50 protein-coding genes and 7 pseudogenes (2 of these 57 cut by a window edge) are annotated in these 57,671 nt (G+C 41.3%); 2 read left to right on the forward strand and 55 right to left on the reverse strand.

Annotated features, from left to right (window positions below):
• The 22 genes and pseudogenes from dsdA to NDM98_RS23480 form a co-directional block, all read right to left on the reverse strand.
• Positions 1-192 (reverse strand): annotated as a pseudogene (gene dsdA, locus NDM98_RS10160) (D-serine ammonia-lyase) (it extends 1,124 nt beyond the left edge of the window).
• A gap of 85 nt (positions 193-277) precedes the next feature.
• Positions 278-1,507, reverse strand: coding sequence for an L-lactate MFS transporter (locus NDM98_RS10165; protein WP_251607041.1), 1,230 nt, complete (start codon positions 1,505-1,507; stop codon positions 278-280).
• 120 nt (positions 1,508-1,627) lie between these two features.
• A pseudogene (locus tag NDM98_RS10170) lies at positions 1,628-2,361 on the reverse strand (LytR/AlgR family response regulator transcription factor).
• Positions 2,361-4,030: pseudogene (locus NDM98_RS10175) on the reverse strand (LytS/YhcK type 5TM receptor domain-containing protein). Before NDM98_RS10175 ends, NDM98_RS10170 begins: the two co-directional pseudogenes overlap by 1 nt.
• A gap of 616 nt (positions 4,031-4,646) precedes the next feature.
• The gene (pdxA, locus tag NDM98_RS10180; protein WP_251609068.1) at positions 4,647-5,618 is read right to left on the reverse strand and encodes a 4-hydroxythreonine-4-phosphate dehydrogenase PdxA; all 972 of its coding nucleotides are present in this window, start codon (positions 5,616-5,618) and stop codon (positions 4,647-4,649) included.
• Positions 5,619-5,641: 23 nt separating this feature from the next.
• On the reverse strand, positions 5,642-6,937 hold the full coding sequence (locus NDM98_RS10185; protein ID WP_251607044.1) for a four-carbon acid sugar kinase family protein: 1,296 nt from the start codon (positions 6,935-6,937) through the stop codon (positions 5,642-5,644).
• Positions 6,938-6,942: 5 nt separating this feature from the next.
• Positions 6,943-7,930: pseudogene (locus NDM98_RS10190) on the reverse strand (2-keto-3-deoxygluconate permease).
• A gap of 135 nt (positions 7,931-8,065) precedes the next feature.
• Positions 8,066-9,700, reverse strand: a complete 1,635-nt coding sequence (locus NDM98_RS10195; RefSeq protein WP_251607047.1) for a sigma-54-dependent Fis family transcriptional regulator — start codon at positions 9,698-9,700, stop codon at positions 8,066-8,068.
• Positions 9,701-10,268: 568 nt separating this feature from the next.
• Positions 10,269-10,547 carry a hypothetical protein gene (locus NDM98_RS10200; protein ID WP_251607050.1) on the reverse strand — a complete coding sequence of 93 codons (279 nt, stop codon included), beginning with the start codon at positions 10,545-10,547 and terminating at the stop codon, positions 10,269-10,271.
• A gap of 37 nt (positions 10,548-10,584) precedes the next feature.
• Entirely contained in the window at positions 10,585-11,490 is a 906-nt protein-coding gene (locus NDM98_RS10205; protein WP_251607053.1) for a LysR family transcriptional regulator, read from the reverse strand.
• Positions 11,491-11,508: 18 nt separating this feature from the next.
• Positions 11,509-12,267: a sulfite exporter TauE/SafE family protein gene (locus tag NDM98_RS10210; protein WP_251607056.1), complete on the reverse strand. Its 759-nt coding sequence runs from the start codon at positions 12,265-12,267 to the stop codon at positions 11,509-11,511.
• Between the two features lie 93 nt (positions 12,268-12,360).
• Positions 12,361-12,798, reverse strand: a complete 438-nt coding sequence (locus NDM98_RS10215) for a YkvA family protein (RefSeq protein WP_251607059.1) — start codon at positions 12,796-12,798, stop codon at positions 12,361-12,363.
• Between the two features lie 56 nt (positions 12,799-12,854).
• Positions 12,855-13,760: a nuclease-related domain-containing protein gene (locus NDM98_RS10220; RefSeq protein WP_251607062.1), complete on the reverse strand. Its 906-nt coding sequence runs from the start codon at positions 13,758-13,760 to the stop codon at positions 12,855-12,857.
• An 896-nt stretch (positions 13,761-14,656) separates the two neighbouring features.
• Positions 14,657-16,190 (reverse strand): annotated as a pseudogene (locus tag NDM98_RS10225) (UDP-glucose--hexose-1-phosphate uridylyltransferase).
• A 6-nt stretch (positions 16,191-16,196) separates the two neighbouring features.
• Positions 16,197-17,369, reverse strand: coding sequence for a galactokinase (locus NDM98_RS10230; RefSeq protein WP_251609070.1), 1,173 nt, complete (start codon positions 17,367-17,369; stop codon positions 16,197-16,199).
• Positions 17,370-17,428: 59 nt separating this feature from the next.
• Positions 17,429-19,486 carry a beta-galactosidase gene (locus tag NDM98_RS10235; protein ID WP_308807703.1) on the reverse strand — a complete coding sequence of 686 codons (2,058 nt, stop codon included), beginning with the start codon at positions 19,484-19,486 and terminating at the stop codon, positions 17,429-17,431.
• A gap of 37 nt (positions 19,487-19,523) precedes the next feature.
• Positions 19,524-20,367, reverse strand: a pseudogene (gene ganQ / locus NDM98_RS10240) (galactooligosaccharide ABC transporter permease GanQ).
• 1 nt (position 20,368) lies between these two features.
• The gene (locus NDM98_RS10245; RefSeq protein WP_251607065.1) at positions 20,369-21,664 is read right to left on the reverse strand and encodes a carbohydrate ABC transporter permease; all 1,296 of its coding nucleotides are present in this window, start codon (positions 21,662-21,664) and stop codon (positions 20,369-20,371) included.
• 83 nt (positions 21,665-21,747) lie between these two features.
• Complete coding sequence (ganS, locus tag NDM98_RS10250) at positions 21,748-23,016, reverse strand: galactooligosaccharide ABC transporter substrate-binding protein GanS (protein ID WP_251607079.1); 1,269 nt, start codon at positions 23,014-23,016, stop codon at positions 21,748-21,750.
• 162 nt (positions 23,017-23,178) lie between these two features.
• The gene (locus tag NDM98_RS10255; protein ID WP_251607091.1) at positions 23,179-24,189 is read right to left on the reverse strand and encodes a LacI family DNA-binding transcriptional regulator; all 1,011 of its coding nucleotides are present in this window, start codon (positions 24,187-24,189) and stop codon (positions 23,179-23,181) included.
• A 72-nt stretch (positions 24,190-24,261) separates the two neighbouring features.
• The gene (gene abc-f / locus NDM98_RS10260) at positions 24,262-25,884 is read right to left on the reverse strand and encodes a ribosomal protection-like ABC-F family protein (protein ID WP_444546311.1); all 1,623 of its coding nucleotides are present in this window, start codon (positions 25,882-25,884) and stop codon (positions 24,262-24,264) included.
• A 115-nt stretch (positions 25,885-25,999) separates the two neighbouring features.
• Complete coding sequence (locus NDM98_RS23480) at positions 26,000-26,122, reverse strand: hypothetical protein (protein WP_285803909.1); 123 nt, start codon at positions 26,120-26,122, stop codon at positions 26,000-26,002.
• Positions 26,123-26,468: 346 nt separating this feature from the next.
• On the opposite strand from NDM98_RS23480, the gene NDM98_RS10265 reads away from it, so the two are divergent.
• Entirely contained in the window at positions 26,469-27,836 is a 1,368-nt protein-coding gene (locus NDM98_RS10265) for a hypothetical protein (RefSeq protein ID WP_251607096.1), read from the forward strand.
• A 401-nt stretch (positions 27,837-28,237) separates the two neighbouring features.
• Here NDM98_RS10265 and NDM98_RS10270 read toward each other — a convergent pair whose 3' ends face one another.
• From NDM98_RS10270 to NDM98_RS10375, 23 genes and pseudogenes are all read right to left on the reverse strand, one after another.
• Entirely contained in the window at positions 28,238-28,642 is a 405-nt protein-coding gene (locus NDM98_RS10270; protein ID WP_251607099.1) for a hypothetical protein, read from the reverse strand.
• Positions 28,626-29,492 carry a cellulase family glycosylhydrolase gene (locus NDM98_RS10275; RefSeq protein ID WP_251607103.1) on the reverse strand — a complete coding sequence of 289 codons (867 nt, stop codon included), beginning with the start codon at positions 29,490-29,492 and terminating at the stop codon, positions 28,626-28,628. The genes NDM98_RS10270 and NDM98_RS10275 overlap by 17 nt, the downstream gene beginning before the upstream one ends.
• A complete protein-coding gene (locus NDM98_RS10280) occupies positions 29,476-30,786 on the reverse strand; it encodes an O-antigen ligase family protein (protein WP_251607105.1) in 1,311 nt (436 codons plus the stop codon). Before NDM98_RS10280 ends, NDM98_RS10275 begins: the two co-directional genes overlap by 17 nt.
• A gap of 68 nt (positions 30,787-30,854) precedes the next feature.
• A complete protein-coding gene (locus tag NDM98_RS10285; RefSeq protein ID WP_251607107.1) occupies positions 30,855-31,178 on the reverse strand; it encodes an SAF domain-containing protein in 324 nt (107 codons plus the stop codon).
• Positions 31,179-31,238: 60 nt separating this feature from the next.
• Positions 31,239-31,349 (reverse strand): annotated as a pseudogene (locus tag NDM98_RS24630) (hypothetical protein); the annotation flags it as partial.
• Positions 31,350-31,392: 43 nt separating this feature from the next.
• Entirely contained in the window at positions 31,393-32,004 is a 612-nt protein-coding gene (locus tag NDM98_RS10290; RefSeq protein WP_251607108.1) for a hypothetical protein, read from the reverse strand.
• Between the two features lie 18 nt (positions 32,005-32,022).
• The gene (locus tag NDM98_RS10295; protein WP_251607110.1) at positions 32,023-32,298 is read right to left on the reverse strand and encodes a hypothetical protein; all 276 of its coding nucleotides are present in this window, start codon (positions 32,296-32,298) and stop codon (positions 32,023-32,025) included.
• Complete coding sequence (locus NDM98_RS10300) at positions 32,276-33,427, reverse strand: oligosaccharide flippase family protein (protein ID WP_251607112.1); 1,152 nt, start codon at positions 33,425-33,427, stop codon at positions 32,276-32,278. Before NDM98_RS10300 ends, NDM98_RS10295 begins: the two co-directional genes overlap by 23 nt.
• Positions 33,405-33,992, reverse strand: coding sequence for a glycosyltransferase family 2 protein (locus tag NDM98_RS10305; RefSeq protein WP_251607114.1), 588 nt, complete (start codon positions 33,990-33,992; stop codon positions 33,405-33,407). Before NDM98_RS10305 ends, NDM98_RS10300 begins: the two co-directional genes overlap by 23 nt.
• On the reverse strand, positions 33,949-34,377 hold the full coding sequence (locus NDM98_RS10310; protein ID WP_251607117.1) for a glycosyltransferase: 429 nt from the start codon (positions 34,375-34,377) through the stop codon (positions 33,949-33,951). The genes NDM98_RS10305 and NDM98_RS10310 overlap by 44 nt, the downstream gene beginning before the upstream one ends.
• A gap of 3 nt (positions 34,378-34,380) precedes the next feature.
• Complete coding sequence (rfbB, locus tag NDM98_RS10315; protein ID WP_251607120.1) at positions 34,381-35,358, reverse strand: dTDP-glucose 4,6-dehydratase; 978 nt, start codon at positions 35,356-35,358, stop codon at positions 34,381-34,383.
• Complete coding sequence (gene rfbC / locus NDM98_RS10320; RefSeq protein WP_251607123.1) at positions 35,355-35,921, reverse strand: dTDP-4-dehydrorhamnose 3,5-epimerase; 567 nt, start codon at positions 35,919-35,921, stop codon at positions 35,355-35,357. Before rfbC ends, rfbB begins: the two co-directional genes overlap by 4 nt.
• Before the next feature lie 12 nt (positions 35,922-35,933).
• Positions 35,934-36,707, reverse strand: a complete 774-nt coding sequence (locus NDM98_RS10325) for a sugar phosphate nucleotidyltransferase (protein ID WP_251607126.1) — start codon at positions 36,705-36,707, stop codon at positions 35,934-35,936.
• 70 nt (positions 36,708-36,777) lie between these two features.
• Positions 36,778-38,154 (reverse strand): sugar phosphate nucleotidyltransferase, encoded by a 1,377-nt coding sequence (locus NDM98_RS10330; RefSeq protein ID WP_251607129.1) that lies wholly within the window; start codon positions 38,152-38,154, stop codon positions 36,778-36,780.
• A 13-nt stretch (positions 38,155-38,167) separates the two neighbouring features.
• Positions 38,168-39,289 (reverse strand): glycosyltransferase family 4 protein, encoded by a 1,122-nt coding sequence (locus tag NDM98_RS10335; protein WP_251607132.1) that lies wholly within the window; start codon positions 39,287-39,289, stop codon positions 38,168-38,170.
• On the reverse strand, positions 39,286-40,368 hold the full coding sequence (locus NDM98_RS10340) for a glycosyltransferase family 4 protein (protein ID WP_251607135.1): 1,083 nt from the start codon (positions 40,366-40,368) through the stop codon (positions 39,286-39,288). Before NDM98_RS10340 ends, NDM98_RS10335 begins: the two co-directional genes overlap by 4 nt.
• A 15-nt stretch (positions 40,369-40,383) precedes the next feature.
• Positions 40,384-41,064 (reverse strand): sugar transferase, encoded by a 681-nt coding sequence (locus tag NDM98_RS10345; protein WP_373370370.1) that lies wholly within the window; start codon positions 41,062-41,064, stop codon positions 40,384-40,386.
• A gap of 1,167 nt (positions 41,065-42,231) precedes the next feature.
• Positions 42,232-42,495, reverse strand: a complete 264-nt coding sequence (locus NDM98_RS10350; protein WP_251607138.1) for a hypothetical protein — start codon at positions 42,493-42,495, stop codon at positions 42,232-42,234.
• A complete protein-coding gene (locus tag NDM98_RS10355; RefSeq protein ID WP_251607141.1) occupies positions 42,461-45,244 on the reverse strand; it encodes a GW dipeptide domain-containing protein in 2,784 nt (927 codons plus the stop codon). Before NDM98_RS10355 ends, NDM98_RS10350 begins: the two co-directional genes overlap by 35 nt.
• Positions 45,245-45,464: 220 nt before the next feature.
• Positions 45,465-45,968, reverse strand: a complete 504-nt coding sequence (locus NDM98_RS10360) for a VanZ family protein (RefSeq protein ID WP_251607144.1) — start codon at positions 45,966-45,968, stop codon at positions 45,465-45,467.
• Between the two features lie 68 nt (positions 45,969-46,036).
• Positions 46,037-46,777 (reverse strand): hypothetical protein, encoded by a 741-nt coding sequence (locus NDM98_RS10365; RefSeq protein ID WP_251607147.1) that lies wholly within the window; start codon positions 46,775-46,777, stop codon positions 46,037-46,039.
• Positions 46,762-47,040, reverse strand: coding sequence for a hypothetical protein (locus tag NDM98_RS10370; protein WP_251607150.1), 279 nt, complete (start codon positions 47,038-47,040; stop codon positions 46,762-46,764). The genes NDM98_RS10365 and NDM98_RS10370 overlap by 16 nt, the downstream gene beginning before the upstream one ends.
• A gap of 198 nt (positions 47,041-47,238) precedes the next feature.
• A complete protein-coding gene (locus tag NDM98_RS10375; RefSeq protein ID WP_251607153.1) occupies positions 47,239-47,658 on the reverse strand; it encodes a universal stress protein in 420 nt (139 codons plus the stop codon).
• 162 nt (positions 47,659-47,820) lie between these two features.
• Between NDM98_RS10375 and NDM98_RS10380 the strand changes: the two genes are divergently transcribed.
• Positions 47,821-48,069: a hypothetical protein gene (locus NDM98_RS10380; RefSeq protein ID WP_251607156.1), complete on the forward strand. Its 249-nt coding sequence runs from the start codon at positions 47,821-47,823 to the stop codon at positions 48,067-48,069.
• 49 nt (positions 48,070-48,118) lie between these two features.
• Here NDM98_RS10380 and NDM98_RS10385 read toward each other — a convergent pair whose 3' ends face one another.
• The 10 genes from NDM98_RS10385 to NDM98_RS10430 all read right to left on the reverse strand — a co-directional run.
• On the reverse strand, positions 48,119-49,399 hold the full coding sequence (locus tag NDM98_RS10385) for an AbgT family transporter (protein WP_251607159.1): 1,281 nt from the start codon (positions 49,397-49,399) through the stop codon (positions 48,119-48,121).
• Positions 49,392-49,622, reverse strand: coding sequence for an AbgT family transporter (locus NDM98_RS10390; protein ID WP_251607162.1), 231 nt, complete (start codon positions 49,620-49,622; stop codon positions 49,392-49,394). The genes NDM98_RS10385 and NDM98_RS10390 overlap by 8 nt, the downstream gene beginning before the upstream one ends.
• 548 nt (positions 49,623-50,170) lie before the next feature.
• On the reverse strand, positions 50,171-50,920 hold the full coding sequence (locus NDM98_RS10395; protein ID WP_251607166.1) for an inositol monophosphatase family protein: 750 nt from the start codon (positions 50,918-50,920) through the stop codon (positions 50,171-50,173).
• A 10-nt stretch (positions 50,921-50,930) separates the two neighbouring features.
• Positions 50,931-51,539 carry a substrate-binding domain-containing protein gene (locus tag NDM98_RS10400; RefSeq protein ID WP_373370371.1) on the reverse strand — a complete coding sequence of 203 codons (609 nt, stop codon included), beginning with the start codon at positions 51,537-51,539 and terminating at the stop codon, positions 50,931-50,933.
• Positions 51,422-51,931, reverse strand: a complete 510-nt coding sequence (locus NDM98_RS10405) for a type 2 periplasmic-binding domain-containing protein (protein ID WP_251607172.1) — start codon at positions 51,929-51,931, stop codon at positions 51,422-51,424. Before NDM98_RS10405 ends, NDM98_RS10400 begins: the two co-directional genes overlap by 118 nt.
• Entirely contained in the window at positions 51,861-53,030 is a 1,170-nt protein-coding gene (locus NDM98_RS10410; RefSeq protein WP_251607175.1) for an ABC transporter ATP-binding protein, read from the reverse strand. The genes NDM98_RS10405 and NDM98_RS10410 overlap by 71 nt, the downstream gene beginning before the upstream one ends.
• Positions 53,031-53,043: 13 nt before the next feature.
• Positions 53,044-54,750, reverse strand: coding sequence for an ABC transporter permease (locus tag NDM98_RS10415; protein WP_251607178.1), 1,707 nt, complete (start codon positions 54,748-54,750; stop codon positions 53,044-53,046).
• A 21-nt stretch (positions 54,751-54,771) separates the two neighbouring features.
• Positions 54,772-55,785: an ABC transporter substrate-binding protein gene (locus NDM98_RS10420; protein WP_251607181.1), complete on the reverse strand. Its 1,014-nt coding sequence runs from the start codon at positions 55,783-55,785 to the stop codon at positions 54,772-54,774.
• A 113-nt stretch (positions 55,786-55,898) separates the two neighbouring features.
• A complete protein-coding gene (locus tag NDM98_RS10425) occupies positions 55,899-57,455 on the reverse strand; it encodes a PTS transporter subunit IIC (RefSeq protein WP_251607184.1) in 1,557 nt (518 codons plus the stop codon).
• Positions 57,445-57,671, reverse strand: the final stretch of a protein-coding gene (locus NDM98_RS10430) for a BglG family transcription antiterminator (protein WP_251607187.1). It continues 1,861 nt past the right edge of the window; only the last 227 of its 2,088 coding nucleotides appear in the window; its start codon lies off the right edge, out of view; its stop codon occupies positions 57,445-57,447. The genes NDM98_RS10425 and NDM98_RS10430 overlap by 11 nt, the downstream gene beginning before the upstream one ends.

Consider the following 57,671-nt stretch of genomic DNA (forward strand, 5'->3'; position numbering starts at 1 on the left):
CCAGATAAGGCGCAAAACGTTGCAGCCTTTTCTCTGCGTCATGCACGTCTTGCTCCGTAAGTTTTGCAGTGTAGTCGTTGCTTTTATATTTAGGGTTCATCCACTCACAGGTTCAGTTGCAATGAGCTGTTCTAAGAGTGGAAACGATTCGGTCCATTCTTCTATCGGTTTTCCTAAAATGGTTTGCGCCATAATATCAAACCTCCTCGCTCTTTTTATTTAGTATAACGAAAAACGAAAAGAGCTTCATCGCTCTTTTCGTTTTTTTAACCTATTTTCAGTTATCCATTGCTACTTGTCCAGAATGACTTTCTTCTTTTTCCTTTACCTCTGCTGCTTTGAGGCGAGGATTTCGAATGAACACTGCAAATATAAATGAGATCACACACATTGCTGCAATCACCATAAAGGTTGGAACAAAGCCACCCATAATCGTAAAGATAATCGAACCAGCTAATGCACCTATACCAAAACCTTGATAGATCACGCCGTAGTTGATGCTTTGATTTTTTAATCCAAAGTAGTCAGAAACAATTGCAGGGAAGATGGTGATGTTCCCGCCAAAGCTAAAGGCAATGACTGCTACACAAGCAAAAAACAAGCCAAAGTTTAGTTCAACAAAACTCAAGACAGAAACCGCAAGAGCAGTAACGAACAAAGTACCAGCTATAATATGCATGCGTTCCATTTTATCAGAGAGCGCCCCCAGAACCACACGTCCTGTTGTGTTAAAGATTGCAACCAGCGCAACCGCATTTGCTGCAGTCTGTGCATTAAGTCCCGCAAGACTTTCCCAAGCATCCTTCGCAATTCCAATTAGATACAATCCACTCATACACGCTGTAAAAAAGATAATAAACAGCATATATGCTTGTTTTGTTTTTAACATTTCTTTAACTGAATACTCTTTTAGCTGATGATTCGTCTGAACAGCAGGGGCCGCTTTTGCTTCTCGTACTAAAAAGGCTCCACCTACGATAAGAACAAGTGCACACATTCCCCAAAGTAAAAACGTTTGTGTGACACCAAATGTTGATAAGAAGTATCCGTTAATATAACGGAAGAGCAAACTTCCTGTACCAAAAGCCCCTACCGATATACCTGAGATAAGACCTTTCCGTTTAGGAAACCATTTAATTAAATTTGATAATGATGAAATGTAGGCTGTTCCGTTTGCAAATCCCACTACAGCACCAGCTAGTATATATAGCATCCAAAGCTGTGAAACAAACGAGCTTAGAATCAATCCAATTCCAAGTGTGAGACCTGAGAATATTAGAAGCTTACGTATCCCAATCTTTTCTTGGATTTTACCCGAAAATAAAGTAGCAAAAGCTAAGGCAAAACTTGTGATTGAAAAAGTAACGGTTACTGCATTTAGGTTCCATCCATTTAATTCTGCTAAAGGTTGATTAAATAAACTCCATGTGTAGATCGTACCTAGACCCATTTGAACGAGAACGGTTCCAAAAATGATCCATAGTCGATTCGTCTTTGTTGTATTCATCCTAACTCTCCTCTTTCCATCCGGCGGTAAACATCTATTTCTATGAATAAAGTTTAGCACCTGAGGATCCGAGTGTACGCAGCTTGGAATGAACTGCTTCTAATTAGGAATGAACCGTTTCTATAAACGCATCAACTGTTTGAATTCTTTTGCTTTCCCCGACTGACGGGGATTTCAGCATCAAGATTTTGTAAACGAAGCAGGTACGTATTGTGAAACCACGGTACGATTTCATGGATCTTCGTCACGTTTACCGAATAGGAACGATGACAGCGATAAAAGAGATCCTCTGTTACTTGCGATTGAAAAACAGAGATTGTAGAAGGAATAGAATAGACTTCATCTTTTGTATGGATGATCGTCTGCTTTTCACTCGCTTCGGCATAATAAATCTCATCTACATCAATAACGTAAATTTTATCGTTTTTCCATACATTAATGCGTTCAGTTACGTTTGAGGTTGCCTTAATAAGCGGATCCTCAGCTTGTTTTTTCAAAAAATGAGTTTCAAGCTTTGACAGCATAGCAGCGACACGTTTTTCACTATATGGCTTTAGAATGTAATCAAAGGCTTCAAGCTCAAAGGCTTTTGCCGCATGCTCTTTATAGGCTGTTGTAAAAATGATCGTTGGTTTTGTCTCAAATTTACGTATATGGCCTGCAAGCATCATGCCATCTAAGGAAGGAATATTAATATCTAAAAAGATCGCATCTGGCTCGTGATCCTGCAAATATTTGAGAACGTCTATTCCATCATCAAAGCATTCAAGCACCTCAATGTGACTATGGGTTTCTATTAAATACTGTAGCTCTTTTTGAGCTGGCATCTCATCTTCAACAATTATCGCTTTCATTATCCATCCGTCCTTTTAGCTACATCAAAATAGATAAGTGTCCCTGGATTCAATCTACGAATCACTAATCCTTCTCCGTAAATCAGTTTTACGCGCTGATGAACATTTGCTAAACCGATCGATTTAGGAGAGACCTGATCTGAGTACAGCTGATCAATAATCTCCTGACTGATCCCCACTCCCGTATCCATAACAGTAATTCTAACCTTTTCATCAAGGTCCTCAACACGAATCGTAACTGCACCCTGCTGCTTGCCTTTTTGTACACCGTGATTGATTGCATTCTCCACAAGCGGTTGAATAAGTAAGCTAGGAATGCGCACGTCCACCGAGTCAATTTCATAATGAACCTTTAAGCGGTCACCAAACCGTGCTTTTTCAATTTCTACATAATCTTGCACCTGCTCAAGTGCCTGCGAAATCTCAATCATCTCATCTGTTAGCTCCAGGTTATAACGTAAATACCCAGATAAATTAATGATCAATTCCCTTGCATGCACAGGGTCCGTTCGTGTGGTTGAAGCTATTGCATTTAACGCATTAAATAAAAAGTGTGGGTTAATCGTTGCTTGAAGGGCCTTAAGTTCAGCTTTCTCCGCCCCTGCTCGAACTTGTTCAATTCGAGAAATTTCCATTAAAGTAGAGATAATCTGAGCTAAACCTATCGCCATCGTTTGCAGGGAATCAGTAATCTTGTTGGCTTTTTGATAATAAATTTTGAGTGAACCTGTTATCTCATTATGCTCCTTAAACGGAATAATTAAGAGACATTGAATTTGTGGTGTATGATGATCTGCGACTTGATTGCGGATGGTAATCTCCCCGCTTTTTATGGATTGCTTTGTCAGTTCACTATTTATCTTGCTTCCAAGCCGAGTATCGTTCTTCCCCATAACCTACATAGGCTAAAACATGATTCGTATCTGTAATCGCCACAGCATCCGCATCAATATCTTCTTTTATTATCTGACAGATAGTGTGAAGCGAATCTTGATTAATCGAACGAAAATATGGCAGAGTTTTATTGGCAATCTCAAGCGCCATTTTCGATTGAGCCGCAGCGACACGTTCTTTCTCGCCTTCAATATTCAACACAAGAAGAATAATAAGTCCAATACTAATTTCACCAAGAATCATAGGAACAGCAATAATCGAGACAATTTCGACACCTACATCAAAAGGCTCGGCCAAAAGTAGAATTAATCCCATCGTAAGGATTTCACAGAACATACCTACCGCTATCCCGATAACCCACCAATTTTGCTTTTTCACCTTAAAGTGAACAATACCAGCCATGATTCCAAGCCGTGATACTAGTAATTAAACAAGGAATAGCCGTCACTCCACCAATATCAATCACATATCTGTGAACCCCCGAAACCACACCAGTAATAATCCCGACCCATGGACCAAACAGAATCCCACCAGCCACTATAGCAATGGTCCTCACATTAACAAGTGACCCTTCCACTTCAATCCCAGAGTACGTACCAAACAAAGCAAATGCACAAAAAACAATCGTCACAACGGACAACTCACGCGGGGACGTTAATTTATCCTTTTGCAAAAGCTCTCTAAAGCCAGGAATTTTTGTTAAAAAGTATAAGCATATTAAAAGCAGCGCCGCCCGTTCAAGAAGGTGGATAAACATCTCAAGATACGTATTCATGATCGTCTCCTCTAAAGCTAATTTCTCTAGTTTATCAGACTTTATACATGTAAACGTAATCATTGAGGAAGTGGAATGAATTGACGGGTGTGGAAGCGTAAATGCTAGGTTGGGAAGGGGTTTTGGGGTAGCTGGATGTAGTTTTGATTGGGTGGATTATCGTTTCACTTGTGACTCCATCGTTTCAATTTGGGAGGTTATCGCTTCACTTGGGGCTCCATCGTTTCAATTTGGGTGGCTATCGTTTCACTTGAGGCTCCATCGTTTCAATTTGACTGGCTATCGTTTCACTCGAGACTCCATCGTTTCAATTTGGGTGGCTATCGTTTCACTTCGGGCTCCATCGTTTCAATTTGGGTGGCTATCGTTTCACTTCGGGCTCCATCGTTTCAATTTAGATGGCTATCGTTTCACTTGGGGCTCCATCGCTTCACTTTGGATGGCTATCTCTTCACTCGGGGCTCCATCGTTTCAATTTAGATGGCTATCGTTTCACTTAAGGCTCCATCATTTCAATTTGGGTGGCTATCGTTTCACTTGAGGCTCCATCGCCCCATCCAACACCCCCACCACAAAAAAACAGCAAACACCATATGATGTTTACTGCTTCTACTGTTTATTTTGTTGGAGCCAGTTCTACTGCATCTTTGTAAGCTGCAATAAGGCTACGTTCGTCGGCAATATTTTTACCAGCGATATCAAATGCGGTTCCGTGGTCAACGGATGTGCGGATAATTCCACCTTTTAGTCCAACTGTGATATTGACTCCGGCTTCAAGTCCCATGACTTTAATTGGAACGTGGCCTTGGTCGTGGTAGCAGGCTACTACGATATCAAAGTCGCCGCGGGCTGCTCTGAAGAATAGTGTGTCTGCAGGATAAGGTCCTTCGACGTTAATGCCTTCACCTTGAGCTTGTTTGATTGCAGGAATAAGTTTTTCTTCCTCTTCACCTTCACCAAACAGTCCATTTTCTCCGGCATGTGGGTTAATTCCACAGACAGCAATACGCGGATTTTCAATACCGGCATTTTTTAATGTTTCGTCTGCGAGCGTAATCACTTTGTGCGTACGCTCTGGATTAATGGTATCGATCGCTTTGCGCAGCCCAATGTGTGTGGTCAAATGAATGACTTTTAGATTAGGTGCAGACAGCATCATTGAGAAGTCTTTTGTGCCTGTAAGCTCGGCTAAGATTTCGGTATGGCCTGGATACATATGACCTGCTTTTTGCATGGCTTCTTTATTAAGAGGCGCTGTGCAGATCGCATGAATTTTTGATTCCTTGGCAAGCTCTACTGCTTTTTCAACGTAACGGAATGCCGCGTCTCCTGCTTTTTCACTAACTTGACCGAATGGCAAATCTTTCGGAAGTAACTTCAGATCAATGACTTCAATCGTGCCTGGTTCAAATACACATTCTGATGGATCTTGAACAGGAACAACATTAAGTTCTGTTTTTGTTATGTCTACAGCACGTTCCATTAACTCGTAATCACCAATGACAAGCGGGCGACCTAATTGAAATAGTTCTCCTGATGCAAAGGCTTTTGAAATAATTTCGGGCCCAACTCCTGCTGCGTCTCCCATAGTAATGCCAATGATTGGATTCTTCACTTTGTAGTTCCCTCCATAAAAAATTGATAAATGTTGCTGAATGTAAATTCGGTTCCAAATGCTCCAGCCTTTGTGATAGCGTAGGTGCCAGCAAGCGATCCGGTAAATATTGAAATTGGAATTCCCGTTTCAAATTCATCAATTAAATCAAGCTGACTCACCGAAACTCGTTTGCATAGCGCTTTGGCTGTATCTCCACCCGTCATCACAATCGCTTGGAATGAGTGAGACAAGGTGAGATTTTCCCCAACTGCTGCGAGAAGTGAAACAATGCGTTGGCTGATAATTGATAAAGCAATCTTCTGTTCTTCAGCATAAGCATAAACGGCATCAATTTCATGTCGCTCTGTTCCAGAGAAAATAACAGGAATCTTTTGTTCTTCAAGTATTGAATGTGCCTCTTTACTAACACGCTCAAATTCACTTGCTCTTACAAATTCATCCTCATTCACTGCTTTTAGAGCGTCAATTTTTATCCCAACAGCACTTTCTTGTTTCAGCAATTGCTGAACCTGTTTGCGGCTGATATCACTCATACTTCCAACTAAATATAAAATCGGCAGAGTAGGATCTTTTCTTTCTACCTGTCTTTTCACACCACTGCTTTTTATTTCTAAAGCAGAGGAAAGTCCTGCTGAACCGGCGAGAAGAATATGATCTTGTGAAGTTTGTGCAAACTCAGCAATTGCTTTTAGTGTATGAGAGCTTGTCGCATCACAAATGAAAACACAGCCCTTTTCCGTTTGTTGTTGTCTTAGCCAAGTTGTGATCTTCTCATGAGCTTTGGTCCACAGCTCTTCTGGAACCTCTAAAAGCTGCCCCTTAAACTGCCTTCCAACATGATCTGCTATACGCGAGTCTTTAACCGGATCTGCTTCATTTAACGCAAATTCCGTTTCCCCAATTGCGGTGCCGTCTACATATAAAATTCCTTTATCAACTGTACGCTTACTTTCAGGAAAACTTGGTGTTAGCAAAACATAATCAGGCTTGTCCGCTTGGATCATTGCATAAAGCTCTGCACCAACATTTCCCCTTAAAGTAGAATCCACTTTTTTAAATAGAATCTCTGGTTGATACGTTGCCAATACATCCATAGATGATTTGATTGCTTCCTTGGCATCATCTTGACTCATAGCGCGGCTGTCTGTATCAATGACTACAGCCTCAAGCGGTTCATTTGTCTCTTGCTCATTATTAAGCCAGACAGCGGTTTTCAGCCCGCTTTTTGCAAGCTGCACACCACTGTCATTAGCTCCTGTAATATCGTCCGCTATGATAGCGACCTTCATCAAACTCACTCCTCTGAAGTTACCAGGTCTTGCTTGCCATTCTTTTTCTCTAATCGTTTTGCTAAGTACCCAACGAATATAGGAAGCAGGATGGCGGTTGTTACGACACTTGCTGCCACTTGAACGGTTGCAAGTTCTACGTTATAAGCAAAAGCTGTACTTGCTGTTGCGATTGCAGCTTGGTGTTGCCACTGCATTACCTGCTGTCGAGCCTTCCGCTGCACCAACAAGTGGATTCCATTTAAATAATTTAAAAATAAAGTACCCACTAAAACCAGTTACCAATACTACAAGTACACCTAATACAACCCCAGGAATTCCACCTTCAACGATTGCTGAGAAGCTAATGTTCATACCCAATGCAAATGCGAAAAACGGAATAAGCATATCTGAACCTTTCCCTAAAAAGCTACGCATATCTTCATCTATATTTCCAAGAATAAATCCGATAACAATTGGAAGAAGAACACCGATAAATGCTGTAATCGAGAAGAATCCGCCTTGCAATCCCACAGCGCCTAATACAGACAGCGTTAACATTGTAAATAAAGGACCATCGTTCATTGCTAGTACTGAATAAGCTGCTTTATCTTCACTTTTACCGTATTGTCCAGCTAATGCGACATACAATCCACCGTTAGAGTTGGTCATTGCCGCAATAACTGCGATTGGAGCAAGTCCAAGAAATAAACCTTCTGCGCCTCCGGCAAGAAGGAAGATAATAGCTCCAATGATTCCACCAAAAACCCATTTCACTCCTAGAAGTGTGAATCCTTTACCGAATGCTACACCAAAACTTTTTACGTTAATTTGTGACCCTGCGCATAATAGAAATAGTGCAATTAATGTCGAGGCACCGTTTACAAAAAGCGCTTCCGTAAAGTTACCAATTCTTAAAGCCTGAGGCATTATTGTATTAATAAGTGCTCCTAACAATAATGGAACAACCATCATTCCGCCTGGAATCTTTTCAATTGATTGCTTTAGTCTCATTATCTTACCAACCCTCTGTTTTATTTTGCAATACTTTTGTTTTTAAAAACGTTTGTGCACACGTTTACACTACTAAATATACTGTTTTAAAATAAAAATACAATAAAAAACTAAAATAAGTTGCTAAATGCAACACTATTTTAGTTTCCTCCAGACAGTGGTTCGATTTATATTTAGGCGTTTAGCTGTTTTAGATTGATTAAAGCCCTCATCCTCAAGGACCTTTTGAATGATTTCACTTTCCATCTCATCAAGCGATTTTGTTAGATCAAGGTGAATAAATCCTTCTTTCTCTTGTTCAGCACGATCAACCTGTAGCAAAATATGAGGTGAATCAGCTCGTTCAATTTCACGGAAAATCAAATCTCTAAATGAAACAAGAGAATGACGATGTGAAAGTTCTTGAATTTCAGACGAGGTATTCTTTATCCCAATCACTTGTTTGCCATATCGACTATTAGCACGTGAGATAAAAGCTCGAATAAAGCTCAAATCATGCTGTAACCTCTTAGACAACGTCGGTAGTTCAAAAACTCTTCCTTCAAAAACGCGAAGTTCGATCTGCGATTCACAGAAAAAGACAACTGGATTTGCATACTGGTTTGCCGCCTCTACAATTTCTAGCTGTTTTGAAGGTAGCAGTTGATCAAGATGTAAAAGAAATAATGGCATCTGCGTACTAAATAATAGGTCTATATCGACTTCTTTATTTAAATCGCATTCAATGGCCCATTGGTTAGCTAGGATCGCTTCGGTTATACATCGCTCTCCAGAACCTTCTACTGAAGTAATTAAAATCGGACCTTCCTTTTCAACAACTTCGTTAAAATGATTTTCCAGGACAATATCTGTACCTAAAACAAGTGGCAGAGATAGACCATCTGTTTGAAACCATCTACAGAAACTAGGGATGACTTTTTCCATTGAGCGAATATAAACAATTGAATGATTCAACTTCTCTTTTAACGGTTGTACATATATTTGATACGGCTTCCCATTGCTATATAAGATGTGTCTAAGTTCTTGATTGTATTCATATTCATTTAACTCAAATAACGCCTGTAACATCATACCTAGATTTTCTTTTTTCTCAAGCTTTTTTAACGTATCACTTTTAAATCGAATTTCCTTTTCTTCAACAATGAAATAAGGCTCCTCTATCTCCTTGGCTAGTACTTTGTAGAGTTGATTTTCTTCATCATAAAAATGGTGTACCTGACGAATTGTCTCAGCCTGTTCAAATGCCTGCTTCACTGATTCCTCACCTGAAGTAATCAGAATGCCTTCCACACCGTACCGTTGGGCAATCTGATTTGTTACGGTGTCACCAATTATGACCCGACGACCCGACTCTTTCGCACGAATGACAGCTTTTTCAACTTCATTTTCTGATTCTATAGATGTGATCGGAACCTCAATTCCCAACAATTGAGAAATTTCATAAAAATCACTCGATATATTCTCAAACGCAATAATTTCCGCCCCATCCTTTTCATCCTGAATCAGCAAAAGCGTTCTCAGAATGTCATACCCCGATATCGGAATCTCCACTACCTGTTTACTTGTGTGAGCCTTGATAATTTTAGCTGTACCACCACGACTAATATATAAATCCGTTTTATCATCAACCTTCTCAATAATTGGAATAGCCTCTTGTAAATCAGCAAGATACAATTCGTATTTCATCTGTTTTTGCTGCTGAATCACTCGTTTAACTGTTTTTTGAAGTCCCTCATAAGGGGCAATAACCGTTATATGCATGGCTTTCATTTTCATCAGCTCCCACTTCCGCTACTTCCACTAGTATAACGAATCACAAAGTGAATAACGAGAATAGAGTCATTTTTCGAGGAATGTTACGTTTAGCAAGATCAGGCGTGGTTTAGTAAGGGCAAGTAGGTTTTAGCAAGAGGTTTTGATTTTTTAATAAGAGCTGTCTCCTTTCTACAAGAGGTTTTGCTTCCTTAATAAGATCCACCTCCATTTAGTAAGAGTCTTCCGTTCTTTAGCAAGATCCACTTGCTCATACCAAGAGATATCCCTTCTTCACCCAGACACTCCGCCTCACACCAAGAGCTTCACCTCCTAGACCAAGATCCTCATCCTCATACCAAGAGCTTTACCTCCTTCACCAAGATCCTCCTCCTCACACCAAGAGCCCCCCCTTCACCAAGATCCTCCTCCTTCAATCAAGAGCTTTCCCGTTTCACGAAGAACATTCCCACCTTACCAAGACTCTCCAATCCGTATCACACTAAAAAAAAGACGAACCGGACAATGAATTGTCCATTCCGCCTACGTTTCAGTCTATTGGATTTTGTTACTTTCGTTTGGCTTTTTATCCTTGCAAATCTTGTTCCAATCGATCTACATACTGTTTTGCTTCAGCTAATGGCAATGAATGAGCCATGCGCAATTCCTTGATGGCCTTTATCTTATTGCCTTCTTTAAGATGCTGACGCAGTCGAGTATTTAAATCAGAGTCCTGTGACACATTTTCTTGGATTTGCACAGCATCTGCCGCCGATTTTTGCGCTAATCTAGAACGCAAGCTTATAACATTTAATAAAAGCAACATCACAACAACTGCTAGGATAATAATAACTGTCGTCTCCACGATCCTAACCACCTTTCAACTCTTCCTCTTCATTCTATCATGTTGGTTCAAGCTCTTTTAATAATTGTTGAGTTAGCTGTTGAAACGTCTCGACAATTGGCTTTTCAAAACGGAGGGGCTTCACCACACTCCAAAAAGGGCGAGTAATGCTCAGGTTGGCAAACGGCACGTGGACGAGTAAGCCATTTTGGATTTCTTGTTGCACAGCATAATGAGATAAAAAACCGTAACCCAAGCCTGACTGAACAGCACTTTTTACAGCTTGTGTTGTGTTTAGTTGAAGATGCGGTTCGAGTTTTAGTCCCGCCTGCTTAACCATCAGATGTTTTTCAACAATGATTCGAGTGGATGATTTCGGTTCGCGTGCAATGTACCGTTCCTCTCGCAGTTCCTGAGGCAGGATGTGGGTTCGTTTTGACCAAGGATGTGTGGGATTCACCACCAGAATAACTTTATCCTCAATCATCGCTTGTTTCCGTAGTGAATCTGTATGTATTTCTCCTTCTACAAAAGCTAGATCAATTTGTTGATCCTCTAGCATTTTTAAAATGGTTCGTGTATTTTGGATTGTGACCTGCACGTCAGAATCGTCATGTATTTGATTAAAAGCCGCAACCACAGTAGGCATCATATATTCCCCTAAAGTGAAAGAAGCACCCACTTTCAAATCACGTTTTGTCTTGTGATCTGTGAATGCAACGGACTCAAGAGAGTTTTGATAATCCTGGATAATTGCTTTTGCATGTGGATAGAGCACACGCCCCGCCTCAGTAGGAGTTACCTTGCCACTTCCACGATGAAGAAGCATGGCTCCATAATGTTCCTCAAGATAGTGCATATATTTTGTCACAGAAGGCTGAGAGATGTACGCACTCCGTCCTGCTGCGCTGATACTTCCTTCCTCCACAATTAAACAAAAAAGCTCTAGCCACCTTAAATTCATCTGAAATTTTGCCTCCTACTAAACCACTAATGAAATGCCTATACCAATAACAAGAATCGCCAACAAACGTGTCAGGTAAACAGCTTTTAAACGAGAAGATACATACACACCTATTTGCGAGCCGATTAGTACTCCAATTCCACTCCAAAACGCAATATACCAGTCGATTTGACCTTGCACATACGAAGGGACCGTCCCCACAAATGAGTAGATCACAAGCGCAAAAATCGAAGTTCCAGCCGCTTGATGAAAGGGCAGTTTCCATGCAAACACTAAAATCGGAACTAACAAAAATCCACCACCTACCCCAAAAAAGGAAGACAGCATGCCAATCATACACCCAATCAGCGGGAGTAAATGAATGGACGCAGATTGAATATTACCCGAAGCAACCTCTTCCTTAGGTGGACTCTTTATCATCAGAAAAACGCCTAAACCAATCATCAACAAAGCAAATGCTGTGTAAAACAGTTGTGCTTCTATGCCCACAAGTAACCATCTGCCAAGTAACGTACCAGGAACCGCACCCACCGAAACCAAAAGCCCCATTTTAAAAAGAACTTGACGCTTTTTTACATAAGCATACAAACCCGAAAGACTACTGATCAGCACAATAAAAAGCCCAGTCCCAGCAGCCACCTCGGGCGACAAACCATATATCAATAACAGCAGCGGAACAAGAATAAATCCTCCGCCAGCCCCAATCATCATGCCATACGCACTCGATGCAAAACCTATTAATAAAAGAATAAGATACATATCACAACAGTCCTTCATATCTGATTCTCTTATCATACAAAGAGATACAGTTCAAAAACGGACATGTCGAACATTAATATACCCTATATCAATTTGGCATGGACTTCTGATTTATGGCGCTTCTTTTGGATGATCCCTATCAATCTTTTCATCTATAGATTGAATATCACCAAGAACATCATCACCAAACAGACTCTTAACCTTAGTGCGCGCCCTATCCTTCGTTGCATCATCAATATAAGCAGCCACTAAAAGTAACGCACCCGTCAACGCAACCATATCATCCGTGTAGCCAATGATCGGAGTAATATCAGGAATAAAATCAAAAGGCATCACAAAATAACCAAGAGCCCCCAAAATCGTTGACCTAGCCTTTAACGGAAGATCTGGTTTTCTAAACGTATAATAAAGCAAAAACACCGCATAAACACCCGCTGCTCCAACCTTCTTGCCATATTTTTTTATTTTAAACCAAAATGACTTTTCATTAAACTCATCTTGATAAACTGAGAGTTTGCTCGGATCCGGTAATTCATTATGTTTCACCATGCGTATACACCTCCACTATTACTATACCCGAGTGTCTGGGGGTTAAGCTTTTAAAATTATCGTTTATGAAGAGGATAAGAAAGGGTGTAAAAGGAGTGTTTATTGCTATGAGTTCTCGGGATCGATAACTGACTGAGTAGACGGTAAGCTGTTTTAGAGGATGAAATCTGAAGAAAATCGCGGAATTGCCGATTGGTGATAGTGGGTTGAACTAATAGAAGAAAATCTTCAAGAGCTTGTATATGCGCATCCTTCGAGATGTTGTGACACATTTCACATTGCCAGCCGCCCTGAATTATTCCTCTTCTCATTTGGAGCGATTCACACTTTGGACACTGCACACCCGTTTGAATGTCCGAGGATGACATTTTATAAGACGGTACTATCGAGGAACAATCTTTTTGATGAGAGAGAACTAACATCTTGGATAAATTCTGTATTTGCTTTTGATCTAGTTTTATAGAAGAAGGACGTTGCTGCTGCTCACCAAGCAAATGAGGAATATCTTCAGCATGAGTGACACGCGGAGAATCAGAGTGAATCTTTGTCAGAGGGTTCGTAAATGCAACAAACTCATATATCGGCAGTAACGGCCACCCATTAAAAAGTAACCAATCCATCAACTGAAGTCTCTGCCTTTTAACTTGCAAATGGGGATTGGATATGACTTGTTCTTTCTCCTGAATTTGTCTAACCACCTGCCTTGGCGACTTTTGAAATTGAATATTTCCCGAGGTGTTTTTAGCCTCAATGATCCCGATAAAAGATGAATGTAACACAACAGTATCCATTTGAAAAAAGTGCCCGCTCTCAGCCTGAAGTCTCAAATCATGGATAAAATAAAAATCTCTTTCCTCGAGAAATGAGAGATAGTAATCAAGATTCCGCTCACCCCGGTATCCAGCCTCTCTTAATGATAAATCCTCATTTATTTTCGACTGAGCTGGATGTCCATCCTTCAACCTTCTTGCTAACGCACGCAACTGTAATAATATATATGGTACACTTCGCTTTTTAACAATAACCAGACTATCTCACCTCCATTTTGAACTAATAGTATTACTATGGATTCGCCTCACAAAAAGTATATCCTGCTTTTATTTTGGAAAGGACAGAGTTAAATTCCCAATACAGTAGCATTTTTGGATCATTAGCTTCGTTACTGACCTGTTAGATCTTGCTTTTGGCTCGTTACACCTGCTCCTGGCCTGTTAGACTCTCTCTTTGGCTCGTTACACCTGCTCCTGGCCTGTTAGACTCTCTCTTTGGCTCGTTACACCTGCTCCTGGCCTGTTAGACTCTCTCTTTGGCTTGTTACACCTGCTCCTGGCCTGTTAGACTCTCTCTTTGGCTTGTTACACCCACTTCCGGCCTGTTAGACTACCTCTTTGGCTCGTTACACCTACTCCTGGCCTGTTAGACTCTCTCTTTGGCTTGTTACACTGTTAGACTCTCTTTTTGGCTTGTTACACCTACTCGTGGCCTGTTAGACTACCTCTTTGGCCCATTACAACTGCTCCTGGCCTGTTACTTTCTCTCTTTGGCCCATTACCTCTGCTCCTGGCCCGTTAGTTCCTTTCTTTGGCTCGTTACCTCTGCTCCTGCCCCGTTAAATCCTCTCTTTGGCTCATCAGATCTCCTCTTGGCCTATTACTCTCTCTTTCTGGCTCATTAGATCTTATCTTGGCCTGTTAGTTCCTCTCTTTCTGGCTCATTACACCTGCTGGCCTGTTAGTTCCTTTCTTCCCCCAGCAAGTCGTGCATGCTCCCTTTCACATATTTCCTACTCACATCAAAAAAAAAAAAAAAAAAAAACTGTCAACCAAATCTCAGGGAATTGGTTGACAGACACTAATTACTATTCATTTAGACTTGCGATAAATCGTTTAAATGCTTTTACACCTGCTTCGTTTTGTTTAAAGACGCCGCAGTGGCTTAGTGCTTCTGAGAAGATGTGTCCTACTTCTTTTTGTAAGAGCGGTACGACCTCTTCTGTTGTGATGGATGGATGTTTGGCGATTAGTTCTTTCACCCATGAAACATGTTTACTGAGTTCTGGGTTCTTCAATAGCTTCTGTTCAGGATTGTCTGAAGCGATCACTTCTGCCAGCAGCAAGAGTTCCTTTTTCAAACGACCTGGTAAGATAGCTAGACCCATAACTTCTATTAAACCGATGTTTTCTTTTTTGATTGGGTGCACTTCGGCATGTGGGTGAAACAAGCCGAGTGGGTGTTCTACGGTTGTTCGGTTGTTCCGTAAAACAAGATCAAGCTCAAACTCTTGCCCGCGTCGGCGTGCAATGGGAGTGATTGTATTATGCGGCTCACCATCTGTCGATTGATCAATCTCTGCCTCAAGGTCTGTATAATTACGCCACTGTTCTAAAATATACGCCCCAAGCTGCTTCAAGCCGGTTGCGATCCTTTGCACGTAAGCGAATGACAGAGAGTGGCCATTTTAACAGACTCGCTTCAATTTCAGGGTAATATGGCAATTCAAAGGCTGTGAGCTGTTCGGCTCGTGCCATTGGAAATTCATATTGCCCTGCCTGATAATGATCATGCGAAAGAATTGACCCTCCGACAATTGGCAAATCCGCATTGGAGCCAATAAAATAATGTGGAAACCTCTCCACAAATTCAAGTAGCCGGCTAAAGGTCTGTTGGCTAATACGCATCGGCCGTTTTATCGCGGATAGTACTATGGCATGCTGGTGGTAATACACATATGGCGAGAACTGAATCAACCATGGCTCCTCACCTAGTTGAACTGGGACCTGACGAAGATTCTGTCTTGCCGGGTGATTGATTCGACCTGCATAACCTACATTGCCTTTATCTAGAAGCCCATCGGGATAAGAGCTTGCAGTAAGAGTGCGTCCTTTTGCAATATCCTTGGGGTCTAGCTCAGGTTTAGATAGATTTATGGTTACCTCTAGTTCTCCGTAAGATTGCGTAGATGTCCACGATTCGTTTAAAGCGACTCGGTCCATCCTTATATAGTTTGTGTCCTTTGCAAGTTCATAAAAAGCAGCCGTTGCTTCTTCTGGACCATTTGATTTGTAGGTTTTATAAAACGTTTCAGTGACCGCACTTGGCCATGGAGTGAGACAGCCCATGAGCTTGGTATCCCATAAATCACGCTGAAGAATTGAATCCTCAAGCAGACCTTGCTCAACAGACCAGTCTGTAATTGGTTTCAATAAATCTGAGACTGTCCAATCCTCATTGTGTGCAACGTCAGCAGGAAAAGCTTCATCTAAGCCAAGTACCTCAAGGAGTCGATTTCGCGCGTATTCACGATCCCCTTCACCAAGCAGCTTTTTTGTTGTAGCAAACTCCAGTATATTCTCTATATGATGATGAATTGTCAATACGAACTCTCCCTTCATTTCCCGTTACGCAAGCTCATGTACCCCTGATCCTGCATCACTTACATAAAAGGTTGGTGCCCAGCCAATCGCTTTCTCATACTCTGTCAACACTTGCTCAAAAAATACATCCAGCTTCTCTTCAGAAACTAGGCTAACCGTACACCCACCAAATCCTGCACCAGTCATTCTTGATCCAATGCAACCTGGAATTTGTCTTTGGATGTTAACTAAGTGATCGAGTTCAATACCTGTGACTTCATAATCAGTGGCAAGCGACTCATGTGATTGATCCATAAGCTTTCCAAAGGCCTCAAGTTCTCCATTTTTTAATACGTTCACTGCATCAATCACTCGTTGATTCTCCGTCACAACGTGATTAATCCGGTTACGAATGGTTGGATCCTTGATTTGCACCTTATGTACTTGCCAGTCTGCTTCCGTACACTCACTTAAGGACTGAATCTGAAGCCCAAGATCTTTTAGCTGTCTTAAGCCCTCTTCACACTCGGCTCTGCGTTCATTATACTTTGAATCCGCTAATTCACGTCGCTTATTTGTATTAGTAATGACCACTTTATACTGCCCCAAATCGAGCGGCACTTTCTCATAATCAAGTGATGCCGTATCAATAAATAATGCGTGATCTTTTTCACCTAAACCAACAGCAAACTGATCCATAATTCCGCTATTTACACCCATAAATTGATTCTCAACGATCTGACTCAGTTTTGCTAATTCTACGCGACTCAAGTCCGCCCCTGTTAACTCTGACACCATAAATGCAGCTACCATCTCAAGTGACGCAGAAGAAGATAAACCTGCACCATTTGGAATGTTGCCCCACACGTAGAGATCAGCACCATTTAAGGAATAGCCTTTCTCGTCAAACGCATGCAGAACACCCTTAATATAGTTTCCCCATGTATGCGATTCCAAATAATGAAGCTCTTGATTACTAAACTGAACGTGATTTTCCATATTACCGCTGATGAGTCTGTAGAGCCCATCATTCCTCTGGCGCACTGCGATATACGTGCCTTGTGTCAAGGCTGCAGGAAAAACAAATCCTCCATTATAATCTGTATGCTCTCCAATCAAATTCACGCGTCCCGGTGCGAAAAAAATTCGCTCATAAGTCTGACCTTCAAATGCGTCACTAAATGCCTTGATTACTTTTTCCTTATCACTCACTATCATCATTCCTCTCAATTAAAGCTGAAGAAAGCAGGAGCTTATCACTCCCGCAATCTTATGTTCTATTTTGATAGAATCATATAGTTATAAGCTTCCACTGTTATTATACCTGAGCGCGCCGTTCCTGTAAGCGCATTTATATACTGAATATTACTTTCTAATTCAACCTGCTGAGCTTCTTCACTAAAGTTCATTACAAACACATAGTCTGTCTCACCATCTGTACGTTTTTGCACACTAACTCCCCCAGGAATAGCCGCGTCCAAAATACGTGTAAGACTTAGTTCAGTTGCAAGCTCACTGTAGAAATCATCGTAAAAACGTTGTTCATTTGAAGAAGCCATATAGTAGGCTTTTCCAGCTTCTACTTGGTTAACTGTCAGAGCAGGACGCTTGTCATATCCACCTGATTCAAAGGTACCTAACACCTCTGCCTCATTCGCATGCACACGCTCACAGTAGTCTGTCACGTTATACGTGCGACCTGCTGTTGAGACTTTAATGCCATGCTCTGGGTACAAGCTATCAATTTCTTCAGCCCATACACCTAATAGATTCTTTAATGGACCTGGAAACCCTCCTAAGAAACACAAATCATTTTCATTAACGATTCCGCTCCAATACGTTGCAATAAAGGTTCCTCCTGCTTTGACAAACGCTTCAATCCGTTCAGCAACACCCGGCTTAATCATATACAGCATTGGCCCAACAAGCACCTTATACTTGGAGAAATCACCCTCCATGCTGATGACATCAACTGGGATTCCTTGCTTCCAGAAACTGTGATAATGAGCTTGGCACTGTTCCGAATACTTTTTATTAATATTGTTTAACGCTTGAGCGTCATCAATAGCCCAGTTGTTCTCAAAATCAAAGACAACAGCTACTTCTGGAGCAACCGATGTTCCCGCTACCGGCTGAAGCTTATTCAGCTCATCTCCAAGTCTTGCAACCTCTTGAAATACACGAGTATGTTCTGTTCCGGAATGATCCACAACTGCTCCGTGGAACTTCTCAGATGCGCCGCGTCCTTGTCTCCATTGGAAATAAAGGATCGAATCGGCTCCATGAGCCACAGCCTGGATGGCTGAAAGTGCATGTACACCCTCTTCTTTTGTCTTATTGATATCATGCCAGTTCACAAGACTCGGTGTATTCTCCATGATAAGAAATGGCTGTCCATCCTTTAATGAGCGATATAAGTCATGTACAAAACCAACATCAGAAGCTAATTTTGTTGTTGTTTGACCTTCAATATGCCAAGGTGGGTAGCTGTCCCATGTCACAATGTCCATTTCTTTAGCAAACTTATTATAATCAATCCCAAGGAATGGTCTCATATGTGGGTAATTACCCATAAAGTTTGTGGTAACTGGAATGCTCGGATCTACCGCACGTAATGGAGCGATCTCATGTTTGTAAAAATCAATCGTCTGATCACTTACAAAACGTCTCCAATCCAGATTCATGCCATGCACCATGTTTTCACCATGTGGAGCAGGTGATTCAACTTGCGACCAATCATTAAAACGATGACTCCAGAAACCAGTCCACCACGCTTGGTTCAACTGTTCAAGATCGTTGTTATATTTCTCTTTTAACCATGTGCGGAATGCATCCTGACACAAATCACAATGACACTCTCCACCGTATTCATTTGAGATATGCCACATAATAAGCGAAGGGTGGTTTGCATATCGCTCCGCTAACTTTTCATTCATAATACGCACTTTCTCTCTATAGACAGGAGAAGTAAAGCAATGGTTATGTCTTAACCCATGCAAATTACGCACGCGATTTTTTTCAACTCGTAGTACCTCCGGATACGTTTGCGAAAGCCATGCAGGACGTGCTCCACTCGGTGTTGCTAGTATGACGTGACTACCCTCTTCAGCTAAACGATCCATAATCTTATCTAACCAGCCAAAATCAAACTCTCCCTCTGTGCGTTCGATGGCACTCCAACCAAAGATATTAAGAGAAAATGTGTTGGTATTAGCAAGCTTCATTAAGCGATAATCTTCTTCAATAATCTCTGGCATATGCAGCCATTGATCAGGATTATAATCTCCACCGTGCAAAAAGCCTTTTACGTTTTCATGTATTAATGGATAACGCACAAACTCACGTCCTTCGTTCAAAATTATATAGTATGGTTTAGCCCTTCGTTCCACCCTGTGTTAAACCGGAAACAAATTGCTTTTGTACGATTAAGAAAAGAACAGTAACTGGAATTGCAATCAAAAGTGCTCCAAGCAGCAAATGTCGTATAACTTGCTCCCATTGGATCTGAGACTAAGTTATATAAGCCAATTGGCAATGTATACATTTCTGGTGTACGAACAATGACACTCGCAAGAATGAAGTCACCAAGTGGACCTGTAAACGAGTTAATCGCAACAACCGCAAGGATCGGTTTAGCAAGTGGCATAATAATTTGAATAAAAATTCTAAAGTGACTCGCACCATCAATTCGCGCTGATTCGTCCAAGTCCTTTGGAATCGAATCTAAATAACCTTTCATTAGGTACGTATTCATTGGAATTTGACCGCCAGCATAAATCAAGATCAGTAAAAAGTGGCTGTTTATCAAACCAAGCATTTGTGCCAAAACAAAGATCGCGATTAACGCTGAAAATTGTGGAATCATCTGCAATAGTAAGAACAGCATTAAACCATTTTTTCTACCTTTAAAACGAAATCTTGAGAAAGCGTAGCCAGTGAAACTAACAAAGATTAATGTCAGAACCATGGTCATTAATCCAATTTTCATGGAATTCATGTACCACTGAAGATATAAAATTCGGTTTGATGTAAAAAGCTCAACATAGTGTGAGATGGTTGGATTTTTCGGAATCATCGTCGTACTAATTAAGCTATTTCCCGGGTTAAAGGATGCACCAATCGCCCATAAGAGAGGATACAAAATCGCAATTACAACCACGATTAACACAGCATATGTGGCACTTAAGCGCAGCATATTAGATTGTTTTGTATTCATGCTACATCATATCCTCCTCTTTGAACGAGTTCGTCCGTTTGAACTGCCACAAGGCAACAGCAATTACAAAGATTGAAAGTAAAATTGTAATAGCAGCAGCTAGTGCATATTGAGAGGACTGCATCGTCAGTTTATAGATCCACGATACAAGAATGTCCGTTCCGCCTGCTGTAGAGCCTGAGACTGGAGGACCTCCTCCATTAAATAGATAGATAATATTAAAATTATTAAAGTTAAATGTATATTGAGTGATTAAGATAGGTGCGATCGAATACAGCACAAGCGGCAATGTAATCAGTCTAAACTTACTCATTATGCCTGCCCCATCAATGGTTGCTGCTTCATACAAGTCTTGTGGAATAGACTGCAATACACCCGTTGTCATAATAAAAACAAACGGAAAGCCAAGCCACATTTGCATAAAGATAAGCGCGATCTTGCTCCAAAACGGATCGGTTAACCACGGTTTTGGATCAATACCAATAAAAGCAAAGATATCGTTGTTTATTGCCCCAAACGTATCATTAAACAATCCGCCAAAAATTAAGATTGTGACAAAACCAGGTACAGCCCAAGGAAGAATAAGCATCGTTCTGAAAAAACTTTTAAACTTAATTTCTTTTTGATTCACTAGAACCGCTAACCAGATACCAACTGCACATTGCAGCGTTGTTGCGACTAGTGTCCAAATAATTGTCCAACCAAGAACATCAAAAAACGTCGATCTCCAAATATCAACTGTGAAGATATTCATGAAATTCTGAAGCCCTACCCAGTCAAATAGATTGGCTGGAGGTGAATGATAGAGATCATAGTTTGTGAATGCTAAGGCAAAACTGAACAAGATCGGAAAGACAACCGTAAATAACAGCAATAGAAAACCAGGTGTACTCATTAAATACGGGAAGCCTTGATCTAGTAACAGATGATACTGAGCACGAATGGAGTTCAGCGGAACTCGTTCATCCCGTTTTCGTCCATTAACGTATGCATCCTTCAACATAAAATAATAGATAGCTATGCCAATCCCAGCCACAATTAGAGCGATAATACCTTCAGCCAGCAAGAACACCGAATTGTCTCGTGGTGTCTGTACTCCTAAAGTGAATAAGCCCCAAAATCCCATATTAAATAAGTCTTTAAAAACGATAATAAATGCAGCACCAAGCACAAAAAATACAGACCCTTTTGCAAACTGTTTATTATATAACTGTCCTAACCCCGGAATAATGGACAGCGCCAACGCACGTCTACGATGTTTCTTTGAAACTTCTCGATCAACATGGTTATCTACCAATTCTCACACCTTCTTATCTTGGAATCGATTGAGCATAGAAACGTAAGTCAATAGACGACTTACGTTTCTCGCTGCTCAGGTGATTAATTTGAATGATTTGCCTCAATTTGTGACTCAATTGTTCCAACAGCTTCATCAAATGCTTGACTCACATCTGCACGATCCGTGGCAATTAAACCAAGTGCATTGTCAACTGGTGTCCATACTTCAGCCATTTCTGGAATGTTAGGCGTTAGTTTTGCATGTAAGCTTTGCTCAGCCATTGCTGCAGCATTTTCATTATCAGTTACTAATGGATCTTCCATTAATTCAACAATTGGTGGAATCTCCTGTGTAATTTCAAAACGTTTCTTAGAGTTCTCATAATTCGTCAAGAACTCAACAAATTCTTGAGCTAGCTCTTTGTTATTTGAATAAGAAGATACGTTATAACTCTTAACTCCAAGGAACGAGCTCATATTCTCGCCATTTGAAAGTGTTGGAAGTGGAGCTACACCATAATCAACGCCAGCATCGGCATAAGGAGTGAATGACCATGGACCCGAAACAACTGCTGCTGCTTTTTGTTCTGTGAATAATGAATCTAGAACATTAATCCCTTGCTCACCAATGATACCTGCTGGGAATAAGCCTTCAGAGAAGAAGGTTTTGATGTATTCTCCGCCTTCAACAGCACCTTCATTATTTAAACCAATATCAGTTATATCGTAGCTCCCGTCAGCTTCTTGTGGGAATACATAACCGCCGTACCCACCAATTACACTTTGCGCGTAATAGATGCTATCCCATTTTGCTAGGAAACCATATTGACCATCCTTTGTTGCATCAACGGAGAAGTCATGCCACTCATCTAATGATTGTGGAAGATTATTCTCATCAACAAGCTCTTTATTGTAAAAAAGCACCGTCGTTTCTACTGCTTTTGGAAGACCGTATACTTTGCCATCTACCGTTTGAGAAAGCATGGTTTCCTCTGTATAAATATCTTTAACTTCATCAGATACTGTTAGCTCTTGAAGCAAGCCTTCCGTTACCGCTGTTCCAATTTGATCGTGCGGCACTGTAATGACATCCGGCCCACTTCCAGAAGGTCCATCAAGTCTCAGATCTTCAATTTGGCCTGTGTATGCCTTTTCAATTACTTCAATTTCTATATCATGTTCGCTCTCAAATTGTTCAACCGCTTCGGCAATACCATCTGATTTCTGTATATCTTCCCAGACGATTAATTTATCGGTACCTGTAGACGCGGCCTCTTCTGCGGAACCGTCATCTTCCCCTGGTCCACACGCAACTAATGCAACAGCCATCGCTGTCACTGCACTCACTTGTAAAAATTTTCTCTTTTTCATCTTGTTTCCCCCTCAATCTGATGTGTAGAAAGAAAACGCTTTCTATAAATTAGAATAGCAAGTTTTAATAAAATAGTAAACAACTTTTATTAAATACTTTAAGTAAATTTTTTTACTAGATATTCAAATGAAAAAAGCCACCCTCTAAAGAGTGACTCACTTTCATGATTCTGCTAGATCCAGCGTGCTTTTGCGATAGACAGGAGTAGAGGAAACATAAACCGTTTTGGAAATCTTCCGCTTATCTACTAATTGCTCCATCATCAAATCTACAGCCGTTTCACAAAGCAGATTTGTATGAATGCGAAAAGTGGTAAGAGGTGGTGAGACGTATTTTGATACATGACTATCATTAATACTAAACACATTCACTCGACTCGGCAGATCAAACCCACGTTCATTTAAAGCCTGAAGACAGCCAACAGCTAACGTATCACTTGCAATACAAAAGGCTGAAGGTAGATTGTCTCCATGCTCATCAATGGCTTGAAGCATCAGCTTATATCCTTGTTCAACAGAAAATCGTTCACCAATATAAATGGCGTCCTCTTGTAGCACATCAAATCTGCTCGCATACAGGCGAAACGCGGTTTCCCGAATATCCGGCAGTCTTTTAGCCGTATCAATGTCGTGATCATCGCCACCAATAAAACCAATCGAAGTATGGCGGTTCTTCACATAAAACTCTACCATCCTCTCGATAATATGAGTCAGATTTGGTTTAACCGAATCAAACCGCTCTTCATCAGGGGAGGTGTCAATAAAAACAACATTTTTAGTGATTGAATATAAGTAGTCCAATTCGCGCTTCGTAAAACGACCAATGGCAATGATACCCTCTGATTGAGGATCAACCGCTTCTACTCCGTCTTTTATTGTATACGTACTAAGATTAATACTCCGATTCTCAGCCTGTTCATTAATTCCCTCTCGAATCTCTTGAAAGTACACATCTTCAAGCTCCTCTTGCTTAGTGAACCAATATAAAAAAGAAACTTTCTTTAAAGAGTGTTTAAAAGCCTTCTTTTTATAGCCTAGATCCTCGGCTGCCTCATAGATTTTTTCTCTTGTTTTGTCTGTAACTGATAGATTCGGATCCTGGTTCAAGACTCTCGACACTGTTGCTATAGACATTCCTACTCGGTTCGCTATATCTTTAATCGTAACTGCCATCTTAGCACCCCACCGCTTTTTATCTCCTCTCCATTATAAGCATAATAATCATTTAGTAAAATATTTTATTTGCTATTCTGCTCTTTTCTTTTTTCCATAATCATAATTGCCTTCATACTTAGTAAGTATGCCATCCTCAAGCCAGCATGTTTGTGTAAATAATTTATTCAGAAAATATCGATCATGAGAAATACAAAGAATCGTGCCTTCAAACTCAGCCAATGCGTCCTCCAACACCTCTCTAGAGTCAATGTCTAAGTGATTTGTCGGCTCATCTAACAGCAGGACATTATGCCGCTCGTGAATAAGCTGTGCCATCCTTAGCCTCATCCGCTCTCCACCACTTAAACTAGTAATGTTTTTAAACACATCCTGCCCAAAAAAGAGGAACTTCGCGAGCTCTGCTCTCGCCTCACCCTCCGTAACAAGGGAAGAATCACGGAATGCATCAATCACTCGTTTCTGATTCGACAATTCCTTTCCATGCTGCGACAGATAGCCAATCGATACATTTGATCCCAGTTGGACCGCACCCGTATCAGGAGCTTGTTCAGCCAAAATCAACTTAAATATTGTTGATTTCCCTGCGCCATTCTCCCCGACAATAGCCAGACGTTGCTGATGTTTCAAAGACAAATCAACGCCCTTTAATACAACACGATTTGCAAAGCTTTTTGTGACTGCCTTTAGCTCAACGACATCCGTTCCACTGCGACCACTTTGATCAAAATCAAGTTGTACCTGCTTACGATTTAATACAGGTTTCTTTACTCGTTCAATACGAGCCAGTGCTTTCTCCATACTTTTTGCTTGCCGGTGCATTCCCGCATTCGGTGGATTAGCCCGATTTGCCCACTCCTTAAGACGTTTAATCGCCTCTCGCATTTTTTTGAGCTTCTTCTGCTGATCCTGATACTGCTGAAATTCAAGTAGGAGCCTCTGTTCACGTTCCTTTACAAAGCCTGAGTAATTCGTCTCATAGAGCTGCAATTCGCCACTTTCCATTTCCACAATTCTTGTTACCGTGTCATCTAAAAAGGTCCGGTCATGTGAAATCATGAATACTGTGCCAGGATATTGTCTAACCCATTCCGTCAACCATTCCGTTGCCAATAAATCAAGGTGATTAGTCGGCTCATCCAAAAGCAACAAATCCGGCTTCGTTAACAAAAGCTTTGCGAGCCCCGCTTTTGTTCGCTCCCCACCACTTAATTCACTCCATTTTCTAGATAACAGATGACTAATACCAAGACCCGCACTCACCTTTCGAATCTCCCCATCCACTTCATAGCCACCTGACTCCGCAAATTGATGCTGAAGCGCACCGTACTCCCTTAAGCATCGCTCCAATTGCTTTTCATCGCTCACCGTCTGTAAATGTTGCTCTATATGACGCATCTTTGTCTCCATCTCTTGAAGATGACTAAATACGCTATTTAGGATCACTAGTAATGTAACATCCTGATGATCCGGATTTTGTTCTAACGCACCTCTTGTGGTTCCTTTTTTCCAACCAACCGATCCAGATGCTGGTTCAGTGATTCCCGCTATGATATGCAATAAACTGGTTTTCCCTTCTCCATTCCGACCAACAAGCCCAACTCGTTCGCCACTTTTCACCTCAAGAGATAACCTTTCAAAAATAACGTGAACACCAAAAGTTTGGGATACATCTTTCATATAAAATATAGTCATCATACGCTCTCCTTTTGTTTGGAAAGAGACGTTTTAGTACATACCAAAAAAGGCGGCAGAGCAAGCCTGCCACCTTCACCGATTGTGGGCATATGTCTCTTCCATTGGTTTTTTTCTATACAGTTACATGATTAAATTGGACAGACTGCTCCAATTTCGTAACTGCTGTGGAAAAAAGAGCCCGACAAATCAACAAAAACGCCAAAAGATCCGACTCACTACCAATAGAACGATTCACATTACCCACCTCCTTTTATCTTGTTGCTTCTATCATATCCAGAATTCTCTGAAATGTAAACATTAAACAAATGTTTATTTAATCGTTTAAGAGACTACCCAATCAACCGTACCAATGATGAGTGCCCATAGTGGAATGTTAATAAGAATCCCAAAGAACAAACCGCGAGTAAAACTTTTTTCTTGAACCATGTCTATCTCCTCCTTGATTCTGTTTATACCATACCCGAGGTTTTAGCAAACCGAACCAATCTAGATGGATTTACATAGTTTTTGAAACCTGCACCTCTTGTCCAACTTGTACATACTCTATGAAAGGTGTAATAACTTTTAAGGGAGGAATAACCGTGGATAATAATCGATTAAAAGAATTAATGGAAGCAGAACTTGAGAGATTATCGCAGACCTTTCAAAACCGCTTAGAAGAAGATATGACTAGTTATTTGACTCATATCAACCAGATCATTGAAGCATCAGAAGGTTCCACAGAGAAAACAAACGGAATCATAAATGCAAGCGAGTACGGAGAGATTGGAGAAGGTGGGGATGATACTGCCACTCTTCAACGGATGATTAATGATGCGGTAAACCACGGACATCCGCATTGCTTTTTACCTGCAAAAGTATTAAAGGTAACTGACACTCTTTTATTCCCACAATCATTTCACAAACCAATGCTAACTGGCAGAGGATTTAAATCAACCATCATCGATTGTAGCGAAATCCCTGAAGGAAAACCTGTATTTAAAATAAAGGGCGGAAGCGGCCAGTTCTCTGGAGGTGCCATTGAGCAAATTGGTTTCCGTGGCAACCCAACTACTGTCGCTATAGAAGCCGTTGATGTCTGCGGATTTTATATTAAGCATTGCCGATTCGAACAATGTAGGACAGGAGTCACCTTCCACAATGAATCAGGGTTTACCGAGTATGTAGTAGTTGATACTTGTGATTTCGCTGAAAGTTGTGAGGTAGCAATCGAATTCAAGCAAACAAATGGTGTACGCAGCTTTCACGGATCGGGTATTAGTAACAGCACAGTCAACAAACGACCAGGCGCAGTTGAACCAGTGATCAAAATTGGACCAGGTTGCTTCCCCTATAACTCCCCTCTCTCCTGCCAAATATGGACAAGAAGCGCCGCACCTATTATCCAAAATAAAGGAGAAGCGATCTCAAACTTCTCCGGAACAATTATGATAGAAGTGATGAACCCTGCAGATTATGAAACTTTTGAGCTTGTCGCATCAACAGATAATAGCCTATATTTACTCGGAGACCTCATGGTCCACGACCACAACCGCCATGCCAAACTTGGAAAAGCCATCTATTGCGACAGACTCCAACTCAACCGTGACGGCAGTGCCACCATACAACGCAGCCCTTACACAATTGAAAAAGCGCTAAATCCAGGCAGTACACCACTCGTTCAGGTTGACCACAATGTTGTTGCAATTGTGAACCTACTTGTCCTAGCAAATAACTATGAATACAGCTACACTCTGAATCTATATAAAGAACCACACAACCATAACGGCTCAATCACCATCCTTGCAACGAATAAAGCCTTTAACAATACCGGATACGGCGCACCTAGCTTCAAGATAGAGAACGGATCTCTAACTGTAACTAACACAAACTATCCAACAAGCGGCGTCACCTGCTATGCCACTGTTCAAGAAATTGGCGGTCGGTTTCAGTATCGGTTGACTGATTAGAAGTAAGAGTAGCGCGTGGACCGCTACTCTTACTTTGTGTGATTTGATTGTCGGTATATCGGTTGAATCTTCAGGTCGCTTCACCAAGAGCCACGTTCCTTTATCAAAACTCGCTCCTAAAAGATCATATGGAATAAAAATGTCCATTTTTATTTACTGCCTTTAAGTTTGCGGGTTTGGCAAGACGGTTTGCTCAGTTGCCAAGAAGGATTGAAGCTTAACCAAGAGAAATTGCGAGGTTAGCAAGTGAGAGAGACCATTACAAAGAGGAAAAACACTTCCATCCAGACACAGTAGTCTTTACCAAGAAAGAGCAGTCACCAACCAAGACCGACACTCTGCTCACCAAGAAAGCAGCCCTTTCACCAAGACACCGCTCTCTTTACTAAGGAGCAAGACACCTACTCCACCTCCAAATAAACCGGACTCCCACTGAGCTCTACTTCAAATCCATCATCCTCCCACTCCACAGACTTCTCTTCTCCATATAATGAGATTAATCTACCGTTTCCGGCGGCAAGGGGTAGATTATATGATTGCACGTCGTCTGCCGTTGTCCAGAGTGCGTAGATACTCTTGCTTCTATGAGTGAACTGCAAAGCATAGATTTGCTCTTCGGTTTCAACTCTCTTAGTGAATTGATAGTCTGCAAAAAGGCTTGTAATTGTCATTAGTGCTTCATAGGAAGGTTTGTGTTGCTCTTGGGCATCCATTAAGCCGAAGTGATGGAGTTCATTTGACCAATCTGTACCGTTATCTCGCAATCCGTACCAAATACTAATGGGTATGTTATTCCACTCGTTCACCAGCAACATCCGCACAAGGTATTGAGCTTGATGCTCGCTTGGCTTCGTCTGGTAGAGAAGTTAAAGAATAACCCCATTCTCCGGAAAAAATCTCTATATCTTCTCGGTCCGTATAGGTATCGATTAACTCTTGTAGCATCTCGTAATCTCCTGTTACAGTTTCTGGCGGGGTGTGGCGATACGGGTGAACGGATATGGCATCTAGGTGCTCAAGGACTCCACGTTTGAAAAGCTCTTCCATCCACACAAGTGATTCTCCATTCAAATTAAGCATAGCAGGTCCTGCAATAATGGCTGTTGGATCTAGTTCTTTTATAATTGGAGCGGATATGTGAACTAAGTCTGCATATGGCTCGTAGGTCGGGGCAGTTAACCAATGATCATCGTAATTGGGTTCATTCCATATCTCCCAAATCCCACCCATGCCTTTGTAGTGGCTGACAGTTTCTCGGACAAATTCTGCAAATTTTTCTTTTCCTGCTTGGGTTCCAATTGATTGTTCTCCACTGTAGAGTGGATTTCCGTAGCTTAATATAAAGTAAGGGCGCATTCCGTTTTTTAGAATTGCATCTGCCAGTTCATCATATCGGGTCTCGCCATACTCATAGATTCCTGGTTCCTTCTCAATCTGTTCCCAGGTTAGATCAATACGGACCCACGTTACACCGAGTTCAGCAAGCATCTCAATTTCGTTCGCTGTGACTTCGTGAATATTTATCCCGAGTCCATCCGTTACGGAGAGCTTTTCAAATGTTGGGTCTGCTTCCCAACGTACAATAAAAATAACCGCCATCACGATTACTGAAAAAACGATCAGACCAACGAATAGCCATTTACCCTTTTTCAGCATAAGTGGATACGCCCCTTGCTACGGCATAGATCGCACACAAACATGCGATATGAAACCACAAATATGGTCGTAATATATTTTGGTTCAGCTGTAGAATTAAAAGTAGGCACATAAGCGCATAGGTCATCGAGCGTAGCATATCCTTATGAGCTAAATTCTGAATCACAGCCGCTCTTTTAAATGGACGGTAGATCATTGTGACGATATATAAGACAAATGGAATAAATCCGATAAAACCACTTGCTGCAAGGACTTCAACAAACACCGCCAACCCTTCATATTCCTTGGCAACCTCTTGATTCGTCACCGTCACTCCATATGTTCCGCCAATCGTTGGTGCGACTCCACCCAAGCTCACTCCGTAAATCGGATTCTCCTTAATCACATTAATGGTATCTTCAAGGTCCGTACTCCGAATATCAACCGAGTGAGCCGGGGTGCCGCCGAGACCAGTACCGGCAAGAAGTGTAGTATCACCAGATAAAATGAGAGCACCAACAAGCACAATGCCAGAGCAGGTCGCCGCAGCCACAATAAATAAGTGTTTGACCTTAACGGTATCCATGAGCAACCCTTTTAGAAAAAGTAATCCGTACCTCGCTACCCAAACCCCCATAACGAGAATACCCATTCTAGAGGAGCTAAGCACCAAGGCAAGCGTTGTAATACTAAGTAAAATCATGATCTTGCGTCTTGTAAAAAGCGTTGATTTTCCATCAAACATCAGATAGAACATCATGACCCAACCAGTAATTAGGTAGGTAGCATAATACGAAGGTTCATAGGAGAAACCATTCACGCGAGGAATTCCATCGTTCCACCATTGGGTAATGTACGGAGCAGGTAATCCAACAATCGGTAAAATAAATTGAATAATGCCAAATATCGAGAGAACCACAAATGAATAGAGATACCATTTAAACAAGGTTTGTGCCTTATTTTCTGTATTCACAAAATAAACGACAGCAAAAATTAATACTATATTTAACGCTAACCAAAATGCGTATCCTAGGCTTCGCGTCAGGAAGGTTGTATTTGGTATTGTCGCAACGATAACGAATGCCCACAAAAGTAGGTACAAGCCTCCAAGCGGTATTTTAATGACACCTTTTTTTATGATTGCGCATACCCATCCAATAGCGAGTAAAATCGTAATTAACTGCGGAAACCTAAGTGCAAAACCTCCAACATTAAACACTAGGAATAAGTCAGAGGAAACAGTTAATGAGATCAGGATAATAAATAGGATGGAGGGCATAACTTGGTGTTTTTTATCTAAGGCAATCGTATTCATAACTGACCCCCCTGCATCTGACTCTATCTCTTTATTCGAGCTGGATTCTATTCATTCCTCTAACTAACTTAAATTGTTGCTTCAGCACAACTAGCCCTCCATGCCCGCAATGCTGTTGACTCTTCTATCTCTACGTCATCAAAAGTCAAAATTTGACCTGGTTCAATGGGTCGCTTCACTACCGCATCACGCAACAATCCGATTGGAATATGATTTGGTTCCTCGCTTAAACGAATGGCTTCTCCCCTCACTTGAAAACTACCAATGCCTTTTTTTATCAACTCTTCTGGCTTCAAGTTGCGTTTTGTAACAGCTGCTACCCCGATCTTTGGAGACAACCCGTTATTTAGAAGAATGTCTCCTCCTTGACTGACACGTCGAATCGTTTTCATGATTTCTAAATGACAGAGGTGAAATGGCTGAGTGAGAGTGTAGTAAGGTCCTTTACCAAGCTTTAAATAGTCTAGTGCTGCTGCTTGATTTAGATCGTGAGTGGCTGTGATAAAAACACCAGGTGGAGCGCTTGGGCAAAGAATATAATCGCTAATAGACTGCCCGTGAATAGATGCTGCACAAGCAAGTTCGTGTGCTCCTTGCTCTAAATAATCAGCTTGGACTTCCTTTTAAGCCCCTTACTGCAATATCTGCTCCAAGTCCATTTGCTACTAGTGCTTGCTCAATTTGAACCTTGGTTCCATCTGTAAAGGATGTGACCATTTCAAGTGACAAACCATTCTTTTGAGACCAGTACTGCATCTCTTCAAGGGTAGGGTTTTCATTTAAAAATCCTTTTATGTTTCCATATACAAGGGGCGAAAATCCCATCGCTCGTGCATTTTCAGCCAAAGCTGCTAGACTGCCAGGTTGATCACCCTCCGCTTCAGTTAAATATCCACATTGCGACAGATAGGAGCCCGTTGTGACCTGCAACTCGGAGTTCATTGTGATGACAGGCAATGATTTTGAAAGAGCTTCTAGAATGACTTCCGTTCCATGGTGTACATCTCCGCTGCATTCAACTACAATGTCAGCTCCTTCAAGAAAAGCGTGAATAGAGTGGGTGAGATACTCTTTGACTACACCAGAAACATCTTCTATCTTTCGGCGAGTCAGTATTTTGTGCACGGCTAGATCAGGAGATGCCTCTATCGCAGCGGTCAGTCCTCTGGCAATGAAACCTGTGCCTGTAATGGCAACCTTCACTTGATTACGATCCACTTTTGTCCCTCCTCATTCTTATAGCTTAGCTTTATGACTACTTATATTTAGCTTCAGTTTGCGTGATTTAGCTAGATCATATATTGCTTTAAAACTAGCATCCGTCCTCAGCTTCATCGTGTTTCTCACTACTTTCCACATCCAAACCTGGCAAACAATATTGGCAATAAGCGAACCGATCGCAACACCAATGCCACCAAAAACCCAACCGAAACCGATCGTTAAAACAAGTGCCATTAATCCAGTTGTGACCGAGATTTTCATTAGCTTTTTATGCTGATCTGCCATCATCATCAGAATCCCACATGCACCATTCCACACAATCGCCAAGCTGTTTTAAGCTAAGCAGAATGAGGAACAAAGATGCTCCTCCATAAATGGACCCAAACGCAATCGACATAATCTGTTCAGCGAATAAAAAAAACAAGAGCACTAACCCTACTGATGGTAATGTTGCAAGTCCACCAATCAGCCTTAGAATAGGCTCAAGCTCTCTTAATGTTCCTTGTCCATTTTTTGCCGCAACAATTGGTGCAATGACGGCATTTAAGACAATAATCGGCATCATAACAATCGCTGTTAGCTTAAGAGCTGCCCCGTATAACGCAACGGTATGAGTATCTTCCACAATACCTACAATCCATAAATCTGATTGTTGCAGGAGAAAACTACTTAATGTCACACCTAAAATCGGCCAACCAGTTGAATAAAGTACTCGATTTGAAACCAAATCTGTATTTTGAACAGGTTTATTTTTTACCGATCTTAGTTTGAATTGCAGAATCACCCAGCCGGTGATAATCGAAACGATTAATGAAGCTAATGTGACACCTAGCACATCGTTTAGACTTATAGGAGCTTTCGAAACCAGTTGTAACACAAGTAACCCTACGATCAGCGCTACATTATAAAAGAAACCACCAAATATCGAAGCAAAGCGAATATCCTGAAGTCCCCTAAAGTACTCAGCCAAAAGCAGATGAAAGACATTCCCGGCAATCCAAAGAGCAATAAAAGCTGAAAGGGCGATGATTTCTGAAGCAGGATAGATTGGCCCAAATAAAAAAACAGCCGCTATATAATAGCCGCCTCCTACTAGAATAGTCCCACACGCAACAAAAAAGCTGGTTCGCCTGATGACTGAGATCACTTGATTATACTTTTGGTTTTCCATTCCTTCTGCAATGTATTTGACGGATGTTTGCTCAAGGCCGAGTAACCCAAAATAAGCTCCAAACAGAGCAATGTTAAAACCAAGAAAATATAGACCCGCATCAGCTTGTGCAAGCATCCTAGTAATTAATCCATTAACAACAAGAACCATAACCGCCGTTGATGCTTTGCCAAGAAAAGCCCACATGCTTCCGGATAAGAGCTTTTGTTTTAATGCAGCCATCCCATTAACTGGATTTTCTTGCGCCATAGGCAGTCTCCATCTTTACTTGTGCCGCGTATTTACCTGTTTTCCCTTTTAAGGCATCTGTTGCGGCTTGAAAAATAAGGGCACTACGATTTCGCTTTTGATCTTGTTTTCGGACCAAGATTTTCAGATGATACCAAAAGAGATTACGAACGAGCCTACGTTTTGCCCGTAGCTGTAATGAACTTTTATGAAACTTCGTTGCCATTAGATACGCATTTCGAATGATATAATAGGTTGAAAGGGCAGACAGCTCAGAACTTTTGACCGACTGCGACACCTTATGCCAGATAACGGATTTGGGCACGTATTGAATGTTCCATCCTTTTTGCCGTACACGAAGATTCCAATCAACATCTTCATAATAAAGAAAGTAATCCTCTTCCAGAAGACCAATACCCCTCACAATTTCCGTACGAATTAATAAGCTGCAGCCAACAATATAATTGACCTTTTTAGCTTGATTATATTGTCCGTTGTCCTGTTTTCCCATGCCGATATGAGCATGTGCCCCAGTTCGTGCGTTAATCTTTCCACCAAGCAAACCAAAGTACATTACTATCTGCAAAATAAATCTTAGACCCTGTGATGCCAAGTGTTGGATTTGTTTTCATAGGTTCAACAAGCCTTGTCAGTGAATCGGGTTCGACTAATGTGTCGTTATTTAATAACCAAATAAAAGCATGACCATTGGCACATGCACGGGTGATCGCTAGATTATTTCCACCTGCAAAACCTCGGTTATTTGGCGATTGCAGATAGGTCCATTCATAGGCATAACAATCATCTTGTTTGTCTTTCTTTAACTGTTCAGCTGATCCATCTGTTGAGTCATTATCAACAACATACACATGAAAGTTCGGATCAACAAGTTGTTCCAATGATTTCATACAATCACGTGTGTCATCATAACCATTCCAATTTAGCAAAATGATAGCCACCGATTGATCCATACGTTAATGTCCTCTCGAATGGCTAACTTTTTTTCCGGTGTTCTGATTCGCAAACCACTCGATTGTTTCTTTTAATCCATCCTCAAAATCATAGACTGGCTTCCAGCCAAGATCTTGCTTTAGTTTGCTTGCATCAATGGCATAGCGTCGATCATGACCAAGTCGATCGCGCACCGGCACAATTTGACTAGTTGGTACGTTTAGAATACCGAGTATTTTTTTCACTAGATCTGCATTATTCCACTCATTATTTGCACCTATGTTATACACACTGCCTGGTTTGGCGTGGTGAAGGACAGCATCGATTGCAGAGCAATGATCGTAGACATGGAGCCAATCCCGCACATTTTGCCCATCCCCATATAATGGCACCGGCAGCCCTTGAACAGCGCGGCTAATACAAAGAGGAATGAGTTTTTCTGGGTACTGATTTGGTCCATAATTATTTGAACAACGTGTAATGCGCGTGTCCATACCATACGTTTCATAATAGGATCTGACAAATAAATCAGAGCTTGCTTTGCTTGCTGCATAGGGACTATTTGGTGCCAATGGAGTTTCTTCAGTAAAGGAACCTGATCCCCCCAGTGACCCATATACTTCGTCTGTAGAAATATGAACAAATGTCCCAACTCCATGTAGCCTTGCACTCTCAAGCAAATTTTGTGTACCTAACACATTGGTTTCGACAAACTTGCCTGGGGATTCAATACTGCGGTCCACATGAGATTCTGCAGCCAAATGGATCACCGCATCAACTGACGTTTCAAAAAGAACCTGGTCCACTCTGGTTTGGTTGCGGATATCTGCATGAACAAATGTATATCGTTCTGAATCTGAAATGGAGGTCAGATTAGCAAGGTTTCCAGCATACGTTAAAGCATCCATATTAACCACCTGGTAATCTGGATACTTGTTTAAGATATATCGAATAAAATGGCTGCCGATGAACCCGGCTCCACCAGTCACTAATAGTTTCATACAATCCCTTCCTTTTTACCGATCTCTTGCTTCACTGAATCAAGCAATGGTAGCTGTCGATCTTTCTCTGAGAGGATAGGTGAATCAATAGGCCAGTAAATGCCTATCTCTGGATCCGCCCAATATATGCCTCGTTCCTTTTCTCGATTATACAACTGATCTACCTTATAGAACACCTGTGTATTCGGCTCTAATGTACAAAATCCGTGAGCAAAACCCTTTGGTACAAGCAACTGCTGATGGTCTTCTGCACGAAGCGTCACAGCTGACCACTTGGTGAAGGTCGGGGATTCTGGCCGAATATCCACAACAACATCATAGATTGAACCCGATAGCACCCGTACCAGCTTTGATTGGGCCGATTCTCCCACTTGAAAATGAAGACCACGAATGACACCCATTTCTATAGAAAGAGAATGATTATCCTGGATGAACGCTTCAACAATTCCAGCATCACTCCACGCGGACTGCTGATAGCTTTCTGTAAAAAAACCACGAGCATCCTGATATACAGGTGGCTCTATAAGCTTCACACCTTGAAGCTCAAGCTCTGTTACCTTCATCTGTCTCCTCCTTCAGCTGTTTGTCATTACTTCTTGTTCGATTTGCCTGACCGGTTTAGTTAAAATGTTCTCTAATTGCATGTCGGTCGCCATCGCCTGTGCTCTGCTTAAAGACTGATGAGTTCCAGCATCAATCCACTCTCCCTCGATACATTCATAGTCTAGCTGCGACTGCGATATATACACATTGTTAATATCAGTGATTTCTAACTCTCCTCTTTCTGATGGTGAGAGTGTATCAATGATTGAAAAAACAGATGAAGAATACATGTAAATTCCAGTCACCGCAAAGTCAGATTGAGGAATGACGGGTTTCTCTTCAATGGAATGAATTCGCTCATTCATTAGCGTTGGCACCCCAAACCTTGATGGATCAGCTACCTTTTTCAAGAAGACCTTTGCTCCAAGCTGCTCCTGTTCAAAGCGATGAACAGCAGACTCTAATGAATGTGTGAAGATATTGTCTCCGAGCAAAACAGTTACATTTCCATCACCCACAAAACCTCTAGCTAAACGAAGCGCATCAGCAATACCACCTGAGGTTTCCTGGACACGATATGTGATCGTTACGCCATATTGCTCTCCACTTCCAAGTAAATGAAGCATGGCCCAAGCGTGTTGCTTGCCAACAACAATTAAAATGTCCCGAATTCCAGCTTGCTTTAGGCGGGCGATTCCATGCATAATCATCGGATATTTTCCAACCGGTAGCATGTGTTTATTAATTGATGCAGTCAGTGGATAGAGCCGTGTTCCCGTTCCTCCTGCTAAGATAACACCTTTCATTCGAACCAACCCCTCTTTTTTTAGTGGTATGTGATCTTATCTTATGCAGTATTTAACTAGGTGTTTATCTTTAAGAATTCACGTGTGTATTCATCAACTGTTCAATTTCTTCCCAGGTTTTACGAATACGCACAATGTCTTGCTCCATTAACTCAAGGCCAGATTGCACTTCAATCAATTCCACATTGCTTATCGCACGTATTGCATGTTTGACTCCAGATGGAATTTGCAGTACATCTCCTGCTTTCAATGGAATGATCCGCTCGTTTAACACACATTCTGCCTCTCCCTGAATAATGGTCCAGACCTCACTGCGCCGATGATGAACCTGATAGCTACTATTTTTTCCGGATTCTATATGAACTCGTTGAGTCAAAACCTCACTGCCATCCTCTAATGTGCTGTAATCCATCACCCGGTACCATCCCCAACGCCGTTCTTCATACATCGGCCGCCCGCCTAGTGTTTCCGTTAGTTCCTTAACACCTGGGCTTGCCTGCTTACTGGAAACAAGAATGCCATCCGGACTGACCGCAACTACCGCATCATTTATTCCGAGTACCGCAACCGGCAGATCGAGCTCATTAATGAGGTGCGTATTGCTACATTCTTCTGCAATCACACCTTTTCCGACAATGTTTGTACTCATTTCCTCTGTAAGTGTATTCCATGTACCAAGATCCTTCCACTTGCCTTGATACGACAGTGTAATTACATTTTCAGCCTGCTCTAAAACGGCATAGTCAAAGCTAATTTTCTCTAGCTCTGAATACTTAAGTGAAAGAGCATCATAGGAGATGGGTAGACCTGCTTTTGTAAGAAGATTAATCATATAATCAAGCGTGAATGCCGCCACACCACAGTTCCACAAGGCATGCTTTTTTATAAGCTCAGCGGCATCTTGTTCGGTTGGTTTTTCTTTAAAATGACTTACCGATGCGTAGGCATGCCCAGGCATATTTGTCGGAACAATGTATCCGTATTTTTCAGAGGCGTAGGTCGGCTTTACACCTAAAAGCGCAATATCCGCCTGACTATTAAGTAAGGCTGACTCCATCTCTTTTACTTTTTCAAAAAATTCATCCTCCACATACGAATCAACAGGAAGAACAGCAATCACTTCATTTAACGAAACTCCTCGAATGGAATACAGGTAGACAGCTGCTAATGCAATCGCCGGGAATGTATCTCGCCGTTCAGGCTCAACCACCACATCAACCTCGTGACATAGCTGGTTATGAATCATTTCTACCTGCGAAATGCCCGTTGCAATGACTGACTGTTGATCTAAATCGACGTTTTTCAATTGCTTCCAGACGCGCTGAACCATTGAAATCTGCTTGCCGTCATCATCTTTTAAAACTTTAAGAAATTGTTTGGATCGTGTGTCATTGGATAATGGCCAGAGTCGTTTTCCAGAACCACCTGATAAAAGTACAATGTTCAACCCACTCACACTCCTATCCAAATGTTTTGTATTCATCCATCACATACTGCTCAAATTGGCTCTTAAAGTGTTCAGGTGAAAATTGCAAAGCATGTTCTCGAATTAATTCCGGCTGAAAAAGTAAGCTCTTCTGTTCAAATGTCCGAACGGCTTCCTGGATGGCTTGAGTTTCTTGCTTATAAAAAAATAACCCGGTTGACTGCTCACGATCCAAGCCTATCACCGTCTCCAGTGCCCCACCTTTTCCATAAGCAATAACCGGTGTCCCACAAGCCTGCGCCTCAACTGGAGTAATACCAAAATCCTCTTCTGCTGCAAAAACAAAAGCCCGAGCTCTCTGCATATAGTCAAGCAGCACCTCAAAGGATTGATAACCAAGCAAGGTAATATTCGGTGTCACCTTCTTTTTGATTTTCTCCATATCCGGCCCATCACCAATTACATACAGCTGCTTATCCGGCATTTCCGCAAATGCTTGTACAATCAAATCCATTTTTTTATAAGGAACCATTCTTGAAGCAGTTAAGTAAAAATCATCTTTTTTCTTATTTAATGTAAAAGCAGATACATCAACAGGTGGATAAATCACCTTTGCCTGCCGCTGATACACTTTCTTAATTCGATTACCAATAAAATAAGAATTAGCCAAAAAATGATCAACGCTGTTAGAAGTCCGGTAATCCCACATGCGCATATAATGTAGGACTGATTTAGCGACCATTCCTTTTATACCCTTGTTTAAATTCGACTCTTTCAAATATTGGTGCTGCAAATCCCACGCATATCGGATTGGTGAATGAATGTAGGAAATATGCAATTGATCCGGCCCTGTAATGATTCCTTTTGCCACCGCATGTGAGCTTGAAATCACCACATCATAATCGGAGACATCAAGCTGCTCAATTGCCAGTGGCATCAACGGAAGATACTGACGGTATTTCTTTTTTGAAAAGGGAAGATTTTGAATAAACGTTGTTTGCACTGGCTTATCCTGAATAAAACCCCTCTGCCCCTTTTCAAGAAAGTCAACCGTACTAAACAAATCAGCGTCAGGGTAAATGTGAATCAAGGCCTCAAGTACCTTCTCTGACCCCGCATAGCTCACTAACCAATCATGCACAATCGCGACCCTCATGTTGCTATCAGCTCCTCAATGACTTTCAAATGTTGCTCTGCACTTCGGCTCCACGTAAATTGCTGGACTTGTTCTCGGCCTTTTTTGATCATTTCTTGTTGTAAGCTTTTATTGTTTAAAAGCCTCACTAACTGCTCACTTAACTCCACATCATCATGAGGATCAAAATAAACAGCTCCTGCCTCACACACCTCAGGAATCGAAGCCGCCGTAGATACTAATGTAGGTGTGCCACAAGCCATCGCCTCTAGCGGCGGAAGTCCAAACCCTTCATACAAAGATGGAAATACCAACACCTCAGCATGGTGGATATAACTTTTTAACACATCATCTGACACATAACCCGTAAAAGAGATCCGGTCTCCAAGAGCCGAAGATCGCTCAAGAAACGTTGCATCTCCTGAAACAAACCCTTCTTTTTTGCCAACAATCACAAGCTTATGTGGAATCTGATCAGCAACTCTTGAAAAGGCATCTAGGAGCACACGCAAGTTTTTATGAGGCTTCACATTGCCCACATAGACAATATACGGCTTCTTCTCATTCACTTCGGCAAACTCACTCGCGAACCAATCCTTTGCCACCCCATTGTAAATCGTTGAGACAGGCATTTGCTTACCTAAATGCTGATGTAGCTCCTGTTTCGAAAAATTTGATACTGTAATCACCTGATTTGCTTTTTTACCTACACTCTTAAATAAAAAACGGGAATACAGCTTTTTCAGCTTGCCATCAAGCAAATGCGGCATAGCCAGATGAAACGCATCATGCACCGTCACAAGCAACCTACCCTTATACGAAATAGGAATGTTAAAATGCGGTACCCAAAGCAGGTCTGAATCACTTGTCACTTTCCTAGGGATATGTAATTGCTCTCCGATTGAATAGATTGCTTCTGTCGTCGGCAACACCCTAACATTCGGTAACAAATCCCACCCCAACTGTTTTATCTCTTGTGGATCACCAAGTAATCTAACCTCAAAGGAGGAATCAAGAACATACGGCACAATATTTCTGATGTATGTACCAATTCCTGAATGATGGATCATCCGTACATCAATTGTGATCGTCTTGACCATAGTCTCCCCACCTTCTCAATAAGCTCCATTACGCATCAGGACTTTCCAAACTGTTCTGAAAATAATCGATACATCCAAACTCACACTGCGATTCTTCACATAAAAAAGCTCAACATCCACACGCTCCGGATAGACAACTTCACTCCGACCCGTCACTTGCCAATAACCCGTTACCCCTGGTTTCACCGATAGAAAAAGATTCACTCTATCCCGATATTCCACAAGCTCGTCCTGAACTACAGGACGTGGACCCACCAAACTCATCTCACCTTTTAACACATTAATCAGCTGTGGAAGCTCATCTAGGCTTGTCTTACGCAAAAATGCCCCTATTTTTGTCACACGTGGATCCTCATGAGGCTCAAGCTTATAATTATTCGCCACATATTTTTGATAAAGTATTTCATCTGCTCTCATCTTGTCCTCCGCATCGATGACCATCGAACGAAATTTATAAATGTAAAACAACTTCCCATTTTTCCCTACACGTTGCTGCCTAAAGAAAATCGGACCTCGTTTCTCCTCAAATAAATACGATAAGCCAATCACCAAACAAAGCGGTAAAGTCATCACAAGACCAATGATTGCTCCACACACATCTAGCAAACGTTTCACATACAAATAACTAGGCTGATCCATTGTTGCATCTAAACTCTCACTTGCAGTATGAACAGAAGTTCCTTTAGATACGCCCATCCTTTACCTCCAATGGATCTGTCTTAGTCCGTTCTCAAATAAGAACGATCTCACAAAAAAATAGTCTCTTGCAAATGCCTAAGCAGACTCTCACCCTCCCCTCGAAAGGACCTGCTTACCCATTCGAATCTATAGCTACGAGGTTTCCCCCAGAGGCATCTAACCTCCCCTCACACTGCTCAGCGGCGACAAGCGCCTAAGGCCAAAACCCACAGAACAATCGAGTTCTTCCGACGATAACGGCTCAGGAAGAAGTAACCGAAAACATATACGATCGAAATTTATCAAACGATCGTTCTTAAATAAGAACTTGTCGTTCATTATAAAGTACGATTCAGGAATGATCAACTAAAAACCTATATATTTTTCATTATAACGAACAAAATCACGACTTTTCTCACACCTCTAATAAAATTAGTCTTACATATAGCGACAAAGGTATGACAATTTAATCAGGACTGAAAAGGGGGGGTGTGGAGGTGTGGCAAGAGTGTGGGCGCAAAAATGATATAAGGATAAAAATGGACCATTTTTATTCATTTAAGGAGGACCAAGACGGTGCTGGGATTTAGCAAGAGGAACTCATGCTTCTCCAAGATGCTTCGGTGCTTTAGCAAGCGCGATTCTCTTTACTCAGAGGAAATGACTCCTTATCAAGCCGGTTTATGCACTTACCAAGCGCAGCAACACTTTACCAAGCTCAGAACCCCTTCAGCAAGAACTTCCCTGCTCTTTTCAAGAGCTTGTGCCTCTTACCAAGAAACATATGTGTTACTTCAATTGAAATAAGGATAAAAATGAACCATTTTTAATTCATTTAAGGGGACCAAGACGGTGCTGAGATTTAGCAAGAGGAACTTCTGCTTCTCCAAGATGCTTCGGTGCTTTAGCAAGCGCAATTCTCTTTACTCAGAGGAAATGACTCCTTATCAAGCCGGTTTATGCACTTACCAAGCGCAGCACCTGATCAGCAAGAACTTCCTCACTCTTTCCAAGAGCTCTGTCCTCTTACCAAGACGCAGCAACACTTTGCCAAGCGCGGCTCTCAATCAGCAAGAACTTCTCCCCCTTACCAAGCGCAACATCAGCTTACCAAGAATCATCGCTCCTCTCCCCCTTCCCCCCACAACAAAAAAACTCCGACCGCATAGTCGGAGTTTAATCATGTTAACGATAAACCGGAATATCTAAGCTCAAGTTATATGAGCCAATACCCTGATAAAGATTGTACATGCTATGCACTTGTTTTGATGCCCAACCAATATCGGTTGCATATTGGTGAGTTGGACGGCCGTTACGTACCATTCCTTCTGGATTCCAACGCATTTTGTAAAGCGAATTTTGTCCAGCCAATACATATCGATCGCCAATAAACTTAGCTCCACCTACGATTGATTTATAAGGAGTTGTCCAAGCCTTGTTCATATGCATATTTTGAACCACATTCAATTGGGCAGCTGTCTACCGCGCCAATACCGTACATATTGTAAACAGTGACACCGTTATATTTCACTCCACGAGCAAGGGTAGAACCACCATTTCCTGTCTCAAGTAGTGCGTGAGAGAGTAAGTAAATGTCATTGATTCCGTGAGTTCGTCCTGCGTCAATGAATGCTTTTCCTTGTCCAGCTAAAGTTCCTTTGCCGCGCAAGTAATTGTTTAAAGCCGTTTCAGTTGCTCCACTTGTTTTTGCTAAGTCAAGGAACTGGAACTGTTGAATCTTATCGTTAATAAAGTTGTTCGGATCTAGGTAGTAGATAATATCTTTTTTCGTTGCATCTACCCAGAACAATTGATACCAGTCACCAGTTTGACGACGGATGGAAAGCCTTTTTCCATTTTTCAATTGATCTACAACTGCATAGTTTGTTCCAGGGCCACTACGAACATTAAGAGTTGTAGCATTTACGAAGTAGTTATTTCCACTTTTGCGTACATAATTTTTATGAACGTATTGAGTGTAGCGGTCTGTTTGAGCGTTTGCTCCGTACTGCATGTTTGCTGCTTGATCAAGTGTTAGGTTGTAGCTCGAATAAGTATCCTTATTTTTTGATAAATAACTCTCATGGATCCAAACTGTTCGATTGTTTAGAGTTCCACGATACCAAATATTATTGCCAACCTTTTCAGTTAAATTCGTTTTAAATATTTGGTTTCTATAGTTCGAAAGATTATAAACATGATCTTTCGACCCTCCCCACGCTTTTGAATAAGCTTTTCCTGTACCATCAATATAAAAATTAATTTGGTTCTTATCTGAAGTTGTATGTGCATGAGTACTAACATCTGAGGTGTGTACCCAACCTACTGTTCCATTTACTGCGCTTGGTTGTGTACTAATTAAATAATAGGTGCCTCCATTATAAACTGCTTCACGTTTAATATAATAAACCGTGTTTATTAATTGACTTGTATTTAATGTTGAACTATTACCTAACTCTTTATAAACTTTTGCACTTTTATATAAATGACCAAGTCTACCTGTAGAACTTTCCCCTACAACTGGATTAGTATCTAAATATGTGCTATGCATCCATACCGTTTTCCCATTTAACTTTCCTCGATACCAAGTATTATTACCAACTTTTTCTGTTAAACTAACTGAAAACTGATAGCCTTTATAATTCGATAGGTTATAGACTAAGTCCTTGGAACCGCCCCATGCTTTTGAATAGGCTTTTCCAATTCCCTTTACATAAAAAGTTTTCTGCGTTTTATCAACACCAGTGTGTGCATGTGTACTAATATCTGAGGTGTGCACCCAACCTACTGTTCCATTTACTGCGCTTGGTTGTGTACTAATTAAATAATAGGTGCCTCCATTATAAACTGCTTCACGTTTAATATAATAAACCGTGTTTATTAATTGACTTGTATTTAATGTTGAACTATTACCTAACTCTTTATAAACTTTTGCACTTTTATATAAATGACCAAGTCTACTTGTAGAACTTTCCCCTATAACTGGATTAGTATCTAAATATGTGCTATGCATCCATACCGTTTTCCCATTTAACTTTCCTCGATACCAAGTATTATTACCAACTTTTTCTGTTAAACTAACTGAAAACTGATAGCCTTTATAATTCGATAGGTTATAGACTAAGTCCTTGGAACCGCCCCATGCTTTTGAATAGGCTTTTCCAATTCCCTTTACATAAAAAGTTTTCTGCGTTTTATCAACACCGGTGTGTGCATGTGTACTAACATCTGAGGTGTGCACCCAACCTACTGTTCCATTTACTGCGCTTGGTTGTGTACTAATTAAATAATAGGTGCCTCCATTATAAACTGCTTCACGTTTAATATAATAAACCGTGTTTATTAATTGACTTGTATTTAATGTTGAACTATTACCTAACTCTTTATAAACTTTTGCACTTTTATATAAATGACCGAGTCTACTTGTTGACTTCTTAACAGGATCACTTGCCACTCTCATAGCGAACATGCTAAACATTGGCATGTCTTCTACTTCTTCTTCAATCGCAAGCTCTTCCTCTATTTTCTCTTCAGTTACAGTTTCTTCCACTGCTTCTTCTTCAGTCACAGCTTCTTCTGCTTCCTCTTCAGTCACAGCTTCTTCTTCTTCTGTTCCCTCTTCAGTTACAGTTTCTTCTGCTTCCTCTTCAGTTACAGTTTCTTCTGCTTCCTCTTCAGTTACAGTTTCTTCTGTTCCCTCTTCAGTTACAGTTTCTTCTGCTTCGTCCTCAGTCACAACTTCTTCCACTGCTTCTTCTTCAGTTACAGCTTCTTCTTCTGTTCCTTCTTCAGTTACAGCTTCTTCAACTGCTTCCTCTTCAGTCACAGCTTCTTCTTCAGTCACCATTTCTTCGTTTGCAGGTTCTTCTTCTTGCGTAAGAAGCAACAAGCAATCATTAAGAACAGATAATTCTTCTTCGTTAAGTTCGAGAAGAACAGTTAATTCCTCTTCAGTAAGTTCGAGTTGATCTAGGTCAAAGTCTTCTAGATCTTCTTTGCTAAGTTCGTCCCTTTTTAGTAGGTCAGATAGACAAGCATTTAAATCCTCAAGCTCATATGTATCCTCTTCTATCGTAATAGGGTCTTCGAAATCAGCAATAGGATCACTCGTTACATTAGATTCTGCAAGCGCAGCATATGGTGACAAAAGGTTAAACAATAGAAAAAAGACAACAAACATGGTGACAATTTTCTTCATACAAAACTCCTTTTTATAGTGTAGTAATAAAGGTTTACTTCTTAAAACCCAGTCCTATTATACTATATAGAACGGAACTGTTCCTACATAAATATGAAAAAATATCAAAAAGTCTAATGGTATTTTCACATTTTTGTAAAATATACAGTCTATTATTACATCGGTATTCTCAGATGAATGTTTACACTTTCAGGAAAAAAGAATACAAAAAACACAGTACCTAGTAGGCACTGCGTTTTCGTTTCTTTTGTTTTAACCACCAAACCATTAACAGGATGCCAATGGAGCCTCCGACCGTATCAATGATGACGTCACCGATCAAACCTTGACGTTCTGCACTGAAGTACTGGCGCGTCTCATCAATACTTGCATACATAAGTACCGAGAAGAATGTGATGGCTGCTGCCGTTCGTGTTCGCACAAAAAAGGCAAGTAATCTCGTAGCGAGAAAGCCTACTACAGCAAACACAGAGAGATGCGAGGCTTTGCGAATAAAAAATTCAACAAATCCAGCGACTCCATTCGCCTCAATACTTCGCGTTTGGTATCCATACGTGAAGGAGATCTTATTCACGAACGTATTCTCAAGCCAGTGAATCGGCAGCTTATTTAGCGTGGGCCGAATATCCTGGTTAGAGTATGGTTGAGACGTTGAGTAAAAAATGAGACTAATGACCCCCACAAGCAGGGCAGCAGTGATGTACAGCTTCGTTTTCTCTTGCAAGGAATCACCGTTCTTTCAAGGTTTAGATATTCATAAAATTGTAGCATTATTTTCCAAGGTGGACAATGTTAGATTTGCTCTGACCTGAGAGCGATAGAATCCTTTATCAGATCGATAACTTGCTCCATTTCTTGCTTTTTTTCTGGAAGTGAATGTTCTATCTCTTCCAATTTGTTGAGTGCTTCCTCAACAATAAGTTCGTTTCTTGCTTCTAAAGAAGTGAATAATAACAAATTCACATCAAGATACACTCTCGCTTCTTCTGTAAAAAAATCATGAAGTTCTTCGGCATTTTCAGGATACTGTTCATCTAAAAAGGTTGTAACAATATTTCTTTGACTATGAATCGTGTTGATTAAACCTTGCAATTCTCCCTCTTCAAGCTCAGCAAATCCTACTTCCTCCATTCGGATCAATGCTTCATTCAAGTCAGCTTGCTCCTCTAAATAGTATCCAACATATTCACCAAAAACGTTTAGATATTCATCTAGCTGTAGGCCAAGCATTAAAACAGTTACATCACCAATCGAATACGACTCCTGATCTAATAAATCTTCATATGTAGATAAATCGGTAGCTAAATCATGCTCCGTTACTTTCTCTTCATATTGCTCCAATTGATTATCAAAGTCGGAAATAAGACCAGCATATTCCTCAGCAAACCTCATAAAATCATTTTCCATTAATTGATACTCACTAAAAGATACGATTGATTCATGATTTCTTTTTAAATTAAGGAGATTAACATGAAGTTCCTGATATGGTTCGGGTATCCCTTCTTCCGTCGTTCTATCTAAATAAGTAGACATCGTCTCATCAAGTGCTTCTTGTTTTTCTTGGATATGGATAAGCGAATTGACATAATGCCCATCCTCAACAAGTCTATCAAAAAAAGTAGCACTGCTGACTGCAAGTCCCCGAGGTCTTTTTCTACCTCTGTAAGGGAGTCAAGATATTGTTCCTTCATATCAATCTCTTGCTCTTGTGACGGCTCCTCCGTATTGTTGCAAGCTGCCGATACTAATAGTACTGCTGAAATTGGAACAGCCGTCCATAAACCTGTACGTTCCAAATGAAACACACCTTTCTTCTTGCACGCTCTTATACTAAGTACTGTTTATTGTAACAATAATTTCTTGGTTTTGGGTGAGAATTCCATGACAATGATGAAAACACTATTAAATGAAAGAATATGCGGGAATCTATTTATCCTTATTCAGTGACTTCACGCAAAAAAGAGCCCCACCCTCCTCGGGTATGGCTCTAATCACTATCGCACAATCAACACTGGTATTTTAGCGTGCTTAGCTAGTTTATGGCTAACACTTCCTAGCACAAGGGTTTGCAATTCATTACGACCGCGGCTTCCGACAACTAAGCAGTCATAATCATTTTCCTTTAGGTGCAATAGAACCATGCGGGCGGGTTCACCACGCAAATAGAAGCTGCCAGTTGAAATCCCTTCTGATATAAGATATTCCGTATTTTCAGCAAGCATTCTTTTGGCTAAAGCGTCCGCCTCCGTGTTATCGCTATATAAAAAGACTTCCGAGTGACCTCTTACATCAACACAGTAAACGAGATCGATATGAACTTCTTTTTTATATGGCTCCACCATTTCTATTGCTTTTTCTATACCTTTTCTCGCATGTTTTGATCCGTCCGTTGCTACCAGTATTCGTTTAAACATATGCCACACTCCTGTCGCTATCTTGTATAATCTGAATAACCGGCCAGTTATTATTCTATACCCTTTTTTTCTATTAATAACACCTAAACCCTCAAAGGAAAGGTTTCCCAAATAGTGTTCAGGGTATGCATTAGGATAAATACCCAAAATAAGGAGGATACGATGTCAAAAAATGCGATCAAGGTACAGATTTTAATTAGACTGATATTTGCATTATTTTTAACTGTCTTTTTTATTACAGCAAGACAAACTGGAGTCGAGTACTCAATGATCTCATCCATTCTCTCAGGCATTGTCTTCACGATGCTTCTGATAGCAGGGTTTGCTTCTCTTAAAATGGGTTATCGAGCTATAGGAGTAGTGGATTTATCGACAGCTGTAGTCATATTGGGTTTCGGAATTTTGTTATAAAAAAAGAGCACTTTAACGGATCGTTAAAGTACTCACTTTGTTACTAATCCTATAATCTCACACCTGACCCAGGGCCTACCGGAATTCCAAATACGTAAAAGATAGCTAGCAGCAGTGTCATACCAACTAGTACACACACCGCATATGGAAGTGTTAAGGAGATAAGAGAACCAAACCCTGCATCCTTTTGATACTTCCGAATAAATTCTAGTGTAATCATCGTATACGCAGATAGTGGAGTAAGCATACTGGTAGAAGAATCACCAACACGATACGCCATTTGCGTGAAAGCAGGATCGTAGCCCAATTGAATAAACATTGGAATAAAAATTGGGGCAAAGATTGCCCACTGTCCAGAACCACTGGTGATTACTAGATTCATTAGAGAAGTCATTAATATAAAAGTAATGATCAATCCAAACCCGGTAAAATTCACAGCTTCAAGAAAGTTTGTTCCATTTACAGAAACCCACAGTCCGATACCCGACCACTGAAAAAAGGCAGTAAATTGCCCAATGAAAAATACTAGTACAATGAAGTTTCGCATGCTGCCAATGGCCTCACCCATATAATTAGCAACATCCTTCATACCAGAAATACGCTTCATCTTAATCCCATACGTCAAACCAATAAGAGCAAATAAAATCAGTAGATAGACCACAATCCCATCAATAAAAGGTGATGGCACCAATCCTCCGTCCTCATTTAGAAGGAAACTATTAGGCACGATCATACCCACAACAAGGATTGCAATATAGATAAAAGCTACTAAACCAGTTAACTTCAAAGCGCTTGTCTCTTCTTTTGAAACTGGCTCCGTTGACTCAACCACATCACCTGTATACGCTCCAAGGCGTGGTTCAGTCAGCTTTCTTGTGATTGTTCCTCCAATGATGGTACAGAGGAGCGCTCCAGCTATCATAAAGAAATAGTTACTAACTGGTGTCACCGTACCCTCTAAACTTAAGACAGCCATTGCTTCATTCGAAATCCCAGCTAATAACGGCTCATTTGATGTAATTAAGATACCTGTCGCATAGCCACTCGATACCCCAACAAAACCCGTCACCACACCCGCAATTGGGTGGCGGCCTAATGAATAATAAATAATACCCGCAAGTGGCGGCACAATTAAATAAGCAGAATCAGCAGCTACCGTCGCAAAGTTCCCCATAAAAAAGATTGCATAAGGCACCAACCAAACCGGAGCTGCCATCATCAATTTCTTAATAAAAGCCGACAAAAGCCCAACCCGCTCCGCTAAACCAATCCCTAACATAATCGTTAGCACTAACCCTAGCGGAGCAAAGCCCGTAAAGTTCTCAACCAAGCGTACTAGTCATAAAGGTAATCCCTTCACCACTCAATAAACTACGAATCTCCGTAACTTCCTCCGTCGCCGGATTTGTCACCGTCATCCAAGCAATCTGAAAAGCAGTAGACAAGACAAACAACAACCCTATCAATAGTAAAAAAATCGTAATCGGCTGCGGAAGCAAATTCCCTACTTTCTCCACTCCCATTAATACTCGTTGAAACCCTCGTCTGAACATCTAAACCGTGTCCCCTAACCTATGTATAGTCCCTGTCAGATATCCTAACATTCTGACAAATCAATGAATAGTAAACAATTCTAAAGGGGCGGGAGGAAGATTGCAAGGATAGAGATGTGGAGAGGAGTTGGGAGATTTGGCGGGAGAGTGTTAGTAAGAAGGATGACTGCGTTATCAAAAAAGAATGGTTAGTCATCAAGAGGCACTGGGGAATTAGTAAGAAAGGTTGTTGGATATAAAGACGAATTGAGGGGGTAGCAAGAGCGGAGGGGGCGTACTCAGAAGAATTGGAGGTTTAGCAAGAATGATTGATCTTTAGTCAGATGAATTGGGGTCTTATCAAGAGATAGTGATCCATACTAAGAAGAATTGATCCCTTAGCAAGAGCGTCCCACCCACACTAAGATAAAACCTCAATTACCAAGAACTAGACTTAAAAACCAAGAGCAATCAGTCAGGTCCATCCACCAAGTCGGACTCCAACACCACACACACCCCAAAATTCCCGAACAAAAAAAGACCCCGCTCCCCGAGGTCTGACTCCAACTCTATTTCCACAACGTTTCCTTATCGGCTACATTGCCACACCACAAGTCACTTTGACTCCAAAAATCTAGTGGTTCTCCTGATAGTTGCGTGATTTCTACTCCTGCTTCTATGGCAAGAACGGCGGCTCCGGCGTAGTCCCACGGGTTAATTTTGTTTGTGACAAATCCGTCGAGTTTGCCTGCTGCGACGTAGGCTAGCTCAATGGCTCCGACTCCCATCATGCGTAAGCCACGGACTTGTGCGCGAACTTGATTAATAGATGGTTGGCGATCAAAAAAGCTATGGTCCACTCCTATGACAGCTTCGTTTAATGGAGTAGTCTTCTTTTTCTCCAGTACGTTCCCGTTTAACCACGCGCCTTTGCCGACTTCAGCAGAGTAAAGATCGTCTGCGTGCACGTCTAGTACATAGCCTAAAGTGGGTTTGCTATCAACAACTACTCCAATTGAAATGGCGAAGTGCTTCTGTTGATGGACAAAGTTCATGGTTCCGTCTATTGGGTCGATAATCCAAACGGTGCCTGAGAGGTCCTTTGCTTGATCTGCTATTCCTTCTTCTCCAATGATATGGTCGTTAGGGAAATGCGATTGAATTTGGTCTACAAAATAGGTTTCGACTAATCGATCAATATCGGTCACCAGATCATTTGGGTTGGCTTTGGTTTCTACAGTAAAATCACCAAGCTTCTGCTTAATAAGCTGGCTTGCTTCGTTTAATGCTTTTTCGATAAACGCTTTATAGTCTTCCATTTCGTCCTCCTTATTCCATATGTGTCCACTCTTGAAATTGAGAGATCCATTTCTGTCGTTGGGTGCTTGATAATGTATGATCGGGGATTGTCATTAATAACTCGGATGGGTCAATAGCTTGTTCGGGCTGTGAGGCTGTGAGGTTGGTTAAGTACTGATAGCTTCCGACTCGTTTGCCAATTTCCTGCGCTTCTTTGGATAAGGCCCAGTCGACAAAGGTTTTGGCTTGTTCTGAGTTTTCAGCTGCTTGTGTGATGGCGACAGCACCGATTTCATACATCGTTGGTTCATTTGGATAGATGATAACTAATTCGTTATAGCCTTCATGTTTTAAGCGCATCGCGTCATGGGCAAACATAATCGTTGCTGCACTTTTTTTCGATCCAACCACACGTCCAGGCGCCATACCTGTTGAGGCATACTCCGACACGTTCGTATTAATATTTTCTACAACGGAACGAGTGCGTGATTCTCCATACAATTGATGAAGCATTGTTAATGTTAAGTACCCCGTTCCTGTAATACTCGGATCAGGTAAGGTAATCCAAGCCTTTGTATTCGACGCGTTGCAAATCTGTCCAAGCGTTTTGGTAGCTCCACGCCTTGTTCGAGGTGCCATTGTCGATTTGCTACTAGTGCTAACACACTGACATATACTCCTGTCCAGTTTCCTTCTGCATCATAATACAGTGGGTCAATTTCCTTTCGTTTATCCGATATATAAGGTGAAAGGAGTCCTTCCCGTTTTGCTTCTTCAAACAAAACGGAAGGACCACCATACCATACATCAATTTTTGTATCTCCTTTTTCGATTAGATCAAGGATTTTTCCGTTACTAAGCCGTTTAAAGACGACTTGAATGCCTGTGTCACGCTCAAATTGTTCAAATGCTTTAATCGCATGGGCATCGTCCATTCCTGCATAGATATAGAGAGTTTCTTTAGGATCTTGCACCTGACAGGAAGATAAAATAAGCATCATTAGTATACAAACATAGACTCTCCCTCTCACGATACCCTCCTCTCTCTATCATGAAGCAGGCACTACATGCAACGACTGCCTGGGAAAAGCGAACGGAGACCTCATCTCCTGCTGAATAGGTTTGCTTCCCACCGGGATCGGCAACGATGGCGTATAGTGAGACTCCACTATAATCAACCTCGTATTCCTGGATATGACCCATAAAAACACTTTTAGTCACTTTTGCTTTTTCCGTACCTTGCTCATCAATGATAATCGCTTCAGGACGAACCACAATGGAAACAGATTGTCCCTCTTTAAACTCTATTGCATTCTCTTGATAAACATCCAACTTGGAGTCCTTAGTCTGAACCGTTAGCTTTTCGTTGGTTGTACTTTCTACTTTACCATCTAAGAAATTTGCTGTTCCAATAAAATCAGAGACAAATTTAGATGTTGGTTGTTGATAGATCTCCATTGGTGTTCCAACCTGTTCGATCTTACCTGCATTCATGACAACAATTTGATCACTTAAGCTCATTGCCTCACTTTGATCATGCGTCACGTACACAGCTGTAATGCCAAGTTTTTTCTGAATTCGACGAATCTCATCTCTCATCGTAACTCGTAGCTTAGCATCCAGATTTGATAGTGGTTCATCAAATAATAACACACCTGGTTCCATAACCAATGCTCTTGCTAATGCAACACGTTGCTGCTGTCCTCCAGATAGCTTGTTTGGCATACGATTAGCATTGACATGTAGATTCATAATATCCATGATCGGAGTTACTCGTTTGTCTATTTCCTGCTTTGAAAGCTTCTTTAATCGTAGCCCATAACAAATGTTGTCATAAACAGTCATATGCGGAAACAAGGCATATGACTGGAACACCATCGTACAATCACGTTTATTAGCAGGAATTTGTTTAACGTTCTCATCTCCAAAGAAAATGTTTCCCTCTGACAGATCTTCAAAGCCTGCAATCATTCGTAGTGTTGTTGTTTTGCCGCAACCTGAAGGCCCAAGAAGTGTGGTGAATTGCCCTTCTTTTATATGAAGATTTATGTGATCAACCGCATGAGTCGATTTCCCTTGATCATCGGTGAATGTTTTCGTTACATTTTCTAGTTTAACGGATTTAGCCATCTCTTCTTCCTCCTTACAATGATATACTATCTTGCGCAACTTCTTTCACTTGACCTTTTTTTCCTTTGCGTTCAAAGGTCCAGCGTTTAGTGAAGAGATTTGTTAAGACATTCAGTACGAGCATCGCTGCAATCATTAAGATAATGAGTAGCGTACAATAGGCACTCGCTACACCAATTCTGCCTGATTCAACCTGAGCCAAGATAGAAGCTGTGATCAAGTTGTATTTAGCAGAGATTAAGAAAATAACAGCACTCATTGCAGTCATACTTTTTACAAATGTGTAGACAAGTGAGCTAAAGAATGCTGGACGGATAAGCGGAAGGACAATCGTGAAAAATGTTTTTGATCCGCTTGCTCCTAGATTTGTTGCTGCTTCCTCAATCGAAGGGTCAATCTGCTGAAGAGACGTTACACCTGAACGAATTCCAACAGGCATGGCACGAACGATAAAGGCTGCAATAATGATTAAGGCTGTTCCTGTAATCGCAAAAGGCGCCTGGTTGAAGGCTAGAATATATGAAATCCCAATAACTGTTCCTGGAATCGCAATTGACATCATACTTAGACCTTCCATTAAACGTTTGCCAGCAAAACGTTGGCGTACAATTAGATAGGCAAGCACCATCGCAAACAGTCCACCTATTGGGGTTGCAATTGCCGCTAATTTAAACGTATCAACTACAGCTTTCTGGCCAATTGAAAATACGTATTGATAGTGTTCCAGTGTAAAGCTATTGTTTACGCCCCATAGTTGAATAAAAGAACCAATTGGAACAAGCACATAGAATAGCGCGACCGTTGCAGAAATGAAGTAACAGATCGTAATCACAGCTAAACGAAAAGGTCCATCTGATACAAGTCTTCTAGCTGAAGTAGGTTTACCAGTAACCGTAACGTAGTTTTTCTTGCCTAACCAGAACTTCTGAATCGCGTATAGAATAACGGTTACAGATAATAAAAGCATGGCAAGCGCAGCACCCGACTGCATATTGTAGCTACCTACTGCTTGAAGGTAAATCTCTCTCGCAACCGTGTTATAATCTCCACCAATGGTCATTGGGTTTCCAAAGTCAGCCATTGATTGGATGAAAACTAGTAAGAATGCATTCCCAATTCCCGGTAAAGATAATGGCAAAGTCACTCGAGCAAATGTCTGCCACTTAGTTGAGCCAAGATTATCACTCGCTTCTTCAAGTGCCGGACTGATAGAACGAAGCAGACCTGATAACACGAGAAATGCGACTGGAAAGAAGGTTAACGTTTGGACTAAAATCAACCCGTGCAGCCCGTAGATATTAGCATTTTCCATTCCAAACAATGAGCTTGAGATGAAACCATTTCGACCAAATAATAAGATTGCAGATAAGGCAATAACAAATGGTGGTGAAATAATTGGTAGAATCGCAATGCCGTTAAACACCATCTTGAATGGAATTTTCACATAGGCAAAGACATACGCGAAAAAGTATGCAATGGCCGTAGATAATACCGACACGACACTCGCTAGTACAATTGAATTGATGAGGGAGCTCGAAAGCTGCCCTCCCGATAACACTCGTTGATATCCTGCAAATGAAAGTTCACTATTAGAGATAAAGCTCGCCAAGAAAATCTGTACGAGCGGATATGCAATAAAAACAATCAGGCAGGCCATAATTAGAACAATTAGGATAAGCCGCATTGGCTGTTTGAATAATTGTTGTCCTTTGGCTTTCACCTAAATCCCACCTTTCTCTTACTATTTAATAATGTCGCTTTCAAAGCGATCGATAATTTCTTGACGTCTATCCCCTGCTTCTAGTGGATCTGAGTCTACTAGAGTTAGCTCATCCAGTTTAACGGCCTTTTCTGGCTCTTCTGCATCTGGATGCGTTAGATTTTGGAAGTTATTCGTTGTTTTACCGACTTCCTGTGCACTTGGTGAAACAGACCAATCTATAAACTGCTCTGCAAGCTCTTCATTTTTTGACCCTTCAATAATGGCAGATGAGCCGATTTCAAAGCCTGTTCCTTCTTCAGGGAAAGAAAGTACAATATCTTCAAATCCTTCTTCCTGATACTTAATAATATCGTGAGCAAACAAGATGCCCGCTCCAGCTTCATTTAAACCAACCATTCTTCCTGGTGCTGATCCACTTGTTGTGTATTGTTGAATTTGCGGATGTAGCTCACTCAAATACTCAAAACCAGGATCGTCCCCACCTTTTGACTCAAGGATTGAGTATAAAGCTGTATATGCTGTTCCAGATGAACTTGGATGAGCCATTACGAGCTCATTTGTATATGCTGGATCTAGGAAATCATCCCAACTAGTTGGCGCTTCAAGTCCATTTTTATCAAGGAAGTTTTGATTTGTTGCAAAACCAATGACACCTACGTAGACTCCTGACCAATACCCTTCACTATCCTTATACTCATCTGGAATCACGTCCGCTTCAGGCGATTGATACGCGTGAAGTAAGCCTTCCTTTTGAGCCGCTACAAAGGTATCTGCTGGACCTCCGTACCAAATATCAGCTTGTGGATTGTTTTTCTCAGCTCGAACTTTTGCTAAAATCTCTCCTGCTGACATCCGAACCATATTAACATCTATACCTGTCTCTTCAGTGAATTTATCTATTGCCGCAACTGCGTGGTCTTCTTGGAACCCAACATAAACCGTTAATGTCCCTCCTGAATCAGCACCTTGTGAACAACCGCCCAACGCAATTAGTCCTGTTAAACCCCCAGCTAGTAACCAGTGTTTTTTCATGTGTATTTCCCCCTTGTCTTTATAGATAAAGCATAATTGTATGCGGTTACAAAAAGAAGACCAAATCTCTGCCGTTTCAATAGGCGAAGATTTGGTCTTCTAAAAAAATGTGATTATTGCAGCAACCATCCGAGTAATGTGCCGATTAGCTGCAGATCCGTATCACCAAATGTTGTGCGTGTATAACCTAGCTCTGTTAAAAAAGGCAGCAGAAGCAATGGTAGTAACGAGATCAGCAAACCATGAACCGGACCAATTACCAAAAGCGCACGTATTCCGCGCAAACGATAGGCAATCACTCCCGCGGCTCCACCTGAGAAAAAGTGTGGAATCACACCAGGAATGATCACTGTATACTGAATCTGCAGCATCACTAGCATCGCGACAATACCCGCACCAAAACTTAACAAAAAGCCAACAATGGCAGCAAGTGGCGCATAGGGGAAAAGCACTGGTGCATCAATAGCTGGGATCGAGCCTTTGATCCATTTACGAGAAATCCCTTCAAATGCAGGAACAATTTCTGAGACCATCATGCGCACTCCATTGATAATGCTGTACATACCCGCAGTGAACCATAAGGATTGAATGATTGCGTACACAAAAAATGGCTGATTGCCAAACAGACTGGTCATACCCTCTTGAAAAGAGAAGAGTGCCGCCCCAAAGAAAAGAGCAAACGAAAACAAACAAATCACTAGAATATGGTCCTGCATAAGTGGTTCAAACCGACGCAAAAATGCAGGAAATTGATAGGTCTGCTCTCTCTTTTTAAATAACGCCTTACTCAGAAACCCAGAGAGAAAGTAGCCAACACTATTAAAATGGCCAATCGCCATGCGATCATCTCCCGTAACGCTCCGAACGTAAGGCTGAATCAAGGCCGGCGCAAAGGTCATTGCTAATGCTAAAACTGAACCTCCGATCAAAAACTGCCATGACCCAAGATACGTTGGTTGCAAAACAGCTACGATCACAGCCCCCATAAATAAGACCTGATGACCCGATAGAAAAATATATTTAAAAGGGGTAAACCTAGCAAGTAATAGATGCATCACTAACGCAATCGTGACAGTGATCGCAACTTCTCGACCAAAGTTAATTTGAACCAACGCCATGACTGCTTCATTATGGGGAATAAATCCAATAATTTGAAAGCGATCCTGCACCAATACGGCCAGGTTAGACAATGAGACACCCGCAGCCGATGCACCAATTTGTAGCAAGGCTGTCCCGACCATCACTTTAATTGTTCCACTAAGCGTACGATAAAAACTAGCACGTGCGAGTAGAAACCCAATAAAAGCCGCTAGCCCTAGCAGCAGTGTCGGTTCCCCAATGATTTGACCACCAAAAAATTCAAACTGACTCATCGAGAATTCCGCCAAGCCTTGAATGGTATGTGAATCTGCCAATCTTTCTTCTACATGGTGCTTGTCCGCCACATACGTTAAACTAAGCACCTCAGTCCCTCTATCAAGCAATTGCTCTACAACCTGGCGCGCACCAATGATGAGATCTGCTTGAGTAAAGGAGGCACTCCCTACATCTGTTTGTTCAATCCAAACATCATGAATGCCCCAATCCTCCAACAGCCTAGACACTTGAATTTTCAGCATCAGACTGGTGCCAAGCCCACCAGAACAAACCACAAGTATTTTACGCATCATGATCATCCTCCTCAAAGACACGCATCCAATCCCAGACGCTCTCTTTGCTTGATTCTTCTTGAAGCCATTTCACCTTTTCCTCTGAATGAATGGTCTCAAGTATCATCTCAACAACCTTGCTGTGCTGCGATTGATCAACAGGAGCTAATAAAATCACCCACCAGACAAAGTCATCTGAGCTTCCAAACTGAATCGGTTCTTCTAATGTCATTATAG

Source organism: Alkalicoccobacillus plakortidis (assembly GCF_023703085.1).
GTDB classification, from domain to species: Bacteria; Bacillota; Bacilli; order Bacillales; family Bacillaceae_D; genus Alkalicoccobacillus; species Alkalicoccobacillus plakortidis.

Coding starts and splice junctions, on each gene's coding strand:
- rfbC (WP_251607123.1), bottom strand. CDS start 35,921: ATGAAGGTAACAGAGCTTGAGCTTCAAGGTGTGAAGCTTATAGAGCCA.
- NDM98_RS10355 (WP_251607141.1), bottom strand. CDS start 45,244: ATGAAGAAAATTGTCACCATGTTTGTTGTCTTTTTTCTATTGTTTAAC.
- NDM98_RS10310 (WP_251607117.1), bottom strand. CDS start 34,377: ATGGATCAATCGGTGGCTATCATTTTGCTAAATTGGAATGGTTATGAT.
- abc-f (WP_444546311.1), bottom strand. CDS start 25,884: ATGACTATATTTTATATGAAAGATGTATCCCAAACTTTTGGTGTTCAC.
- NDM98_RS10365 (WP_251607147.1), bottom strand. CDS start 46,777: ATGTCTACTTATTTAGATAGAACGACGGAAGAAGGGATACCCGAACCA.
- NDM98_RS10425 (WP_251607184.1), bottom strand. CDS start 57,455: ATGATGCGTAAAATACTTGTGGTTTGTTCTGGTGGGCTTGGCACCAGT.
- NDM98_RS10285 (WP_251607107.1), bottom strand. CDS start 31,178: ATGAAAACGATTCGACGTGTCAGTCAAGGAGGAGACATTCTTCTAAAT.
- NDM98_RS10185 (WP_251607044.1), bottom strand. CDS start 6,937: ATGAAGGTCGCTATCATAGCGGACGATATTACAGGAGCTAATGACAGT.
- NDM98_RS10410 (WP_251607175.1), bottom strand. CDS start 53,030: ATGGCTAAATCCGTTAAACTAGAAAATGTAACGAAAACATTCACCGAT.
- NDM98_RS10230 (WP_251609070.1), bottom strand. CDS start 17,369: ATGATAGTGAGTGATAAGGAAAAAGTAATCAAGGCATTTAGTGACGCA.
- pdxA (WP_251609068.1), bottom strand. CDS start 5,618: ATGGGAGACGCAGCAGGAGTTGGGCCCGAAATTATTTCAAAAGCCTTT.
- NDM98_RS10395 (WP_251607166.1), bottom strand. CDS start 50,920: ATGGAAGACTATAAAGCGTTTATCGAAAAAGCATTAAACGAAGCAAGC.
- NDM98_RS10340 (WP_251607135.1), bottom strand. CDS start 40,368: ATGGTCAAGACGATCACAATTGATGTACGGATGATCCATCATTCAGGA.
- NDM98_RS10165 (WP_251607041.1), bottom strand. CDS start 1,507: ATGAATACAACAAAGACGAATCGACTATGGATCATTTTTGGAACCGTT.
- NDM98_RS10275 (WP_251607103.1), bottom strand. CDS start 29,492: ATGCTGAAAAAGGGTAAATGGCTATTCGTTGGTCTGATCGTTTTTTCA.
- NDM98_RS10255 (WP_251607091.1), bottom strand. CDS start 24,189: ATGGCAGTTACGATTAAAGATATAGCGAACCGAGTAGGAATGTCTATA.
- ganS (WP_251607079.1), bottom strand. CDS start 23,016: ATGAAAAAGAGAAAATTTTTACAAGTGAGTGCAGTGACAGCGATGGCT.
- NDM98_RS10300 (WP_251607112.1), bottom strand. CDS start 33,427: ATGGCGCAAGAAAATCCAGTTAATGGGATGGCTGCATTAAAACAAAAG.
- NDM98_RS10215 (WP_251607059.1), bottom strand. CDS start 12,798: ATGGTGAAACATAATGAATTACCGGATCCGAGCAAACTCTCAGTTTAT.
- NDM98_RS10400 (WP_373370371.1), bottom strand. CDS start 51,539: ATGGCACCTCGAACAAGGCGTGGAGCTACCAAAACGCTTGGACAGATT.
- NDM98_RS10195 (WP_251607047.1), bottom strand. CDS start 9,700: ATGAAAGCCATGCATATAACGGTTATTGCCCCTTATGAGGGACTTCAA.
- NDM98_RS10350 (WP_251607138.1), bottom strand. CDS start 42,495: ATGCATATGAACAAGGCTTGGACAACTCCTTATAAATCAATCGTAGGT.
- NDM98_RS10335 (WP_251607132.1), bottom strand. CDS start 39,289: ATGAGGGTCGCGATTGTGCATGATTGGTTAGTGAGCTATGCGGGGTCA.
- NDM98_RS10420 (WP_251607181.1), bottom strand. CDS start 55,785: ATGAAAAAACACTGGTTACTAGCTGGGGGTTTAACAGGACTAATTGCG.
- NDM98_RS10325 (WP_251607126.1), bottom strand. CDS start 36,707: ATGAAAGGTGTTATCTTAGCAGGAGGAACGGGAACACGGCTCTATCCA.
- NDM98_RS10375 (WP_251607153.1), bottom strand. CDS start 47,658: ATGTTTAAACGAATACTGGTAGCAACGGACGGATCAAAACATGCGAGA.
- NDM98_RS10210 (WP_251607056.1), bottom strand. CDS start 12,267: ATGAAGGACTGTTGTGATATGTATCTTATTCTTTTATTAATAGGTTTT.
- NDM98_RS10380 (WP_251607156.1), top strand. CDS start 47,821: ATGTCAAAAAATGCGATCAAGGTACAGATTTTAATTAGACTGATATTT.
- NDM98_RS10345 (WP_373370370.1), bottom strand. CDS start 41,064: ATGGGCGTATCTAAAGGAACTTCTGTTCATACTGCAAGTGAGAGTTTA.
- NDM98_RS10390 (WP_251607162.1), bottom strand. CDS start 49,622: ATGTTCAGACGAGGGTTTCAACGAGTATTAATGGGAGTGGAGAAAGTA.
- NDM98_RS10280 (WP_251607105.1), bottom strand. CDS start 30,786: ATGAATACGATTGCCTTAGATAAAAAACACCAAGTTATGCCCTCCATC.
- NDM98_RS10205 (WP_251607053.1), bottom strand. CDS start 11,490: ATGAATTTAAGGTGGCTAGAGCTTTTTTGTTTAATTGTGGAGGAAGGA.
- rfbB (WP_251607120.1), bottom strand. CDS start 35,358: ATGAAACTATTAGTGACTGGTGGAGCCGGGTTCATCGGCAGCCATTTT.
- NDM98_RS10295 (WP_251607110.1), bottom strand. CDS start 32,298: ATGATGATGGCAGATCAGCATAAAAAGCTAATGAAAATCTCGGTCACA.